Source organism: Cloacibacterium sp. DMC96 (assembly GCF_056313765.1).
In genome coordinates, this window is the sequence record NZ_JBQUZQ010000001.1 from 1,457,547 (window position 1) to 1,515,217 (window position 57,671).

Consider the following 57,671-nt stretch of genomic DNA (forward strand, 5'->3'; position numbering starts at 1 on the left):
ATATTGAAGTGCAAAATCAGAAAGATTTTTGATGACGTTTACCAATTGTTTTCTGATAATTTGCAGTCCGTCTCTAATTTGAATAAGGTCTGTATTATCTCCTACAAATGCCGAAGTTGCACCTAAATGAATGATTGGTTTAGCTAATGGAGCAACATCTCCGTAGGTATGAACATGCGCCATCACATCATGACGAAACTTCTTTTCGTAATGTGCTGCTTTTTCGAAATCTATGTTTTCTGAATGTTCTTTGAGCTGAGCAATTTGCTCATCGGTAATGTCTAAACCGAGGTCTTTTTCTATTTCTGCGAGCGCAATCCACAGTTTTCTCCAAGTTCTAAATTTCTGATTAGGTGAGAAATTGAAGAGCATTTCTTCACTAGAATAGCGCTCTTCTAATGGATTTTTGTAAGAATTCATCGAAGGTCTTTTTTTACTTTTTTTAGATGCTCAAAAATACAATAATAATACTTTTGGCACCAATTTATTTAAAGAAAATTAACATTTAATTAACTTTCAACAAAAAACGCAGGAAAAATTTCCTGCACTTCATATTTATTTTCTACCTGTAAAATCTTTCATGGTATCATAAATTCCAAAGATATTTTTCATCACCCAATCAAAGGCTGGAATCGGTAAAATTCCTTGTGAAAAACGGATGAACCAATAAGGAAGTGGCATTGCCAAAATCTTGGTTCCTTTTTCTATGGCTTTGATAATTCTTTCTGAAGTTGGCTCTGGTTCAAGAATCGGAAGTAATTTAGATTTCACTCCGTCAAACATTCCTGTATTAATATAAAAAGGCATAATTGTAGTAACAGAAACGTTTTTATCGAGCTGCTCCATTTCGAGACGAAGAGAATCACTCCAACCGTTTACTGCCCATTTTGAAGCTGCATAAACAGACATTTTAGGATTAGAAATCAATCCTGCTGAAGAAGCGATGTTACAAATGGCTCCAGAGTTTTCTTTCATCATTTCTGGTAAAAATTCTAGTGCGATGTGCATTAAAGCGTTTGCATTAATCAATAACGATTTCTGAATTTGTTCGTGGGTATGTTCATGAAAATATTTCCCAACTACAATTCCAGCATTGTTGATAAGAATATCTACTTTTCCTACTTCTGTTCTTACTCTTTGTGCAGCGATTTTGATTTCATCTAAGTTAGAGACATCTACTTTATACGTAGAAATTTCTTTCCCAAATTTTGCAAATTCTTCTTTGGTTTTGGCTAGTCCTTCTTCATTAATATCCCAAATAATCAAATTGGAGACTCCTCTTTCCAGAGATTTTCTTGCCATGATTTTACCAATTCCAGAGCAACCACCCGTAATCAGTACTTTTTTATTTTTAAAATCCATATCAATTAATTTTTCTTTTATTCAACAGGGTAAGATACTTCAGAAAAGCATTTGTTTTCTTTAAAATTCTAAAAACTATTATTTCTCGCATAAAGTCTTTTGAAAACTGAGAAAATGTTGCATCAAAAATCTACAGTTTATTTTATCTTTGTGAAAATCAATGTCTAAAATAATGAATTACACCGATATTTTACAACAACAGAAAACTTTTTTTAACAGTCACGCTACCAAAGATTTAGATTTCAGAAAAGCACAGTTGCAAAAACTGAAAAAAGTAGTCAAAAGCAATGAAAAATTACTGTATGATGCCATTTATCAAGATTTCGGGAAGTCTGAATTTGAAACTTTCGGCACTGAAATTTCTTTTGTTTATAAAGACATCGACTATTATTTAAAAAATTTAAAATCTTTTGCCAAGCCCAAAAATGTTCTCACCAATATTGTGAACCAAATGGGAAGCAGCAAGATTGTATTTGAACCGCTTGGAAATTGTTTGGTTATCGGTGCGTGGAATTATCCTTATCAATTGACTTTAACGCCTGTAATAGCTGCAATTTCTGCTGGAAACACTTGTATGATTAAACCTAGCGAACTTCCTGAAAACACAATGAAAGCGATGGCGAAACTCATCAATGAAAATTTTGACCCTCAATTTTTATACGTGGTAGAAGGTGGTGTAGAAGAAACCACAGCGATTTTAATACTAAGATTTGACAAAATATTTTTCACGGGAAGTCCAAGAGTTGGAAAAATCGTTTACAAAGCTGCCGCAGAACATTTAACGCCAGTTACTTTAGAATTGGGCGGAAAATCTCCAGCTTTTGTGACCGAAAAAGCAGATTTACAAATTGCAGCGAGAAGAATTGTTTGGGGAAAATTCATCAATGCTGGTCAAACTTGCGTAGCGCCTGATTATCTTTATGTTGCAGAAAATATCAAAGCGAAATTTTTAAAAGTTCTGATCGAAGAAATCAAAAAAAGAAACTATACTGATAACGTAGACCATTATTGTAAAATCATCAACGAGAGGAATTTTGACCGATTAGAAAAGATGATTGACCGTGAAAAAGTGGTTTTCGGAGGGGAAACCAACCGTGAAAAAAGATACATCTCTCCTACTGTTTTAGACAACGTAACCTGGGAGGACTTAGTAATGCAAGAAGAAATTTTCGGACCGATTTTACCGATTTTGACGTATAAAAATCTAGAAACTGCCATACAAACCGTAGTGGAAGGTGAAAAACCGCTTTCTGCCTATTTATTCAGCAATGATGCTAAAGAACAACAACTTTTCACCGAAAAATTAAGTTTTGGTGGCGGTTGTATCAATGATACTTTGATGCATTTGAGCAATGACAGACTTCCATTTGGAGGTGTAGGAAATTCTGGAATCGGGCATTATCATGGGAAATTTGGATTTATTGCATTTTCTCATCAAAAAGCAATTCTCAAAAAATCTAATTATTTGGAACCAGAATTGAAATATCCTCCTTATTCTGATGCTAAACTCAACATTTTGAAAAAATTATTGTAAGAATTTTCTGGCTGATTGGGCAGATTAAGCAGATTTTATTAATAAAAAGCGTACAGTAAAATTTTCTTTTCAGAACGGTCAATATAATTTGCTGTAATTTTAAAAAATTGAGGAGATAACATAGGACAACCTAAACTTAAACATGCAGGATTCTGAGTTTCCGTATCTGGTATACAATGGTAAGAATGCAAAACGATTGCTCTTTTTAAAGCATTGCTATTGGTTTTATCCAATCCTTTTAAACGATAAGATTTACCAAAAGTTCCCACATAAGAATTCATGATGGCATATTTACCTAAAGAAGATTGATAAGAGTTTTCTATGTTGCTAAATTTAAGTTCTTTAGAACCTTTAATCACTGAACCAGAACCATGAGAAACAATGGCCTTATCTAAAACCTTATTATTTTTAAGATCATAAATGAAAAATCTAAATCTATTAGAAGGAATTCTAAAATTGATAAAAATAGCTATATCCTGATTATAATTCTTTCCTTTTATGTAGTTTTTGACTTGCGAAATTCTGTAATTTGGTAAATCATTATTGGCTTTAGAATTTTGTTGAGATTTTGTCTCACAAGAAAACAATATAAACAAAAAGAGGAAAAGAATATTTTTCATGGGTTTAGTTTATGTAGTAACTTTTTTAAAACAAAAATATTGTTTTTCTTCATAAAAAAGAGTTGAAAATTTCAACTCTTTTTTATTATTTTTTAGGTTTCCAAGCTTCGAAGAATGCTTTTACTTTATCTAAGCTGTAGCCTTTTCCTTCTTCCAACGAACCGCTTTCTTGTGTATGAATTTGGTTTCCATTTTTATCTAGAACTATGAAAACAGGATAGCCATATTTCTCACCAGGATTTCCGTATTGTGCAAAAATCTTCTCGTTTTTATTTTTCGGAGAATAATTGAGATGATAATAAATGTAGTTTTCGTCTACTAAATTCTTTAATTCTGGGGTAGTTTGCACGAAATTATTAAATCTCAAACACCAAATACACCAGTTTCCTCCTGCTTGTAGCATGATGTTTTTATTCTCTTTTTTGGCTTTTTTTACCAATTCTGCAATTTTTTGTTCTGCATTTTCTGCCTCGTCATAAGGTTTTGCATAAGATGCTTTTTCGGCTTCTGCTTTTTTCTTGGCTTCTAATTTTTCAGCTTCTGTCATTGTAGAAGTTTGTGCCGAAAAAACTGTTGGCAATAAAAGGCTTACAAAAGCCAATTTCAATATTGATTTTTTAATGTTCATATTTTTGTAAGATGAAGTTAGTATTTTCTATTTTTATTTCGGTTCAAATATAATAAATAAACAACTAAAGTAATGATTTTGTAAATTTGCAACTTAATTTAGAACCGTGAACCAAATATCATTCCAAATATTATTATTTTTTTCTAAGCTTCCCTTAAAAGTACTCTACCGTTTTTCGGATGTATTTTTCTACTTGAATTATTATGTAATCGGGTATCGAAAAAAAATGGTTTTAGAAAATCTTAGAAATTCTTTCCCCGAAAAAACTGAAACAGAACTGAATGACATCAGCAAAAAGTTTTTCAGAAACTTTGGCGATTTTATGATAGAAATGCTTAAAATCTTTTCCATCTCTGAAAAAGAAATCTCTGAATTGGTAGATTACAAAGGTCTGGATGTTTTAAGAAAAGCACACGAACAAAAGAAAAATGTAATTTTATTGGCTGGTCATAACTTTAACTGGGAATTGGCGATTGCTTTGCAAAACAATGTTCCTCAAGAAAACTTTTATGGTATTTATAAAAAACTGGAAAGCGATTTTTGGGATCAAAAAATCATAGAATCTCGAGCGAAGTTTGGTGTAAAATTATTAGAAACCAAAAATGTAATGAGACATTTTTTCACTGAAAAAAGTGATGGAAACTCTCTTTATGGTTTCGCTGCAGATCAATCTCCTTTTAAAACCAAAATCCAACTTGGCATCAACTTCTTAAATCAAAGAACACCCGTTTTTACTGGTTACAACAGATTGCCCAATAAAGAAAATCTCATGTTTTGTTTTACAGAAATCATCAAAGTAAGACGCGGAAAATATCAATTAACCTTCTCAGAAATCACTCCAGAAAACGAAAAATTCGAAGGAGAAGAATTGGTGATTAAATACATGAAATTATTAGAAGAACTCATCAAAAAACAACCTGAAAACTGGCTTTGGACACATAAAAGATGGAAATATAAAAACCGTCTTACTGATGAAATGATGTACCAAGGAAAAGACTACCCTATTTAACGAAAATTTTATTTTGAAAACTGCTATCGCTATACTCAATTGGAACGGAAAAAAATGGTTAGAAAAATTCTTGCCAAACGTGTTAGAATATTCTGACGAAGCTACGGTTTATGTAATAGACAATGCTTCTACAGATGATTCTGTTGCTTTTGTAGAAAAATATTTCCCAACGGTAAAAATCATCATCAATGCTAAAAATTCTGGCTTTGCTGGTGGTTACAACGAAGGTTTACAACATATAAATGAAGAAATCTATTGTTTGCTAAATTCTGATGTAGAAGTGACCGAAAATTGGATTACACCTATTCTAGAACTTTTTGAGAAAAATCCTGATATTGCTGCAGTTCAGCCTAAAATTAGGGCCTTTAAAAATTCTAAATATTTTGAATTTGCAGGTGCAGCTGGCGGAATGATTGATCATCTTGGTTATCCGTATTGTAGAGGGAGAGTTTTCGAAACGATAGAAGAAGATTTGGGACAATATGATGATGAAACAGAGATTTTTTGGGCAACTGGTTGTGCATTATTCATAAGAAGAGAAGATTTCTGGAAGATGAACGGTTTTGATGAAAGATTTTTTGCCCATCAAGAAGAAATAGACTTATGCTGGCGTCTCAAAAATGCTGGAAGAAAAATATATTATTGCGGAAAATCTACTGTTTTTCATGTTGGTGGTGGAACACTTAACAAGCAATCTCCACAAAAAACGTTTCTTAATTTCAGAAATAATTTGACCATGCTTCTTAAAAATTTGCCTACATCTAGTCTTTTTTGGATTATTCCATTAAGATTGGTTTTAGACGGAATTGCAGGATTTTATTTCGGGATGAAAGATGGATTTCCTCACTTAATCGCAGTACTAAAAGCGCATTTTGGTTTTTATGGAATGTTTGCCGAAAGTTTAAAATTAAGAAGCAAACATCAAATTAAAGACTATTACCAAAGTAAATGGTTGATTTTTAAGCATTTTCTTTAACATCATTTCAAAAAAAACATTCATGAATTTTGTTGCATTAGATTTCGAAACGGCTACTCACGAGAGAAACTCTGCGTGTGAATTGGGAATCTGCGTGGTAGAAAATTCTGAAATTGTAGAAACCAAAACTTGGCTCATTAAACCACCGAGTTTTCCTTATTTCAATCCACACAACATCAATGTTCATGGGATTTATCCAAAAGACGTGGCTCATGCTCCTACTTTTGACGAAATTTGGTACGAAATAGAAGATTTGCTCTACGGAAATCTTATGATAGCTCACAATGCTTCTTTTGATGCTGGAGTTTTGCGCAGTTGTCTTGATTATTATGGAATTTTCAAGCCTAAAACAGAATATCTCTGCAGCATACAAATTGCGAAAAAATCTTGGAAAAATCTGACAAGTTATGGTTTAAAAAACCTCGCCAATTGTCATGATATACAATTTACGCATCACCGAGCGGGAGCAGATGCAGAAGTATGTGCGAAGCTTACTTTATTGGCTTTTGAAAGGCTTTTGATTACCGAAAATGATGAATTACCAGCGCTTTTTAGTAAGAATTTGAAAGTTTTATAATTTATAAAATAAAAAAGTCAGAACACCTGCTCCGACTTCATTACGTGAATTTTTATTTTAAAACTAATTGCAAAGAACTTCTGAAACCAAATTAAATTTAGGAATATCAGACTCAAAAGTTTCTAAAGTTTCTAAATTTTTAAAAATGTAGTTTCCCTGCATGTTTCCTACTCCTGAACGTAAAATGACATTAGAAAAGTAACTGAAAGATTCTCCAGGTTGTAATTCTGGAGTCATACCGATTACGCCATCTCCCATTACTTCTGTAAATCCGAAACTTACATCATAAATCAGCCATCTTCTTTTCATGAGTTTTACTGCATCATTTCCTAGATTTTCTATGACGATATTGTATCTGAAAACAAAACGATTGTCTGCAGGAAAAGAATTTTTCACATCATATTCTGGGATTACAGAAACTTTGATGTTTTGAGTAATTGAAGAATACATTTTTAAAATTTTATGATGAAATAAAGATAACAAAAATCCCGCCGAAAAATCAGCGGGAATTATTTATTTCATAAATAGTTAATATTTATGACTTTATTTTCTAAGAAATTAAAGTTCTAGCGCTTTTCTTTCGTCGCCACCCATTAGAATTTCTACTGGATTGTCTAGCGCTTCTTTTACTGCAACTAAGAACCCTACAGATTCTCTACCATCAATAATTCTGTGGTCATAAGAAACCGCCAAATACATCATTGGTCTGATTTCTACTTTGCCATTTACCGCAACTGGTCTTTCGATAATGTTGTGCATTCCTAAAATTGCAGATTGAGGTGGATTGATAATAGGTGTAGAAAGCATAGAACCGAAAACACCACCATTGGTAATGGTAAATGTACCACCTGTCATTTCTTCGATGGTGATTTTACCGTCTCTTACTTTGGTTGCTAGTTCTTTAATGCTAGCTTCTACTCCTCTTAAAGTAAGGTTTTCTGCATTTCTTAATACAGGAACCATTAAACCTTTAGGACCGGAAACAGCGATAGAAATATCACAGAATTCGTTGTTGATTTTGTAATCTCCATCAATCATAGCGTTTACATCTGGATACATCTGTAAAGCTCTGGTTACCGCTTTGGTAAAGAAAGACATAAATCCAAGACCTACTCCGTGTTTTGCAGCGAATTCTTCTTTGTATTGTTTTCTGATTCTGAAAATTTCAGACATGTCAACTTCATTGAAGGTAGTTAACATTGCTGTTTCGTTTTTCACAGAAACCAATCTTGCCGCCAATTTCCTTCTTAAAACTGAAAGTTTAGTAGTGGTTTGAGCTCTGTTACCCGAAGAAACACCCATTGCTGGAGCACCAGGAGTTGCATTAAGCGCATCTTCCTTGGTAATTCTTCCGTCTCTACCAGTTCCTGAAACTGCAGCAGCATCAATTCCTTTTTCGTCTAGAATTTTCTTAGCAGCTGGAGATGGCGAATTGGTAGCATAAGTAGCAGCTGGAGCAGCAGCAGGTTTTGGAGCCTCTACTTTTGGAGCTTCTTCCGCTTTTGGAGCTTCTGCAACTGGTGCAGCTGTACCTTCTGGTTTAGCTCCGCTCATATCAATTAAACAAACGACTTGACCAACTTTTACTACTTCTCCTTCTTCCGCTTTTAGGGTAATGATCCCTGCTTGTTCTGCTGGAAGCTCTAGTGTAGCTTTGTCTGAATCTACTTCAGCAATTGCTTGATCTTTTTCTACATAATCTCCGTCTTTTACCAACCAAGTTGCTATTTCTACTTCTGTGATTGATTCTCCTGGAGAAGGAACTTTCATTTCTAGTATTGACATTGTATGTATTTTTTTATTTTAAGTCAGTGAGTATTTCTTCTGGAAGAAATTGTTTTAAGAGTTCTACTTGTTGTTTTTCGGCTACTGTAAATTTCCAATTTTTACCTTCATTAGAGTTGGCAACTGCCATTTTGTATGACATGACATCAAATTGATTGTTTTTTTCATTGAAAACTACATTTCCATCACCAAATTGTGATTTAAAAGCACCTAAATAAAGATTGATATTCTTTTGTTTTTCTTCGGCATCTTTTGCATTTACCACATCTGCTAATTCTACACTCATTTTTTGAGAGTAAAAAACTTTAGCATAAGATACATTTTGTATTTTCTGAGGATATTCTTCCACTTTTAAAATGGTAGGAACTTCCAATGAAAATTTCATGTTAGGATCATTAAACATCTTATCAAAAATAAGCACCATGGTTTCTTTGGGCACAAATTTTAGAAATCCTTCATGAGCATATTGGTCTAATGCTTTAGAAAAATCTTTTTTTACAATCAATTGATTATAATCTAAGAACTGATTTTCTATTACTTTTACATTTGATTGCGCAAAAGTAACGATGGACCAACTCAATAATAAGATGTAAATAATTTTTTTCATGATTTAGTCATTTACCGTGGTAATAGGTCTTACCAAATCTACATTTTCTTCAGTAATTCCGAAAACTCTATTGATAACTCCTTTTTGGTTTTTCTCGAATTTTTTATGAGTACCAGGAGCTGGAGTTCCGCTTGCAACAGGAGCGATTACCTGAATGTTTTCGTTACGGAAATTACGCAACATATACGTCCAAGCTCCCATATTTTCTGGCTCTTCTTGTGCCCAAACAAATTCTTTTCTGTTAGAATATTTATCGAAAATACCTTGAATAATTTCTGGATTCAATGGATATAATTGTTCAATTCTTACCAAAGCAACTTTATCATCATTTAATTCTTCTTTCTTCGCCAATAATTCATAGTACAATTTACCAGAGCAGAAAACTAATTTTTCTACTTTTTCTGGTTGAGCTGTAGCATCATCAATTACCGGTTGGAAACTTCCGTTTGCTAATTCTTCAACCGTAGAAATTACTCTTGGATGACGAAGTAATGATTTAGGTGTCATTACCACTAAAGGTTTTCTGAAAGGGAATTTTTGTTGGCGTCTTAACAAGTGGAAATAATTGGCAGGTGTAGTACAATTCGCCACAATGATGTTTCCGTTTGCACATAAGTTCAGGAATCTTTCTAATCTTGCTGAAGAGTGTTCTGCACCTTGCCCTTCGAAACCGTGAGGTAAAAGCATTACCAAACCGTTCTGAATTTTCCATTTTTCTTCTGCTGCAACTAAATATTGGTCAATAATAATTTGAGCACCATTTACGAAATCTCCAAATTGCGCTTCCCAAATCGTCAAAGTATTAGGAGAAGCCATCGCATAACCATAGTCAAAACCTAACACACCGTATTCTGAAAGGTGAGAGTTGTAAATATCAAATTTGTTATCAGAAACTTGTTTTAATGGAACGTATTCTTCTTCATTATCTTCTGTTTTTACCACTGCATGTCTATGAGAGAAAGTACCTCTTTCTACGTCTTCCCCAGAAATTCTAATGGTGCTGCCTTCGGTAAGAAGCGTTCCATACGCTAATAATTCACCCATTGCCCAATCTAGCGCATTATTTTCTACCATTTTTACTCTGGCTTCGAATAATCTAGAAATTTTATTGATGAATTTTTTATCTGCTGGTAATGTAGAAATTTTAACGGCTAATTCTCTTAGCTTTTCTACATCATAAGTAGTATTATAATTTTCTAAAACTTGCTGAAGTTTTCCTAGGGAAGCATAATCTTTCCAATCCTCTTCCATGAAAATCGCCATGGTATTTCTTTCGATTTCCTTAGCTTCATCAAAGTTTTGGTCTAATAAATTTTTAAATTCTTTTTCCATTTCAGACATTACAGCATCTGAAACCACCCCTTCTTCTACGAGTTTTTTCTTGTAAATTTCTCTTGGATTAGGGTGCTTAGAAATGGTTTTATACAAACTAGGTTGGGTAAATCTTGGTTCATCTCCTTCATTATGACCATATTTTCTATACCCTAATAAATCTATGTATACATCTTTACCAAACTGAGCTCTGTAATCTGCTGCAAATCTAATAGCGTGAACTACTGCTTCTACATCGTCTGCATTTACATGCATTACTGGAGAATCAGTCACTTTAGCAATATCTGTACAGTAAATAGAAGAACGAGCATCTAAATAATTGGTAGTAAAACCAACTTGATTATTCACTACAATGTGAACTGTACCGCCAGTTTTGTAACCTTCTAGCGTCATCATTTGTGCTACTTCGTACACAATTCCTTGTCCTGCGATTGCAGCATCACCATGGATAACAATTGGCAATACTTTTTTAGCATTTCCTTGGTAAGTGTGGTCAATTTTAGCTCTAGAAATTCCGCCAACCAAAGAAGCTACGGTTTCTAAGTGAGATGGGTTAGGAACTAAGTTAATTCTTACTTCTTCACCAGAAGCGGTAGTTATTTTTTTAGATGAACCCAAGTGATATTTTACGTCACCAGAGAATACATCTTCTTCAAATTCTTTTCCTTCGAATTCTGAGAAAATCTGCTTGTAAGATTTCTGGAAAATATTGGTTAAAACATTTAATCTACCTCTGTGAGCCATCCCAAGAATTACCTCATCTACTCCATGAAGAGAAGAACGAGAAATCAATTGGTCTAGCGCAGGAATTAATGATTCCCCACCTTCTAGAGAGAAACGTTTTTGACCTACGAATTTCGTGTGTAAGTAGTTTTCGAAAGCTACTGCTTGATTTAATTTGTGTAAAATCTCTTTTTTCTCAGCTGCAGAAAGAGTTGGGTGATTTTCATTCACATTAATCCATTCTCTGATGAATTTTTTCTCTTCAACACTTTGAATGTGCATATATTCTACCCCGATAGAATCACAATATCCTTTTTCTAGATGATTGATGATTTCTTGAAGTGTAGCTGCACCATTTAGTCCAGCTTCTGTAGCAGAATTAAATTTGGTTTGTAAATCTGCTGCAGATAAACCAAAATTCTCTATCGATAAATCTGGAGAATACGTTCTACGTTCACGTACTGGATTGGTCTTGGTAAACAAGTGACCACGTCTTCTGTAATCATTAATTAAATTGATTACCTTGAATTCTTTTTCAATGTTTTCTGGAATATTCCCAGTAGCCACTACATTAGAAGCCAATTGGGTAATAGAAACCTCATCATCGCTATAATTTGCTAGTGCAAAATCAAAACCTTGGAAAAATGATTTCCACGAAGGTTCTATAGAATCTGGGTACTTTAAATATTGCTGATATAAATCTTCAATAAATTGAGAATGTGCTGCATTTAGAAATGAAAATCTGTCCATTTTCCGCCTTTTTCTTTGTTAGAAGTATAGTTTAGGCAAAATTAGTAAAAAAATGCGAATTAAGGAACTTAAAAAGATGGTAAAAAGGTATAGCTTACATAATAAAAATCTATGCAATCTAAAAAATCGTTAAATAAAATTAAAATTTGTTAAAAAGTAGTTAAAAATGAGAATTTTGAACTATCTGTAGACTGGCAAAGAAATTTTTATGGTTACTTCTTTTTTTGCATTAGGAGCTTCTATGAAAGTTTCTTGCAACTGACCATTTCTCATGCTGTCTTTTTGAGCTTTTTGCAAGAGTTGAGCAATCACTTTAATCCTATTTTCATAACTCCCTTTGTAATACATAATATAGTTTTCTGAAGCATTCAAAGTGCGGAAATTGAAATTATTATCAGAAAGTCCTTCTCTTTTTTTCACGGGAACTCCATAGAAATAAGAAACCTCTTTGTCTTTATAACTTCCTGGTTCTGTAATCAAAACGGGAACTCCAAATTCATCTTCCTTTTTACCTAAATCTTTGGTTACCAAACTGATGACTTTATTGTGATTCAGTTCTATATTTTTAATTAAATCTCCTTTTTTATTCACACTCGAAACATTAATTCCCAAAAGCAATTGGCCGTCTTGTTTTTCGACCATGAGTGTATCATATTTAATTTTGGAAAGTAAAATTTCTTTGTCTACTTTTCCACTCAAGAGTTGAGAAAGATTTACCATAGATTGTTCTATATTTCCTGCAACGAAATCTTCTGAAAGCAGATTAAACGAACGTTTCAAAAATGGCAATCTAGGCGTATGAACAAACCAAATGACTTTGGTTTTATTTCCTTGTGGAACAAATTTTACATTAATACTGTATGGATTAACGTTTTTGCCTTCGAACAATTGATATTTAAGCGTAGAAAAAGGATTTTCATAACGAATGAAAAAATCTCCATAATCAGATTCATTTTTCTTGCTTTGATAATTCAAAGAAGAACCTTGTCCTTCATAAGGTGTATAATATGCGAAAGTGTAATCTTCCTTTGAAACAAAAAATTCATTCCATTGCGTGAAATTCTGCAAATTATTGAACTGAGGAAAAACCTTATCAATAGGATAATTAATTTCTTTTTCAATGGTAAAACTTTTGCTTTCTTCTACAAAAAGCATAGAAACGGCATACACCGAAAACAAAAAGATACTTATATAAATTACAAATTTATACCAACGCATAATATAGGTTAAAAAATAATGAGTAACCAGCAAATTGTATCTTTTGCAGATTACTCATTATATATAATTATAGATTAATGTTCGTGCTCGTCTTCTGCTTTGCAAAGACCTACAATCGTGTGAAATGTATCATGAAGAGCCATAAAATCATTTTTAAGGGCTTCATCTGATGCTCCAGACTTAATTTTTTTATTGAAAGCTTTCGTTTCTTTCACTAACTTTTTCAAAGATTTCTTAATGGCATCTTTATTTCCAAAATCTGCTGGAATTTTTGAGTTTTTGAAAGCAACTGCTTTGGTTTCCATTTCATCTATTCTGCTTTTAATCGGCGCAAAATTTCCTTCTTCAGCAGGATGAAATGTTTGGCTCATCACTTTATGAAATTCTGTTTTTTCTTTCCATTCGCTGGTTTGCGCAGAAACAACTTGGCTCATAAAGAACACAGCCATTAGGGTAAATAAAAATTTGATTTTTTTCATTTGTTTAAATTTTTGTTGAGCAAATTTAGAATTAAAAATCGGGCTTGCAAAAAAATTACAAGCCCGATTTCCTAAAAATAAAAAAAACTCTATGGTATCACTGTTCCATCTTTTATGATGGCATCTTTTTTTACCACGATTATTCCGTCTTTTATAGAATGGGTTTTGAAATCTCCATCTGGTAGATGTTTGCTACCGATAATTCTTACGTTATTCCCAATATGACAATTTTTATCTAAAATAGCATTTTCTATGTAACAGAATTTACCAACGCCAATGTTTGGAATTCCTTTAGCATCATTTTCCGCCATGTCTTCAGGATTTTGGTAGTAATCTGCTCCCATGATATAAGAACGAATGACGGTACTACCTTTTTCTATTCTGGTTCTGTTTCCAATGAGTGAATGCTCTATTTTGTCTGCCATAATAATACATCCGTCCGCAAAAATGGCTTTATTTACGAAAGAACCATTGATTTTAGAAGGTGGTAACATTCTAGGTCTTGTGTAAATGGGTGAATTGCTGAACATATTGAATTTTGGCAATTCATTGGTTAAATCCATATTCGCTTCGAAGAAAGAACCGATGGTTCCTATATCTGTCCAATAACCTTCGTATTGGTAACTTAGCGTATTATATCCGTTATTGATTGCATTTGGAATGAGGTCTTTGCCAAAGTCATCACCTTTGTCTTCCTCAAACATTTTTCTCAAGACCTTTTTATTAAACACGTAAATTCCCATAGAAGCAAGGTAATCTCTACCTTGTTGTTTCATATCATCAGAAACCTCAGAAGTCCAATCTGGTAAAACGTCTGCAGATGGTTTTTCTATGAAAGAGGTGATTTGGTTTTCGTCATTGGCTTTTAAAATTCCAAAACCTGTAGCATCTTTACTGTTTACAGGAATAGTAGCAATGGTGATATCTCCGCCTTTTTCGATATGGAAGTCTATCATTTCTCTGAAATCCATCTGGTATAATTGGTCACCAGAAAGAATGAGAATGTAATCATAATCATATTTGTCTAAATGACGCATAGATTGTCTTACTGCATCTGCTGTTCCTTGATACCAATTTTCGTTATCTGTACTTTGTTCAGCCGCTAAAATATCTACAAAACCTTTGCTAAAAATATCAAAATGGAAAGTATTTTTGATATGAGAATTAAGCGACGCCGAGTTAAACTGAGTAAGCACCATAATTCTATTAAAGCCAGAATTAAGGCAATTAGAAATAGGAATATCTACTAATCTGTATTTTCCTGCAATGGGAACTGCGGGTTTAGAACGCTTATCTGTAAGTGGAAATAGCCTACTACCTCTACCTCCTCCTAAAACAATAGAAATTACACTTGGTTTCATATATTTTGTAGTTTTATTTTGAAATTTTATAAAAAGCGAAAATAGACTTCCTTAAAAGAAACTCTATTTAATTTTTACGATATAAATTTACATAATTTTCAGCAGATTTCTGCCAAGAAAAGTCCAAATTCATTATTGTTTTTCGTAAATTTTGCATTTCTTCTTTATCATCATATAAATACAGCGCTCTTTTGATGGCATGTACAGCATCATCAGTTCCCGGGAAGGTATAATTTAAACCATAACCTCCTGAAGAAATGTCTGTTACGGTATCTTTTAACCCACCTGTATAACGTACAATTGGGATAGTTCCGTATCTCATGGCATACATTTGATTCAATCCGCAAGGTTCTACACGAGAAGGCATCAATAAGAAATCTGCTCCTGCATAAATCTTGTGTGACAAAGCTTCTTTATATCCTAAATCCTTCGCGAAATTCACATGAAATTCCTCTTGAAGTTGTTTCAGTGTATTTTCTATTTGAGGATTTCCAGAACCTAAAATGAGAATATTTAAAGCACCTTCGGTTTCAGAAATGCTTCTTCTTACAATATCTGGTAACATATCTGCTCCTTTTTCGCCAGCAAACCTTCCAATAAAAGCAAAAAGCGGAAGTTCTGGATTCAAACCATATTCTTCACAAAGCCATTTTTTATTTTTTCCTTTTCCTTCTTCAAAGTTCTCTCTAGAATAATGATCGTTGAGCATTATATCCGTCATAGGATTCCATACTTCTGTATCTATTCCATTGATTATTCCATGTGCTTTTCTGTGTTCTTGTCTAATTAAATCTTGCAAACCTTGCGCATCTTCAAACAATTCATGCATATAACCTTGAGAAACCGCAGTAAATTCATGACAACACTTAATCATAGTCGCCAAAGGATTAATTCTTCCGTTCCAATCGAGCAGTCCCCATTTCCAAGCGTCAAAACGTGGCATATAGTTAGACATTTGCCAATCCATCGTTCCTTGATATTCCCCATTATGAATGGTTCCTACAGTTTTTACACCTTTTAAAAAACCAAAATCCTGACAATACTCTACCATAAACGGAACTAAACCGGTATGATAATCATGACAATGTAAGACATCTGGACGAATTTCCATAGCAGAAAGCCAATGCAAAACCGCATGCTGAAATGCGATAAATTGTTGACTTTCATCAAAATAACCATAGACTTGATCTCTATCTAACAATCCTGGAATTTTCACCAAATACAATTCGTATCCTAAAACATTATGTTTTTCTTTCATGACCAAAACTTGGTACATGTGATGAATCTGATGAATAAAACCATCAAAAACTACTTCGAATTCGTTTTCGTTTACAAATGGTTTATTATACCAAGGCATTACTACTTTGGCATCAATTCCCATTTTAGTTTGGTATTTAGGAAGCGCACCTACTACATCTGCTAATCCGCCTACTTTAGCTACCGGAAAACATTCTACGCTTAAATGGAAGACTTTCATAAGTTCTTAAATTTATTTTTAATCATTTGTAAGTTGAAGCACATAATTTCCAGATTTATTGATATCAAAAGCAAAACTGCAAGTTATAGTATTTCCATTTTTTATAATAACATACTCAATATCGCAATGAAAAGGCAATGTAAAATCTGAGATATTTACTTCTTTTAATCCATTAATAATTATTCCTGAACTCGTTTTTAAAACAAAATTAAGAGGTACATATTTCACATTTGATTTCAAAACCGAAAAATTCAACTTGTTTTGAGTATCTTCCGTTCTTGTAAAATAATAATAAGGAACACTGGTCCTATTTTTAATTACAAAATATTCTTCGGGGTTTGTGTTTCCAAAATATTCATCATTTAGCCAAAACCCTTTTTGCACCATTTTTTTTCCTGAAATCAAAAAAGTATATTTTCCCTCACCTTCTTTTTTTCCCATATTCCAAGTTCCTTCAAAAGAGCTTCCGTTTTGAAAGACATACTTTCCTTTCCCATTAGGAAGTCCATCTGTAAAATTTCCCACAAAACTATCCTCTCCTTTTGCTTCTCCCTTTCCATTCGCTAATCCATTTAAACATTTCCCTTTGTATTCTTGAGAAATAGAAGGCAATAAGACTTTACAGTTTTCACTATTGTTTTGTGAATAATTTTTTGTAAAAAACAAAACTGCCATCACAAAATACATTTTCAATTTCATTTTATCTTTTTATTAGTTTTTTTTCTATTTGCTTTAAAATAATTCCTGAAAGCGGTGGCAAAGTAACAATCATAGAATTGGGTTTATTATTCCAAGGAGTTTCTTCGTACCATTTGATTTCTGGAACTACTCCACTTCCTCCAAATTCTGGAGCATCTGAATTGAGAATCACTTTCCATTTTGTTCCTTCTTCTATTCCAATTTTATAGTCGAAAGTTCTAGGAGTAAGATTCAATACAGACATGAGCACCTCATCTACAGATTTTCCTTTTCTTAGAAAAACATAGATAGAATTATCTGCATCATCGGCTTCAATCCATTCAAAACCGTATGGAATAAAATTATTTTCGTAGAGTGCTTTTTCGGATTTGAAAACCGTATTCAAATTTTTCACAAAATTCTGCAATCCTTGATGTATAGGATATTGTAGAAGATGCCAATCTAAACTTTGGCTAAAATCCCACTCGTGAGTTTGCCCGAATTCACCACCCATGAAAAGCAATTTATTACCTGGATGCGTGTACATATAGGTGTACAATGCTCTCAAATTGGCATGTTTCTGCCATTCGTCACCTTGCATTTTAAAAATCAAACTGCTTTTTCCGTGTACTACTTCGTCATGAGATAATGGCAACATGTAGTTTTCATTATTCATGTACATGGTACTGAAAGTAAGTTTGTGATGATGATATTTTCTAGCAATAGGATCTTCTTCGAAATAATCAAGAGTATCATGCATCCAACCCATCATCCATTTCATTCCGAAACCTAATCCATCATCATAAATAGGTTTGGTAACTTTAGGAAAATCACTGCTGTCTTCTGCAATCGTTTGTATATCTGGAAATTCTCTGTACACAATTGTATTCATCTCTTTGATGAAATCAATCGCTTCAAGATTTCTATTGTCTCCATATTTATTTGGCTCCCATTCTCCATCTGCTCTAGAATAATCTAACTCAAGCATAGAACGCACTGCATCTACACGTAAACCATCTGCATGATATCTGTCAAGCCAAAAACAAGCATTTGAAATCAGGAAAGATTTTACTTCGTTTCTGCCATAGTTAAAGATGTGAGATTTCCAATCTGGGTGGAAACCTTTTCTTGGGTCTTCGTGTTCATAGAGAAAACTTCCATCAAAAAAATGCAAACCATTCGCATCTCCTGGAAAGTGTGAAGGAACCCAATCGAGAATTACGCCAATTTCATTTTTGTGCAATTCTTCTATTAAATACATTAAATCTTGTGGCGTACCAAAACGAGAACTCGCTGCGTAGAAACCTGTAATTTGGTAACCCCAACTCGGATCGAAAGGATATTCCATCACAGGCATAAATTCTACATGTGTAAAATTCATTTCCTTCACATAAGGAACGAGTCTTTCTGCAATTTCTCTGTACGTGAAAAAACGATTAGGATCATCTGTTCCTCTCATCCAAGAAGCCAAATGAACTTCGTAAACCGAAATAGGAGATTCTAAAGAATTTTTTTGATGGCGATTTTTCATCCATTCTTGGTCTTTCCATTCGTAGAAAGTAGTATCTACAATAGAAGCAGCTTGAATGGTTTGTTGCCATTTTAAAGCATAAGGATCGCCTTTTTCTAAATAAGCACCGCTATATGTTTGAATGCCATATTTATAAATCACACCAAAATCTAACCCTTCTATAAAACCTTCCCAAATCCCAGAACCATCCCAACGGATTTTGAGTTCAGAAACTCTAGAATCCCAATTATTGAAATCTCCAATTACGGAAACTTGTTTAGCATTAGGAGCCCAAACCGCAAAATAGATTCCTGTTTTACCGTCTATTTGTACTTTATGAGAACCCATTTTTTCGTAGAGTTTAAAGTGTTTTCCTTCACAGAAAAGATGAATATCAAATTCAGAGAATAGAGAATGAGGCACTACTTGGTAAGTCATGGTGATTTTAGCGTTTTTAGGAATGTTAAATAAACACACTAATTTACTGCAAGTAAACGAGAGTACAAAGTTTTAGGAGGTTAAATGTTTCTTAAATTTAGTAAAAAGAGAAGCCGCATAGAATTTTCTACGCGGCCTATCATTGTTAATTATAAATATTGTTATGAAGTTTTCACATATTTTTTATCTTCGATTGCAGCTTGTGCAGCAGCTAATCTAGCGATAGGAACTCTAAATGGAGAACAACTTACATAATTCATACCGATAGAATGACAGAATTTCACTGATTCTGCATCACCACCGTGCTCACCACAAATACCTACTTTTAAGTTTGGTTTTGTTTTTCTACCTCTTTCTACCCCGATTTTGATTAATTCGCCTACACCAGATTGGTCAATAGATACGAATGGGTCTCCAGGTAATAATTTAAGGTCTAGATATTTAGGTAAGAATCCACCGATATCATCTCTAGAGAAACCAAACGACATTTGAGTTAAGTCATTAGTACCAAAACTGAAGAAGTCTGCTACCATTGCCATAGAATCTGCTTTAAGTGCTGCTCTAGGAATTTCAATCATGGTTCCGTACATGTAAGGAATTTTTTTAACTCCTAATTTCTCTAAAGTTTCATCGTATACTTTATCTACGATTGCTTTTTGGTGAGAAAGCTCGTGTCTACCGCAAGTTACAGGAATCATAATTTCTGGGAATGCTTTTACGCCTTCTTTTTGTAATTCACCTGCTGCTTCAAAGATTGCTCTTACTTGCATTTCGGTAATTTCTGGATAAGAAACTCCTAAACGTACACCTCTGTGACCAAGCATTGGGTTGTTTTCGTGTAATGCAAGAATTCTTCTGTTTAAGATGCTCATGCTTACACCTAACTCTTTAGAAAGCTCTTGTAATTTTGCTTTATCGTGAGGTACGAATTCGTGTAATGGTGGGTCTAGTAATCTGATGGTTACTGGATTTCCTTTCATTACTTCTAATGTAGCTTTAATGTCTCTCTTCACGAAAGTGAATAATTCATTAAGTGCTGACTTACGTTCTTGTTCGGTGTCACTCATGATCATTTTTCTTAATAAGAATAATGGTTTATCACTACCTTCACCATAGAACATGTGTTCAGTTCTGAAAAGACCAACACCTTCTGCTCCAAAATAAGTTGCTTGTTCTACATCTTTAGGTGTATCAGCATTGGTTCTTACACCCATTGTTTTGTATTTATCTACTAAAGTCATCAATTGTTTGTAAGATTGATTTTTATTTAAATCTACATCAATTAATGGTAAAGAACCTTCGTAAACAGTTCCTTTACTACCGTTTAGAGATACCCAATCTCCTTCTTTTATTTTTTTACCGTCTTTGGTTACAAAATATTTTTCTTTATCGTGGATAGAGATTTCGCTACATCCTACGATACAACATTTACCCCAACCTCTAGCTACTAAAGCTGCGTGAGAAGTCATACCACCTTTTGTAGTAAGAATTGCTTCAGATTTGTGCATACCATCTACATCTTCTGGAGAAGTTTCTTCTCTTACTAAGATTACTTTTTCTCCTTTAGAAGCCCATTCTACAGCATCTTCTGAAGAGAATACTACTCTACCTACAGCACCACCAGGACCAGCTGGTAAACCTTTAGCAATTACTTTATGAGTTTTTTCGATGTCTGGGTCGAACATTGGTAATAATAATTCTACCAACTGATTAGGATTTACTCTAAGGATTGCAGTTTCTGCATCAATCATTCCTTCTTTGTACATATCAGCAGCCATTTTTACTGCAGATACACCATTTCTTTTACCCACTCTACATTGTAGCATGTATAGTTTACCTTTTTCGATGGTAAATTCTATATCTTGCATGTCTTTGTAGTGTTTTTCTAATCTTTGTTGAATTTCATCAAGCTCTTTGTATTGCTCTGGCATGAATTTCTCTAAAGTAGTTAAATTTTTACTGTGGTCATTTTTAGAATATTGATTGATAGGAGCTGGAGTTCTGATACCCGCTACTACGTCTTCTCCTTGAGCATTTACTAAATATTCTCCATAAAATTTATTTTCACCGTTTCCTGGGTTTCTAGTGAAAGCTACACCTGTACAAGAATCATTACCCATGTTACCGAATACCATAGCTTGTACGTTTACAGCAGTTCCCCATTCATCTGGAATTCTTTCGATTCTTCTGTACTCAATTGCACGTTTTCCGTTCCAAGAAGCGAATACAGCACCTACACCACCCATTAATTGATCCCATGGAGTTTCAGGGAAGTCTTGTTTTAGGTGTTTTTTAGTTAAAGCTTTAAATTCTTTTACTAATTTTTTAAGATCATCAGCAGAAAGATCAGTATCTAATTCTACGCCTTTTTCTTTTTTAACTTCTTCTAATCTTTCGTCCATGATTTTACGGATACCAATACCTTTCGCTGGTTCCATACCACCTGCTTTTTCGATTACTACGTCTGCATACATCATTACTAATCTTCTGTAAGCATCGTAAGCAAATCTTTCGTCTCCGCTTTCTGCGATTAGACCTTGGATAGTTTCATCATTAAGACCAATGTTAAGAACGGTATCCATCATTCCTGGCATAGATTTTCTAGCACCAGAACGAACAGACATTAATAAAGGATTTTTAACGTCTCCGAATTTTTTGCCCATTAATTTTTCAACTTGAGCAAGTGCATCTTTTATTTGCTTTTCTAGGTTAGAAGGATATTGTCTTTTATTATCATAGAAATATGTACATACTTCTGTGGTGATGGTAAAACCGGGAGGAACAGGTAGTTTAAGATCTTTGTGACCTGCCATTTCTGCTAAGTTAGCACCTTTTCCACCAAGTAGATTCTTCATTGACTCATTTCCATCGGCTTTACCACCACCGAAGGAATACACATACTTTTCATTTTTTGCTGTTGTAGCCATAATATATTAATTTGTTATTTTTCTCTTATAATTTCTGGAACAAAATTACAAACTACCTTATAATAAATTCCTTTATTATTTGCTGACATTTGTCAATTTTGATAAATATCATATAAAATTAATAAAAAGAGGGTAATTATTTTTCGATTTTGTCACTTTAGTTACAAAAAAAACCTTTCAGAAAATACTGAAAGGTCTTAATTATCATAGATTAATCAAATTAATATCTGAAAAGTACGCTTCCCCAAGTGAAACCACTTCCGAAAGCTGAAAGAAGAACCAAATCTCCTTTTTTAATTTTTCCTTGGTCTAAAGCCTCACATAATGCGATAGGAATAGATGCTGCGGTAGTATTACCGTATTTTTGAATATTATTGAATATTTTTTCGTCTGGTAAACCAAATCTTTGTTGAACAAACTGAGCAATTCTCAAATTCGCTTGATGTGGAATGAACATATCTAAATCCTCTGGAGTTTTTCCAGCTTTAGTTAATGCTTCCATCATGGTTTCTGGGAATCTGGTAACCGCATGTTTAAATACAAAGTTACCATTCATAACTGGATAAATATCTTGTCTTTCAACAGCTTCTGGTTCATAAAGAACTCTATCCATCCATCCTAATTTGGTTCCAGGGAATTTAACTGCTAGTTCTTCAGCATATTTTCCTTCTGAGTGCATGTTTACTGCTAAAATACCTTCTTCGTTTTCATCTTCTGACGCAGAAAGAATAATCGCTCCTGCTCCATCTCCGAAAATTACAGAAACACCTCTACCATCATCAGTAAAATCTAAACCAAAAGAGTGAACTTCTGCTCCAACTACCAATACATTTTTATAAGTACCTGTTTTGATAAAAGCATCTGCTACACTAGTTGCATATACAAATCCTGAACACTGGTTTCTTACATCTAATGCACCAATAGTATCACAACCTAGCATTTCTTGTAAAACTACACCACTTCCTGGGAAGAAATAATCTGGACTTAAAGTAGCAAAAACGATGAAATCTAAATCTTTAGCTGTTAGATTTGCTTTTTCTAAAGCCTTTTCAGCTGCTTTTTTTGCTAAAAACGCTGTAGTTTCTTCACTGTCATTTCTATTTTTTCTGTGACGGCGTTCTTTGATGCCTGTTCTTTCTGTTATCCACTCATCATTAGTAGTCATCAACTTAGACAAATCGTCATTAGTTACCACATTCTCAGGAACATAATAACCATATCCTTTTATTACACTCTTAATCATAAAGTTTTTAAAATTTGTGGGGTACAAAAGTAAGACTTTATTTTTAACATATAATTAACATGAGTCATAAATATTATGTATTAAAGTGTTTTATAAATAATTATATACTCATGCATTTTTATAAGTATATAAAAAATTTATACATTTGATAAAATTAATGAAACTAGACTATGACCGAAAGTGTACTTCATAAAACCATAGAATATGAATGGATAGATATCTTAGAAATGAAGCAAGAAGACATTGCCGAAATTTCTAAAAAATATGATATCAATCACTATTGGTTAGAAGACTGTATAGACCCCAATCACTTGCCAAAATTTGAAGACAATGGCAATCTAAAATTTTTCCTGACCAGATTAAATACTTCTACCGAAAGGCTCATCCTCAATACCATAAGTGATGTAAGTACCAAATTGGGAATTTTCTTGAAAGATAATCTCATTCTTACTGTTCACAGAATAGAAAACGATGCGATAAAATCCCTTTTGAAAGAAATAGCAATTCACCCAGAAAATTTCAAAACTCCTTATCAATTAGCACTTCATTTAGGACAAAAAATATTTATTTCCTTTGAACATGAAAACGAAGTGCTTCTAGACCAATTAGATAAAATGGAAAACGAAGTTTTTCTAAAAAACGTTTCTAATTCTTCTCAACTGAAAAGGCTTTATCGATTCAAAAGAAAAGTTGGATTGAATTTGAAAGTGCTGAATCTTTCTTCTGATTGGGTGAGTTCTTTTGAAAAATTACCTCTAGATTCTGTAGAAATAAAGGACTTGAAAGACAGTTATAAAGATGCCATCAGTGATTTTGACCATTTGCATTTGCAAACCAATAACTTAATGAGCATGTTTCTGGCACTCTCTGACCAAAAAGCCAATCAGGTAATGAAAATGCTCGCCATTTATTCGGTTTATTTCTTGCCTATTACTTTTATTGCGGGAGTTTACGGAATGAATTTCGAGTACATGCCAGAAATCACAAAACCTTATGGCTATTTTGCAACATTAGGTTTGATGGGACTCATCGTGATTATCACCTTTATATATGTAAGAAGAAAAAAATGGTAAAAAAAAGACATCAAATTTTGATGTCTTTTTTATTTTTAGTGCATAGCTTCACTTGGGTCTATTGTTCTGCCACCTTTTCTTTCTTTAATGAATAAAATAAAAGGAATACAAATAAGGAACATGACTCCTAAATAGAGGAAGACATCCATATAAGAAAGCACCGTAGCTTGTTTCATGACAGAAAAATCTAGAATTTTATACGCCGAAGCGAGCGCTTGATCAGGCGTCATTCCTTTGGCAATAAAATTAGCTTTTAATGCCGCAATTCTTTGTTGAACCTGCAAACTATTGACATCTAATTTCGAAACCAAATCACTTCTGTAAAACATATTTTGATTGGAAATAAAAGTGGTGATTGCAGCTACTCCAAAAGAGCCTCCCAACTGTCTCATCATCCCTGTAAAAGCGGCTCCTTGACCAATTTGAGCTCCTTTTAATGTACTTAATGAAAGTGATGTAATAGGAATAAATAACAATCCTAAACCCGCTCCTCTCACAATAAGCATCCAGAAGAAGGCGTCTTTTCCAGTATCTGGAGTTAATAATTTATATCCCCAAAAACTATAAATGAAAAAGATAAACAATCCTAAAGCTACTAAAACTTGTTGTTTCGCTCCTCTTGTTAATAACCTACCGATTATGGGCATCATAAAAGCGGTGGTTAATGCTGCTGGAATCATCAAAGCACCTGATTGTAAAGCTGTCCAACCTAAAATACTCTGCGTATAAAGCGGAATAATAAAAGTAGAACCGTATAAACCAAAGCCTAAAATGAATGACATGACCGTTCCTATTCTCAGATTTCCATTTTTAAGCACCCGAAGTTCTACAATCGGATATTTATACGTTAATTCTCGCCAGATAAAAAAGATGAGTCCAAAGAAAGAAATCAAAGTAAGGGAAAGAATTACTTTGCTTTCGAACCAATCGTCTTCATGACCTCTTTCTAAAATATATTGTAAAGAACCTACTGTTATTGCCAATAAAAATATCCCTAACCAATCTACATCACTTGCAGATTTTTTCTCAGAATATTTAGGACTTCTTACAAACTGAAGCGTAAGCAAAGTCGCTACAATCCCAATAGGAATATTGATATAAAAAATATAAGGCCAACTGAAATTATCTACAATATAACCTCCCAATGGCGGACCTAATGTAGGACCAATAATAACACCCAAACCATAAATAGCTTGTGCCATACTTCTTTTCTCAATGGGATAAGACTCTGTAATAATCGTTTGAGAAGTTACCAAAAGTGCACCACCTCCTATTCCTTGTAATAATCTAAAAATAACGAGTTCCCAGATATTGCTCGCATTTCCACATAAAAATGAGAAAACCGTAAATATCACAATAGAAGCCGCAAAATAATTTCTTCTCCCGAATTGTTGCGAAAGCCAACTCGTCATGGGTACTATGATGACGTTACCAATCGCATAAGCGGTAATTACCCAACCTACCTCAGAAAGTGTAGCGCCCAGATTTCCTTTCATCTCGTTCAGCGCTACATTTACTATGGTAGTGTCTACAATCTCTAGCAATGCACAGAGAATGGCAGTGATGGTAATAATCACTCGTCTTGCACCATATTCTACTAATGAATCTTGCATAAATTTTTATTTCAAGTTTTGAGTGTCGTTTAGAATTTATTCCATTCTAAACTTTTCTCATTTACTTTTTCTATTTTACTTCTACGTCTACTAAAACATTCATTCCAGCTCTTAGTCTTTTGGCTACTTCAGGCTTTAAATCCTTAAAAGTGATTTTCACAGGAACTCTTTGAACTACTTTTACGAAATTTCCACTTGCATTATCTGGAGGAAGTAGAGAAAAAGTAGAACCAGTAGCTGGCGAAATAGAACTTACCACTCCTTCGAACTCATCATCTGGGAAAGCATCTATTTTAATTTCTACTTTTTGACCTTCTACCATTTTGTTTAATTGTGTTTCTTTAAAATTTGCCACAATCCATTTGTCATTATTTAAAACAATGCTGAATAACTGTGCACCTGCTTGTAAAAACTGACCTACCTGTACTGGAATTTTAGAAACATAACCATCTTGTTTAGCAGTAATTACAGTATAAGAAAGATTTAATTTAGCATTTTGCACATCTACTTCTCTTTGTTTAATCATAGAACTTGCTATGCCAATTTGTTGAGAAGTTGCTTCTGATTGAGAAGACACATAACCTGTTTGCTGAGCAGCTTGATTTCTCTGTTCTACCAAAATTTGCAATTGCTTGTCTGCTGCTTGTTTCGCTGCCAAAACTTGGTCATATTGTTGCTGCGTAATGGAATGGTCTTTCACTAGATTTTCATAACGTTTCAAATCTTGAGTAGTTTTCCAAACGTTTACTTTCGCTGCTTCAATTTGTGCATTTGCAGTAGCCACTGCTGCGTTTGATGTACTGATGCTTTTATTCGCTGCTGCAGCACCAGCTTGAGCGGTATTTAGATTGCTTTTAGCAGTTCCTAGCGCAGCTTCAGCTTGTTGTAAAGTCATTAATTGGTCTTTATTTTCAAGGATAATTAAGGTATCTCCTTTTTTCACAAACTGATTGTCTTTTACCCTTACTTCTGCTACATAACCAGAAATTTTAGAAATCACAGGGCTTACATTAGATGCAATTTGCGCATCATCTGTTTCTTCGTGAGCGTTGCTGTAAGACCATTTTTTGTAACCATAAATAGCACCTACCACAATAACGATGGTTAAAATAATCCCAAAAACTGGATTTTTTTTATTTTTTGTTTGATTTTCCATTTTATAATAATGTTTATATCTAAATTAGAGTTTGATTATTGATTAAGAATTCCTGAGGTTTGTAATAGTTTTTTGTATGCTAATGCAGCATCTGCTCTAGAATTAATTACATTTACTTTAGCACCTACCAAAGCTGCATCTGCTTCTAGCAAATCGGTAATATTTGCTAAGCCATTATCATATTTATTTTTGGTAATTCTGTAATTTTCTGTCGCTTGTTCTAATGCGCGCTCATAAACTTCTATTTTCTTTTTGGCCAAATTAGAATTCTGGAAATCCTTGTTGATTTCTAGTTTTATATGGTCATTCAGAAGTTCGTTATTGGCTTCTAATTGTTTTTCTCTGGATTGAGATTTTAGCAAAGAAGAATTTTTCTTCCAAAGATTGTCTAAGTTATAAGAAACACCTAATCCTATATTAATCGCGTTAGTAATGGTTACAAATCCTGGAATATCTGCTGCTACATAACCACTTGTAATTGCCAAACTTGGTAAATTTTCAGCTTTTGCAGCTTTGGTTCCTAAATTTGCTGCTTTTCTCTGATAATCGAGTGCTTGTAAATCTTTTCTGTTTTGCAAAGCTTGACTTAAGTAATAAGAAACAGGCTGATTTTCAGAAATTTCATTGATGTAATCTTCATCTACTTTTAAAATGGTAGTTTCGGGCAAACCTAAAAGCAAATCCATATTAATATTGGCAATGCTGTAATTGTTTTGCGCATCTAAAAGCTGAAGTTCAATATTAGACGTTTGCAACTGAGCTTTCAATCGGTCATTTCTTGCCATCAAACCGTTATTTTCTAATTTCAAAAATGTTTCGTCTCTTTTCTGTGAAGCCGAAAGATTTTCTTCTAAAACTTTGATGATTTGAGATGCTTTGAACAAATTATTGTAAGCCTGAGAAATGTTAAAAGCAATGGCTTCCTTGTCATTTTCTGCAGATAATTTAGAAGCTTCTACCAAATATTCAGCAGACTGAATTCCGTATTTTATTCTTCCACCTGCATAAATGGGATAAGAAAGATTGGCAGAAGCGTACATAACATCATTAATTTTCAAACTATTCGCCGCACCTGCATTTTCTGTTTTAAGATTAACATTTGGGCTGAAAAGATGTAAATAAGTAGCTCCCAATTTCAGGCTAGGAAGCTTATTGTTCTTTGCTTCCAGCAATTGCGCTGTACTTTCTTCTATTTTAGCAGCATCTATTTTTAGATTTTTGCTATTTTCGATTCCGAGTTTTACCGCTTCATTCAGAGAAATCGCTCTCGTTTCTTGGCTCGAAATCTGGGAAATACTCATGCTAAAAAGTAAAATCCCAAAGATGTTTCTAATTTTTTTGTTCATAACCTAAAAGGTCTTTTAATAATATGGTTAAATTTTGGGTAAGATTGTCGTAATAAATATTATAATATTCATCTGATTGATTTCCAGAAAGTTCTCTATACAAATTCATGCCTTGTTTAGAATAAAAAACTGTCCCTACAATCACAGAATGGAGAAAAAACAAATCGGGCTTTTTGGTAAAAACACCACTTTCACAGCCTTCTTCTAGAATTCTTTGGTAAATTTTGATATAACCAATTTTAGAAGTTCGTAGAAAACTTAAAATCTGTTCGTTTCCACTATTATTGATATTATAAACCGATTGAAGAATAGAATAAAATTCTGGCAAAGTCTTCACACGATTGATATAATTTCCTATAATTTTAATGAGTTTTTCCCATTCATTGAGCTGCGGATTTTCTAAAATTTCATAGGCAAAAGATTGTCCTTCCTTCATTCTCACTTTAAAAATTTCTTCGAAAAGTTTTTCTTTTGACCCGAAATAATAAGAAATCATCGAGACATTTACTCCAGCAGATTTTGCAATATCTCTAGTAGAAGTAGCGTCAAAACCCTTTTCTGCAAATAGTTTTTCTGCAACATAGAGAATTTTTTTATCCGTAGAATGTTCCATTATTTTGATTTTTGAAGGCGCAAATGTAAGTAAATTTAGAAATCAATCAAACGATTGATTGATTTATTTTATCAATGTAAAATGTTAGATAATATAATTTTTATTACTTTTGATGAACTAAATATTAAACAATATGAAAAGAATCATCGCAGTATTAGCCATATCAGTATTTACATTAGGAATGGCTCAAGAAACACCGAAAAAATCTTGTTGCGCAGCAAAAGATAAAAAAGAATGTAGCGCAAAAGAAAAGAAAGAGTGCGCTTCTAAAGACAAAAAAGACTGTAAAGCTGAAGCCAACAAAGACAAAAAATCTTGTTGTGCTGCTAAAAAAGAAAAAGCAGCTTAGAAAAAATAAAATCCCGAAAATTTCGGGATTTTTTTATGCACTTCGGTGAATATATCTGGTTAATTTTATGCCTAAATCCGTCCAAACAATTTTGGCATTTGCATTTCTGTAAAGATGCAAATCAGCATCAGAGATTTCTTCCAAAATATCTACAATATTAGCGCCGTGAATAAAATTGGTAAACGCTTCCCAATTGAATCCGTTTTTAGATAAACGTTTGTAAACCAAATGTTCTGCATCATAATTTTGCAATAATGCCAATCTGAACATTTCAGAACAAAAATCTAAGAAATTTTTCTGTTTTTCTCTATTCCAAGAAGCGATATTTCTTCCCCACAAAACGATATTTCTCAAAACTTCTGGTTTCTTTTTCGCCATGAAAGCATTTCTCACCCAATCGATAAAAAGTTCTTCAAATTCTTCATTCGCAGAATCATTTTGAAGCAATTGTAGCGCGGTATTGTAATTTCCTTGCGCTTGATGAATGACTTCTTTTATTTTTGCTTCGGAAACATCAAATTGATCTCTGATTCCTTGTTCTAAGCTTTCATCATCTATTCTAGGCACTTCTATCGCTTGACATCTTGATAAAATAGTAGGTAAAATGGTGTCTATTTTTTCTGCAAGAAGCAAAATAATGGTCTTTTTTGGTGGCTCTTCTAGAAATTTTAAAAATTTATTGGCTGCTGTCACATTCATTTTATCGGCTCGCCAAACAATGAGAATTTTAGTTCCACCTTCGAAACTTTTTAGCGCAAATTTTTGGTTTAACGCATCTACTTCATCTGCAGAAATAAACAATTGCTTGTTTTGAGCATCTAAAACTTCATTCCAATCATTGATGGAAGCGTAAGGATTTTCTAAAATCATGGTTCTATAATCCTCAAACAATCTTTGACTCAGAGAATTGCTTTTTTCTGTAAAAACTGGGAAACTAAAATGCAAATCTAAATGATTGAGATGCTCTACTTTAGAAGCAGCATGTTCATTTTCTCTTTTGAGAATTTCTTTGGCATAAGCCAGAGCCAATGGTAAAACGCCGAAACCTTCTTCGCCAATAAATAACTGAGCATGCCCTACTCTTTCTTTATCTATGGCATCTTTAAGCGTTTCTATAACTTTTTTTTGTCCTACAATTTCTTCCCAATTCATAGTTTCAAAGATAAGAATTTGGTGGAAAGTGAAAAGACAGATAGTACAAGTTTTTTCAATTTTGAGTTAAATTCAATGAATTTTCTGATAAATTCGTCTTTAATCCTATGAAATTTAACGCTTATTAACTTTCACGTTTCAGTAATAATTAAGATATTTGCGCATTAATTAAAAAAGATAATGATAAAAAGAATTTTTCTTTTACCTTTCATTGCTGTTGGTTTAAGTGTAGAAGCGCAAAGTTTAGGTAATTCTCCTTATGCAGCATTTGGTATCGGCGAAGTAAAATATGATAACTCAGTAGAAACCAATTCAATGGGCGGCATAAACACTGCTTACATTTGGGATTTCAACAACAGTTTTAATTTTAAAAACCCAGCTGCAAACACCAATCTAGAGCTTACTTCTTTCAGGGTTCAAATGACCAATGAGAACCAATCTTTAAAATCAGATTTTAATGGATTAAGCGCTAATAAACATTCTAATTATCTTTCTAATATTTCTATAGCTTTCCCCATTTCTAAAAAATTGAAATTTGGATTAGGATATCAACCGTATAGTTCTAAAAGATATGATATTATTACCGTAGATTCTTTAGCAGACAAAACAGCAAAAGCTAACCATTTTTATGGTGAAGGAACACTTAGTACTATTCAAGCAGCTTTTGGTTATCAAGTCAACAAAGAATTTGCAGTAGGTTTAAGAAGTAATTTCTACTTCGGAAAATTATCAGATGTAGAAGAACTGGCTTATTCTAATGCTGAACTGATTAATGGTTTTGAAACATCTAATAAAATCAAAACTTTCAACTTTACGCTAGGTTCTACCTATCAGAAAAAATTTAAAAACGATAAAAAACTTACTTTAGGTGCAACTTATACATTTGGAACCACTGGTAATGTAAAAACTCAGTTCTTAAACAGTACTTATTACTATTATCTAGACCAAAAATTAAACGTTACCGAAATAGAAAAGAAAACCAGCGAAGACAAAAATCTTATTCCTACAGAAGCTTCTTTAGGGATTGGCTATGGTCATGATGCAAAATGGTTCGCTTCTGCTCAAATCGATTACAAAAAAGGTTCTACTACAATGTTTTTAGGACAGCCTTTCACTTACCAAGATTCATATAGAATTTCTGCAGGTGGTTGGTATTTACCAAATTATAATGACTTCAGAAGCTATTTTAACCGTGTAGTTTACAGATATGGTGCTTTTTATGAAAAAGGAAATCTAAATGTAAACGGAACCAATATTAACCAATACGGAATCACTGCTGGAGTTACTTTACCTTTCGAAAAATCAAATGCGGTAAGAATGAGCGGGATAGATTTAGGATTAGAATTTGGTAGAAGAGGAACATTAGAAAACAATCTTATCCAACAGAATTTCTTCAACGTAAAAGTTGGAATTAATTTTGCTGATAAATGGTTCCAGAAAAGAGTTTACGAATAAACCGAACAATACACTTATTCATAAATTTTATAGTTAAATCTATAAAAATGCAGAAAAAATTCTCAAGAATATTATTTAAAAATATAGTCACCTTTTCAGGTTTGGCTATATTTTTTGCTTTGACTTCTTGCGAAGAAGATTTGGCTAAAGTAAACGATAAAAAAAGCACCAATTTCGCTTCTAGAATCATCTACAATGCAGACATTGTAAAAAAAGATTCTGGGATGGTAAAAGTGCGTTTCAAAGCACCATTGCTAGAAGAATATGAATTTGTAGACACTCCTTATGTAGTGGTAAGAAAAGGACTATATTTAGAATTTTATGATTCTAAAAAACCCAAAACTCCAGGAAAACTTTGGGCAAAATATGCCAAAATGATTGACAAAAAACAATTCTACGAAGCCAGAGGAAATGTAAAAGTCATCAATAACGAAGGACAAACTTTTGCCATGCAGTCTATTTATTGGGACAAAGCAAAACAAAGAATGTACACTAAAGACACCGTATTCATTACAGATAAAGACGGTTCAATTTTCGTAGCGGCAAACGGAATGAATGCAAAAGATGATTTCTCTGAATATACCTTCTACAACAATTCTGGAGACTTCAATGTGAAGAAAATGCCAAATTCTGGAAATTGAGATTGAGGTAAAGGTTGAGGTAAAGGTAGAGGTAGAGGTAGAGATTTAGGATTTTGATTTACTTTTTTTACTTTTGAATAAATTTTCCTTAGAAATCTTTTGTATCTTTTGTGGTTTATTAATTCTAATTCATGAAAACATATTTCGCCATTGGTCTAATGTCTGGAACCAGCCTTGATGGTTTAGACATTTGCTATGCAAAATTCCAAAATATTACCAATTGGGAATTTGAAATTCTAAAAACCGAAACCATTCCTTACTCTCCAGAATGGAAAAATCGTCTGCAAAATGCTATTCTACTTTCGGCTGAAGATTTATTAGCGTTAGACAAAGAATATGGCTTCTATCTCGGCGAAAAAACACAAGAATTTATTTCGAAAAATAATATTGTTGATTTAGATTTTATTGCTTCTCACGGTCATACCGTTTTTCATCAACCACAACGAAAATTCACCTTGCAAATCGGCGATGGAAGAGCCATAAAATTAACAACCAAAAAGCCCGTAATCTACGATTTTAGAAGTCAAGATGTTTTAATGGGCGGAAATGGTGCTCCATTAGTTCCCATCGGTGATGAACTTTTATTTTCGCAATATGATGCTTGTCTCAATTTGGGCGGATTTTCTAATATTTCTTTACAGAAAAACCATCAAAGAATTGCTTTTGATATTTCGCCAGTGAATGTGGTTTTGAATTATTTTGCAGAAAAATTAGGCAAAAACTATGATAAAAACGGTGATTTTGCTAGAAATGGCGCTATTAATTTCAAAATTTTAGAGCAATTGAACGCTTTAACCTTTTATCAAAAATCAGCTCCAAAATCTTTAGGAGTAGAATTTGTAAATTCTGAGATTTTTCCTTTGTTAAAAGACGAAACTCCAGAAAACATCATCGCTACTTTTACCGAACATATTGCCGAACAAATTGCCAAAGTTTTTAATGACAATCAACTCAAAACTGTTTTAGTAACTGGTGGCGGAACTTTCAATACTTATTTATTAGAAAAAATTAGAGAAAAATCTCAGACAGAATTGATTGTTCCTGACGAAAATATAATCAACTTCAAAGAAGCGCTTATTTTTGCTTTTATGGGCGTTTTAAGACTCAGAAATGAAGTAAATGTGCTTTGTTCAGCAACGGGAAGTTCAGAGAATCATTGCAGCGGAATATTGGTATAAAAAAAGGTTTCAGAAGAAATCTAAAACCTTTTAATTATCTTATAAACGTTATTATAATTGCTCTAACTTGTCTGTAAGTGCATTTAAGAAGTTTTGTAATGGTTTTTCTACCATCATTTTGATAAATGGATTAAAATTTCCATCGAATAATAACTGAACTTCTGTTTGGTTTTCGTTTACTGGAGAGATGTTTCCTGTAAGTGAAAAATCTAATGAAGAACTTGCAGATTTCAAAACTACTTTTTGACCTTCTACCAATTCAGCAATTTTAAGGGCAACTTCTGGCATTCCTTTTAAACCAAATTTAAAGCCATCTTCTCTATGTTCGAAACTGGTTAAACTATCTGGCATTAAGTGTTTGTAATCTTCAGGATTTTTAAGCATTTGAAAAAGTTGCTCCGAAGATTTATTTACTATAATTTTTCTTCCTTCTAAATTCATTTTTTTAATATTTTTGTAAAAATTAATATAATTACAAATGTATAAAGTTTTTGTCAATGAAAAAAGATTAAGCATCAGTAAATCTCCAATTCCCATTGAGAAGAACTTGCCTTATGAAGAAACCACCACCTTGGAAATCGCCATAGATTTGCTGGAAAATACTTCTACCTCCGAAATTAATATTTACGGTGAAAATTTAGAGCAAATTTGGGAAGAACTGACGGGTATGTTACGAGTTGTGGAAGCAGCAGGTGGAATTGTTTTCAACCAAGAAAATAAAATCCTTTTCATTCACAGATTAGGAAGATGGGATTTACCGAAAGGTAAAATAGAGCCAGAAGAATCTCTTGAAAATGCTGCGCTAAGAGAATTAGAGGAAGAAACTGGACTTACAGAGCTTATTTTAGAAGAATTTGTAAATACTACTTTCCATATTTACAAAGAAAAAAAACAAGGAAAAGAGGAAAGAATTCTAAAAGCCACGCATTGGTTTAAAATGACTTATGTAGGTCAAAAAGAACCGATTCCTCAAACTGAAGAAGGAATTACAAAAGTAGAATGGAAAACGCAAACCGAAATTAACGACGAAGTTTTGCCCAATACTTTTAAAAACATCAAACTGATTTTGAGCGAGGTTTTTGCAATATAAAAAAGGTGGAAATTAAAATTCCACCTTTTCTTTTTATTTAATGAATTCCAAAGCTTTTTCTAGCGCGATTCCTCGTGAAGCTTTCAGCAATATATTCTGCGAATGAATTTCATTTTCGGTTAAATAATGGATTAAATCTTGAGTAGTTAAAAAGGCCACTCCAGAAACATTTACTTCTTTAAAATGTGGACCAACTGTAATGATTTCATCAAAACTGAGTGATTTCGCCAATTCTAAAATTTGAGAATGTTCTGTTGCGCTTTCTTCGCCCAATTCTAGCATATCTCCAATGATGATGGTCTTAGTTCCAATAAAATCATTGAAATTTTCTAATGAAACTTTCATAGAACTAGGATTCGCATTGTAAGTATCTAAAACCAAGGTTTTATCTCCTTTTTTTACAATTTGCGAACGCATGTTGGTTGGTGTGTATTCTTCAATGGCTTTTTTGATTAAATTAAAATCAATCCCGAAATACAAACCTAAACTGGTAGCCGCACAAAGATTAGTAAAATTGTAATCTCCTGTAAGTTTAGAAAGTGCTTCTACCTCATTATAAATAATTCCTACGCAATTATTCTCTGTAAATTTCTCGAAATAAAACTCAGAATCTCTTCTTCCGAAAGGAATCACCAAATCATATCCATCTGTTTTTTCAACTTGAATAGGATCATTTTCATTCACTACCACAAATTGATTATTCGATTTGAGGTAATCATACAATTCAGATTTTCCTTTGATTACACCTTCTACTCCACCGAAACCTTCTAAATGTGCCTTCCCGAAATTAGTAATATACCCAAAATTAGGTTGAGCAATTGTGCATAAAAACTCTATTTCTTTTTGATGATTAGCACCCATTTCTACCACCGCCATTTCGTGCTCTGGTTTTATGGAAAGAATGGTTAAAGGAACACCAATATGATTATTGAGATTCCCAAAAGTATATTGGGTATTATATTTCTGCGAAAGAACAGCATGAATGATTTCCTTGGTCGTAGTTTTCCCATTACTTCCTGTTAGAGCTATAATAGGAATGCTCAACTGTGCTCTGTGATGTTTTGCTAAATCCTGTAAAAATTCTAATGTAGAGTTAACATAAAAAATATTTTTAGCCGTATTTTCAAAATTTTTATCTTCTACAATTACGGCAAGAGCACCATTATCCATAGCTGTTTCAGCTAAAGTAGCCGCATTGAAATTCTCACCAGAAAAAGCGAAAAATATATCGTTTTTTTCAATTTTTCTACTGTCTATGGTTACTTTATTGGCTTGTAAATAAAGCGCATAAAAATCTGTAATATTCATGTGGTAAAAATAAAAAAATCCTTTCCAAAAAAGGAAAGGATTTTAAATTATTTAAAAGAAATTTTATCTCTTCGTTCTCTTATTATTGGTATCTCTAGCATCTTGTGCTACACGGAAACCAATCCATCCGAAAGACTTTGATTCTTCTTTGAATCTTCTTTGACCTGGGTCTAACCAATATGCAGTATCCATCCAAGAACCACCTTTTACAACTCTTACCGTATTAGAAACTTTAGTTGTTCTAGGTTTGTTATCTCTTTGCAATATTACTCTACCTTTATCATCTACGATGAATTGAGTTTTAGGAGAATTATACATATTGTATTCTGCCATAGAACTGTCTACTTCTTTACCATAACCAGCTTCTAATGAAGACATGAAATCACCATCTCTATAATTTCTTTGATCTTCTACAGTTCTTCTTTCATAAGTTCCAGGTAAGCCTTTGTAGATTTCTCTACCGTCAGCTAATCTTTCGAACTTCATATCTTTAGGATCTACTTTTTTATAAGTTCCATCAGCATTTTTTACAGTTTGCTGTGGCATATTTCCTCTGTAATAATTGAAATCACTCGCTTCTTCATCTATGATAGGTCTGTAAACGTCTGCGGTCCATTCTGCTACGTTACCGTACATTCCATAAATTCCTAAATCATTAGAAGGATATTGTCTCACGTCTGCAGTTGTAGGAGAACCGTCATTATTCCAACCACCAACACCAGAATAGTCACCTCTACCTTGCTTAAAGTTTTCTAGGTACATTCCTCTGTTTTTACCTTTTTTACCTCTTAATTTTTCAATTTCAGGTTCTTTTCCTAGGTAATTGTTGTACTCTCTATTTTTTTGTAAACCAAGCGCTGCATATTCCCATTCTACTTCTGTAGGAAGACGGAATTTAGTTACTAAACCAGCGGTTGCGTTTCTGTTTGCTGCTTGAATTCTCGCGTTAGAAGTTTTGATACCAGATTTTTGTTGCTGTCTTTGTTTGTTCAAATAAGCTTCTAATTCTGGATCATTTGCTTTGTACTTGTCTAAGTTAAATGCATTCGGACCTTGATTATTACCATCATTGGTATAATAACTTTTATCAATAAGTCCTTGGTTCATTAACTCTTTTTCATTGGTTCTATCCGTTAACCAATCACAATATCTAGAAGCTTGCTGCCAAGAAACTCCTACTACAGGATAGTAATCGTATTCTGGAGCACGGAAATAAGTTTCCGCATAATCGTTTCTAGATAATTTGTTATTCCAAACTAATGTATCTGGTAAAGCACCTGTATAAATATTTTTAAAACTTTGATCAGATGGTGGGAATACAAACTTAAGCCAAGTTACATATTCTCTATATTCATAGTTAGTGATTTCTGTTTCACCGATGAAAAACGCACTTACCTGCATTCTTCTTGGGGTATTGTTCCAATCATGCATTACATCGTCTTTTACCAACCCCATGGTAAAAGTACCTCCGTCTACATAGACCATTCCTGGCCATCCTTTTGGTTTTTGTTTTTTACCAGTAAAGAACCAACCTTTCGTGTCATTAGGTTTCCAACCTGTTTTGCTGGTAAATTTTTTGGTTCCGCCTCCACTTTTTACGTTACCGCCTCCACCACAGCTGGTTAGAAGCAATGTTGCGCCTAGTGCAAGCAATGAAATAAACTTTAGTTTTTTCATAATTGATTTTAGATAATTTCGAGCTACAAAGAAAAATAATTTATTTTATTAATCAAACATCAAAAGTAAGATTTTTTATGTTTTTTTTAACGTATTAAAATTTATTTTATTGTTTGATATGAAAATTTTGTTTTTTTCGTTTATTTTGTAGCGCAATTTTAGACTATGAAAAAAAATTTATTACTACTTCTTTTTGTAATTTTTACTGGCCATTTATTTGGTCAAAAAACTGCTATAGAATGGGAAGGAAACAAAATAATGGATTATGGAACCTTCCAATACAATCTTCCATTTTTTAAAAACGAAAATTATTCTATTATTAATGGAGTTCCATATCTCACTTTTTCTAAAAAAGAAAAGGAATCTTCTCAATATGACATTAAAAACTTAATTTGGGAAAAAATTCCAGCTAAAGAAGTATTTGGTTTACTTTCGGATAATGTTTCCACTAAAGAAATTGCATACTCTAATAGTCAAAAACAAACCATCAACGGACAATTTCTCACCAATGTAGTGATTGCCACCATTAAAAAAGATAAAAATACTCTTTATAGATTAACCTCTTTTGAACTGGTAAAAAAAACGGTTAATAACCAAAGAACTTCTAGAACTTCTGATTTAATTGGCACTACCGAAAATCCTTTAAAATCTGGAAATTTCTATAAAATTAAAGTCGACAAGTCTGGAATTTTCAAAATCACAACAAAATTCCTTAGAGATAACGGCATCAACCCATCGAGCATTAATCCTAAAAATTTCAGAATTTATGGAAATGGTGGATTAATGCTGCCAGAATTCAATCAGGATTTCAGATATGCTGCTTTACAAGAAAATGCGATACAAGTTATCGGTGAAGAAGATGGAAAATGGGACGAAAATGACTATGCACTTTTCTACGCTCAAGGTCCACATGGTTATAATCTTTACAATGTAAATAACGGAAGTGGTTACAAACGTAACGAAACCAGACTCACTCACATTAGCGATAACAGTGTAAATATCTATGAAAATTTCTCTTATTACTTCATTAATTTTGACAAAGGAGAAGGGAAAAGAGTAACCCTTTCAGATATTGCGCCATCTTCCAAAGTTTACACGCGTTATGACGACTATCAATTTATCAATGAAGAAAAAACCAATTTCTTGAATATTGGTAGACTTTGGGTGGGAGATGCTTTTAACGCCAATAAATCGGTTTCTTTTACTACCAAAACCGCTATTAAACCTACGGATACTGTAAAAATAAAATCTTCGGTTTATGTGAAGAATGCTGCCAATGACAAAATTATCTTCAGCATCAACGGACAAAACAGTAGCAGTTTTACAGTAAGCAATTCCCCAGAAATTAAAATCAAAGAAATTCCTTGGGAAACTTCTGCGTCAAATTTAAGCGGAACTACACTTAAAATAGATTATACTTTAGAATCTTCTAATCCTTTGGTTGCTTATTATCTGGATTATGCCGAAGTTCAATACAAACAAGACCTTGTATACAATGATGCACAAATGAATTTCAGAGTTTTTGAAATTCCTACAGGTTCTGGAGAGACTTTCGGATTTACGGTAGAAAACGCGACAAACGTAGAGCAAATTTGGGATATTTCAGACATTACAAACGCTAAAAAAATAGTCAATAAAACTTCAGGAGCGCAATTTTCATTCGGATACACTACAACTTCCCCATATTTTAACAATGAATTTGTAGCTTTTAAAAATTCTGCGTCTTTTGAGCCTCTTTTTGTTGAAAAAGTGGACAATCAAGACTTATCAGGTTTAAAAAATGTAGACTACCTCATTGTTACCACTCGTGATTTTACTCCACAAGCCGAAAGAATTGCCAACTACTACAGAACTCAAAAAAATTATCAAGTAGAAATAGCCGATGTAAAGAAAATTTACAATGAATTTTCTTCTGGCGGACAAGATTTAACGGCAATTAGAGATTTTATTACCAAACTAAACACTCCAGCTGGAACACTAAAATATGTACTTATCTTAGGAGATACTACATTTGATTATAGAAATATTACCACCAATAATAAAAATTATATCCCAAGTTATCAAAGTGATTATAGTGAAAACTACGAAGCTTCATTTGTGACCGATGATTATTTCGGGATGACTACTCCACAAAACACGACTTATATTTATGCTATTTTACCAGATATTCCAGTAGGAAGACTTCCTGCAGAAAATATTGCTGAAGCAAAAAATTTAGTTGATAAAACGCTTTCTTATTACAATGCAGTTCCGGGACAATCTTCGCCTTTTGGAGATTGGAGACTAAAAATGAATTTCGTGGTAGATGATGACCAAGACAGTCGTGTAGACACCAGTACGAATCCTTATCTCAAAGGAACTTTCCATGATGTGATGAACTTGGTTTTAGCCAATAATTTTGAAGGAAATACAGACAAACCAGAATATAATATCAAAAAATTATACTTAGATGCTTTTCCTGGTCAAAGTACAGCAGGTGGACAAAGATTTCCACAAGTAAACCAAGCCATTACCAATGCGATGAGCAACAGTTTATATCTGTATTATTTCGGACATGGAGGAATTAACGGTTGGGCGCAAGAAAGAGTTTTGACCACTCAAGAAATTGCAGCTTTTAATAATTACAATAATGCTTACAGCAGATTTCCTTTCATCAGTACCATTACTTGTGAATTTACACTTTGGGATGACCATAATACTTCATCTGCAGGAGAACAATTGATGAAATTACCACAAGGTGGAGCAAATTCTATGATTACTTCTTCTAGAGCAATTGCTACAGTTTATGGAAGATTATTTACAGAAACTTTTACCCGAAATCTCTTTAAACTATACAACAATGACTTTTTATCAGTAGGAGATGCTTTCATCGCAGCAAAAACTGAATACGGAACAGATTCAAACCACTTGAAAGTAAATCTTCTTGGTGATCCCGCTCTTAAACTCAGCAGACCGAAAAATCTTATCAGCATAGACAATATAGATTCACCAGTTGTTGGTCAACTAAGAGCGCTAGATTTTGTAAAAATTACGGGGCATGTTAATAATCAATCAGGAGCGATTGACAATACTTTTAATGGTAAAGTAGTCATCAATATTTTTGATAAAAAATTAGCCAAGAAAACCCTCAACAATGATGGAAATTTAACTCCAGTTCTTAATTATTTCGAAGAAGGAAGCCCGATTGTGAAAGCTTCTGGAACGGTTACCAATGGAACTTTCACCGTAGAATTCTATATGCCAAAAGACATTAATTATACTGTGGGAGACGGTAGAATATTGGCTTATGCAGATAACAATGTTTTTGATGTTTTCAATAACAAAACACAAAAAGTTGGAGATATTAATCCAAACGGAATTAATGATAATGAAGTTCCAAAGGTTCAATTGTACTTAAACAACACCAATTTTGTAGATGGAGGAATTACAGACTCTAATCCAAATCTTTTGGCTTGTGTAACAGATAATACAGGAATTAACTCTACAGGTTCGGGAATTGGTCATGACATCACTGTAATTCTTGACGGCGAAGTTATCAATACCACTGTTCTGAACGATTTTTATACTCCGGGAACAGGAAATGGCTGTATTAACGCTTCTTTCTTAGACTATCAGAAAGGCTCTGTACTCTATCCTTTCCAAAATTTAAAACCTGGAAATCACCAATTGACCTTTAAAGTTTGGGACATTAACAATAATTCGACTACTCAAACGTTAAACTTTGTAGTAAGAGACCCAGAAGCCGAAAATTTAGTTGTTAAAAAATTACTAAATTGGCCGAATCCTTTTACCAATAAAACTTATATACAGTTTGAACACAATTGTGATGATGTTTTAGATGTAAATGTTCAAGTCTATACCATCACTGGAAAATTAGTACGAACATTCAGTACCACAGTGACTTCTACTCCATTTTTAGAAGGATATAGAACACACAGAACTGCTATAGAATGGGACGGAAATGATGATTTTGGCGCTCCAGTTGGTAAAGGAACTTACATTTACAAAGTTTTAGTAAAGAGTCAAAATCAAGAAAAATGTAAAGGAACTGCCTCTTTAGTAGAAAAATTAGTGATTTTAAAATAGAAAAAACAAATATGAAATTAACAAAAAAACTCTTTTTAGGACTAAGTATTGGAATCGGAAGTTTGGCGATGGCACAAAATACTTATCCTGTGCTTACAGGAGCTCCTTTTTTAAGGATTTCTCCAGATGCTAGAGCTGGAGGTTTAGGAGATCAAGGTGTGGCAACAAGCGCAGATGCTTTTTCACAATTTTGGAACGCTTCTAAGTTCCCATTTAGTAGAAATACCTCTTCTGCTGCCGTAAGTTATACTCCATGGATGGGAAAACTCACCAACGATGTATTTTTACTATATCTAGGCTTTAATACCATGTTAGGAGAAGAAGACCGTTCATCTCTTTCTGCAAGTATTTATTATTTCAATATGGGTTCTGTAGATCTTACCAGATTAGTAGGAAGCGAAGTGGTAAATGAAGGAACCGCAAAACCTAATGAATTTGCAATAGATGTAGCTTATGCTTTAAAATTATCAGACACCTACTCTATGGCTGTAACAGGAAGATATATCCGTTCTGATTTATCTGGTGGAATTGGTTCTGAAAGCACACTTAAACCAGGAAATTCATTCGCAGTAGACGTTTCTGGATATTTACAAACTTATAAACACACCAGTTTTGGTGATTATGAAGGAAGAGTAAGAGCTGGTTGGGCAATTCAAAATTTAGGTCCAAGATTAGATTACACTGGTGACGAAAATTCACGTTCATATTTACCTACCACTTTCAGATTAGGAGCTGGTTATGATTTGTTTTTAGACGAAGTCAACAAAGTAGGTTTAACTCTAGAAGCTTCTAAATTACTCGTTCCTGGTCCAGATGAAACAGGAAACGTTCCAAATGTAGGTGTAATCGAAGGAATTGGTAAATCTTTCAGCAATAAAGAAAGTATTATGTACAGTGGCTCTTTAGAATATTCTTATGACAATGCTTTTTCTGTGAGAACGGGTTATTTTAGAGAGAGCGAAATTCAAGGAGCAAGACAATACGCAACTGTAGGTGTAGGTCTTAATTACAACTCTTTTGGTCTAGATTTATCTTACCTCATCAATACTTCTAAAGTAAATACCGCTCTTGATAATACTTTAAGATTCGGACTTACTTGGAACATTGGCGAAGAATCTTATAACAACGAAGATTATTAAAATTAAAATTAATTTTAATTTTTAATCAAGTATAAAAGAAAAATTTCAACTAAATAAATAAACTTATTAAATATTTTTAAAAAATCTCAATTTTGTATTGAGATTTTTTTATTTTTCTATAACTTTGAAATTAACTAAATTTCAAAACATTATGGGAAAATTTGTAATAAAAACCACTGCAACTGGTTTTAAATTTGACTTAAAAGCTGGAAACGGACAAGTAATTTTATCCAGCGAAGTTTACACTACCAAAGAAGCGTGTCTAAAAGGTATTGAATCTGTAAAGAAAAACGCTTCTGATGATTCTAAATATGAGCGAAAAGTAAGTTCCAATGGAAAACCAATGTTCAACATAAAGGCTGGAAATGGGCAAATCATTGGAACGAGCGAACTTTACGAATCTGAAGCAGCAAGAGATAACGGAATAGAATCTGTAAAGAAAAATGCACCAGATGCAGAAGTTGTAGAAGAATAAATCTAAAATATTTATAAAATACAAAACGCCGAAAATTAATTTTCGGCGTTTTTATGTAAAGATTTTCTATTGTAAAAAGTACCTCATTTTTAGAATTCTCCCACTTTACAATTCTACAATTCTAAAACTCTCTCTAGAACTCTATCATTCTATAACTCTCCCACTCTATTTCACAATTACTATCTTTGCAAAATGAATTATGCTTCGGAACTTAAAAAATTTATTACCAGTCAATATATTTACTCAGGAACCAGAATTGCTTTAGCCGTTGTAATCCCGAGTATTATTTTGGCGTATTTAGGTTTGCTGAAAGAATTTTTCTTATTTCCACTCGGAACCCTTTTCCTAGCGCTTACGGATTCTACAGGTCCTTTTCACCGAAGAAGAAACGCACTGATTGTTGCCTCTGGATTTTACTTCTTTGTATCGCTGATTGCGGGACTGCTGAAAGATTTCCCACCGCTTATTTTTTTAGAAATAATCATTTTCGGGATGTTTTTTACCATGTTAGGCGTTTATGGACAACGTTTAGCAGCAGTAGGTTCCCTCACATTAGTCGTTTTAGCCATTTTTATAGATGGCGCTCCTGGTGGTCATTCTGCGTTTTATAATGCATTGGTTTTTACTTTAGGTGGAATTTGGTTCATCTTGGTTTTCATGCTGGTAACGGTAATCAAACCTTATAAACTGGCAGAACAAATGATTGGCGAAAATTACATAGAACTCGGTAATTATTTGAAATTAAAAGCTCATTTTTACCATTCTAAGCCAGATTTCGATGTTTTGTACAAGCAAATTTTTGCATTGCAAGTCAGAATCAAAGAACACCAAGAAGCGACAAGAGAAGTGGTTTTCAAAACCCGACAAATCGTAAGAGAATCTACTTCTACCAGTAGATTATTGATGCAGCTTTTCCTCAATTCACTTGACCTTTACGAAATTTTATTGACTTCAACCAACGACTACCGAAAACTGCAAAATACTTTTGGCAATAAAAATATTTTAGAAAAAATCCACAATTACCTCAATTTATTATCGAATGAATTGGTTCACATCGGGATTTCTATTCAAGGAGGATTAAAAACCGCTCCAATTACTGATATTTCTACAGAACTTCATGCCTTACACGAAGAATATTACCAACTTAGAAATCAACACCTGAACGCTCAAACGCTAGAAGATTTCATGATTTTGAGACAAATTATGCACAGAATTTCTGCCATTTCAGAAGAAACTCAAAAAATATATCTTTTAAAATCTCAAGATATCAAATTGGCAAAAAGCCTTTCTACAGGCTTAGATTTAGAAAAATTTGTACAAAAAGATGAAAAACTTAACTCAAAAGTTTTCCTAGAAAATTTCTCTATCAAATCCAATCATTTCAGACACGCTGTAAGAATTACTACCGCATTATTAGTAGGTTACGCCATTTCTAAAATTGAAATATTTCATATTCAAAAGACTTTCTGGATTCTCATTACCATTTTGGCGATTATGAGACCTGCCTACAGCATTACCAAACATCGAAACATCCTCAGATTATACGGAACAATTGGTGGTGCTGCAGCTGGATTGTTTATTATTTATTTCATCACCAATCCTCCTACACAATTTGTGATTTTCTTAATCTGTTTGGTGCTCACTTTCAGTTTACTCAAAGATAAATATGCATGGTCTGTTTTCTTTATGACGATTTATATTTTCTTGATGTTCAACTTTTTAAAACCCGGTGATTTCTCAAAACTTTTTATGGAAAGGTTGATTGATACTGTAATTGCTGGAGTCATTGTATTTCTGGTTTCTTACTTGGTTTTACCCGTTTGGGAACATCAGAAAAATAGAACTTTTATGCTGAATTACATCCTTGCCAATCATAAATATTTGAACACTATCATTGAGATTCTTCAGCAAAAAAACATTCCTATTCAAGACTATAAAATCAGCCGAAAACACGCTGTGGTAAGTTTGGCCAATCTTTCTGATAATTTTCAGAAAATGCTTTCTGACCCAAAAGATCAACAGAAAAATCTAGAAAACGTTCACCAATTTGTGACCACTTCTCACCTCTTTACCGCTTACAGTGCATCTCTTTCTCAGTACGCACAAAAAAATACGGTTTATCGTGAAATAGACTTCGAAAATTGGAAAAATAAGATTAATGCTGAACTTTCACGCACTATAGCGATTTTACAAAGACAAGAAATTAAAAAAGATGATTTTGCAGAAAGTAAACTTACGCCTGAAGATTTGGTGAATGAACTTTTAGAAAAAAGAAAAGAAGAAATCACCGAAAATGAATTCTACGACAGACGAGATCCTAAAAATATTTCTCATCTTACTGAGCTCAAAAACATCAGAGAATTACTGGAACTGATTTATAATCAAGCTCGTGACCAAAGAAAAATTGCAGAAAAAGTAACTGATTAATCTTCTAAATCGCGGTTTTCTTCTACAATGGCAAAGTAAAAATCTTCTATTTTAAAGACTTTTGCAGTGAAATCATGACTGAAAAAATCATCAAAAACTCTGCATTTTATTTCAGAAAGGTTATTGATATCAAAAGGAAATACCTGATAATGTTTTTTTAACGACCAATATTTAGACAAGTGAACTTTGTAAAGACTTTCTTTGATGACCCAAATAATGGTCAATAAATCTACTTCATTTTCTCTGTTCTGAGTCCAAATATGTTCTGATTCGTGTAGAAATTTATCCTTGATTCTTAGAATTTTAGAACTTACTTTTTCTAAATCTATTCCTACTCTATTTTTAGAAACCGCTAAAGAAGCAAATGGAAAAGAATGCGTGATAGAAATATGTGCGGAATCTGGCCAGAGATAAGGTTCGCCGATGGTTTTATAGAGAATTTTGTGCTCTGGAAGTAGCATTTTGAGCATTTTTCTTACCATCAAATGTTCTAATAACTTTTTTGGATGATAATCTTTGGCATTTTCCAGATTTTCGGGTTCTATGAGTTCTTCTGCGTTAAATTCGTCGTCATCACTATACTTCCAATAAAGAATTACAGCATTTTCATCAGAATAATCATGATAGAAAGGCATATATTTATTTTACGGTAAAATTACTAAATAATTTCAATTCTATAATTTTTTAAAACGTTTAATTTAAAAGTTTAAGAATGTTAATTTTTGTTAATCATGATTTAACTATTCAATATAATAGTAATTTTGTCCCTTGAAAAAATACTACGTGAAGACTTGGACTAAATTTTTTATTACCAATATTCTCCTGCTTTTATTAGTAGGAGGAAAACTTCATGTATCTCCTAAAACTTTTTCTGCTGAGAAAATTTCTTCACACAAAAACATAGAAAAACATTCAGCAGACAATAATTTCATTAGCATTTCAGATGAATTACAAGATTTAGATAATGTAATTTTTGAACTAGATGAAGAAGAACTTTCACATACTGGAAGTTTCTCTGATTTTTCTCTAACGGATAATCTTTATCATCTTAATTTTAATATTCCAAATGATTTTATTTGGAAGAAAATAGAATTAAGAAACAAAATCTTACTCACTCTACAATCTAAAATTTACATTCTGGTTCGTAATCTGCGAATTTGATTTCTCCATTTTTCCCTTCTTAAAATTTCTCTTCTTTAAGAGAAAAATTCTTTACACACAAGTCATTAATCATTGACTATGTGCATTTTATCATTTTAAATTTCATAAATTTTCAAATCATATGATGATCAAAAAAATCACATCATTAGCAAGTCTAATGGTATTATTTCTGGCATTAAGCTGTTCAGAAAAAAAAGAAGAAAAAGTAGAAAATTCCATTTATCCAGCTACTATTCCTTTAAAAACAAATACAGATATTACTAAAGAATATGTAGCCAAAATTCAATCTGCTAAAAACATTGAAATTCGTGCTCAGGAAAAAGGATTTCTACAAAAAATATACGTAGATGAAGGTCAATATGTCCATGCAGGCCAACCCATGTTTCAAATTATGCCTCAAATTCTACAGGCAGAAGTGATGAAAGCAAAAGCCGAAGTAGACCAATCTATAATAGAACTAGAAAATGCAACTAAACTATCGGTAAATAATGTAGTTTCTAGAAACGAACAAAGAATGGCAAAAGCAAAACTAGATGCAGCAAGAGCAGAATTAAGACTGGCACAAACCAAATTATCTTTTACCACTATTAGAGCTCCATTTTCGGGAATTATCAATAGAATTCCTTTAAAATTAGGAAGTTTGGTAGATGAAGGAGATTTACTTACTTCATTATCAGACAATTCTGGCATTTACGCTTATTTCAACCTCTCTGAACCAGAGTATCTTAACTATCAAATGCATGCTGCTGAAAGAGGTGACAAAGGAGTGAATCTGGTCATGGCAAACGGTGAACTTTTCCCAGAAAAGGGATTTATTCAAAACATAGAAGGTGAATTCGATAGTGAAACAGGAAATATAGCTTTCCGTGCTAAGTTCCCTAACCCTAATCAATTACTGAGAAATGGAGAAACAGGAAAAATAAAAATGTCTTTGCCTCTTGAGAATGTTCTAGAGATTCCACAAAAAGCAACTTACGAAATTCAAGACAAAACATATGTCTTTGTAGTAGACCAAAACGGGAAAATAAAGTCTAGAGAAATAACGATTGCTCATGAACTACCAGACATTTACGTAGTTTCAAGCGGACTTCAAGAAAATGAAAAATTCTTGCTAGAAGGCGTACAAAAAGTAAAAGACAATCAACAAGTACAAATAAAATTTGTAAACCCACAAGAAGTTTTTAAATCTTTAAAAATAAAAGCGAATTAATTTCTTAAATCCTTTGAAAAATTATGTTTAATAAATATATAAGAAGACCCGTTCTCTCTATAGTCATTTCATTGATTGTAGTGTTTCTTGGTGCGCTTGCTCTCATAGAATTGCCAGTGACGCAGTTTCCATCTATCTCACCGCCCAAAGTAAATATTACGGTAGAATATCCTGGTTCTAATAATGAATTAATGGTAAAATCTGTAATCATTCCATTAGAACAATCTCTGAATGGAATTCCCGGTTTAAAATACATGACTTCTGATGCTGGAAATGACGGAGAAGGCTCTATACAATTGGTTTTTAACCTAGGAACAGACCCTAATATTGCTGCAGTAAATGTACAGAACAGAGTTTCGTCTGCAGTTAATAAACTTCCGCCAATCGTAGTAAGAGAAGGGGTGAAAATCACCAGAGAAGAACCCAACATGTTGATGTATGTAAACCTTTATAGTAATGACAAGAAAGCAGACCAAAAATTCTTGTTCAACTATGCTGACATCAATATTCTTCCAGAACTCAAAAGAATAGATGGTGTAGGTTTTGCTGATATTTTAGGAGACCGACAGTACGCCATGAGAATTTGGTTAAAGCCAGATAGAATGACTGCTTACAACATCTCTGCTGACGAAGTAATGGAAGCCTTAAACGAACAAAGTTTAGAAGCTTCTCCGGGAAGAACTGGCGAAAGTTCTGGTAAAGTCTCACAAAGTTTTGAATATGTCATCAAATATCCGGGTAGATTTACCAAAGAAGAAGAATACAAAAACATTATTATAAAAGCGAATTCTAATGGAGAATTTGTAAGGTTAAAAGACATAGCAGATGTAGAATTTGGAAGCATGATGTACGACATCTACTCTACCTTAAACGGGAAACCTTCTGCTGCAATTACCATTAAGCAATCTTATGGCTCTAATGCGAGTCAAGTAATTAAAGATGTAAAAGAACTTTTGGCCAAATTAGAAAAAAAAGATTTCCCAAAAGGGATGCATTATGAAATAAGTTATGATGTTTCTAGATTTTTAGATGCTTCTATGGAAAAAGTAGTTCATACTCTTTTCGAGGCGTTTATTCTGGTATCAATTGTTGTATTTTTATTCTTAGGAGATTTACGCTCCACCATTATTCCTACACTTGCCGTACCCGTTTCATTAATTGGAGCTTTCGCGGTAATGTCTGCATTTGGGATTACCTTAAATCTTATTTCATTATTTGCATTAGTGATGGCAATTGGGGTAGTAGTAGACGACGCCATAGTAGTAATAGAAGCAGTACATGCCAAGATGGAAGAAAAAAATCTCTCTCCTTTAAAAGCTACTGAAGAAGCTATGCACGAAATAAGCGGAGCAATCATTGCCATCACTTTGGTAATGGCATCTGTATTTATCCCTATTGCTTTTATGTCTGGACCTGTAGGTGTTTTTTATAGACAATTTTCCATTACTATGGTTTCTGCCATTATTCTATCTGGGTTAGTTGCTCTTACTTTAACCCCTGCTCTATGTGCTTTAATTCTCAAAAATAATCACGGAAAAAAAAGAAAGAAAACACCTGTCAATAATTTTCTAGATCGATTTAATAACTTCTTCAACAGAGGTGCAAATAAATACGAAGGATTACTTCAAAAATTTGTGACTAAGAAAATGTTTACTCTTCCGATATTATTGATTTTTTGTTTGGGAACATTTTTCTTGAGTAACAAAGTTCCTTCTGGATTCATCCCTGGAGAAGACCAAGGAATGATTTACGCCATAGTACAAACTCCGCCAGGCTCTACCTTAGAGAGAACTCATAAAATTGCTTTAGACCTGCAGAAAAAAACGGAAAAGATAGAAGGTGTACAGTCGGTTTCTTCATTAGCTGGGTACGAAATCCTTACCGAAGGAACAGGTTCTAATACCGGGACTTGTTTAATTAATCTTAAAAATTGGAGTGATAGAAAACATTCTGCTACAGAAATCATAGAACAGTTAGAAGAGATTGCCAAAGAAATTCCAGGAGCTAATATTGAGTTTTTTCAACCACCTTCTATCCCAGGTTATGGAGCAGCAGGAGGTTTTGAACTTCGTTTATTAGATAAAGCTGGCAGTGGTGATTATCATAAAATGGAAGAAGTGAGCAAACAATTCGTAGAAGATCTTAAAAAAAGACCAGAACTTGGTAATGCCTTTTCTTTTTATTCCGCAAGTTTCCCTCAATATATGATGAGAGTAGATAATGATATGGCAGAACAAAAAGGAGTAAGTGTAGGAAAAGCCATGGATAATCTCTCTACACTTATTGGATCTAATTACGAAACAGGTTTTATAAGATTTGACAGACCTTACAAGGTGATTGTTCAAGCTGGGCCACAATATCGTGCATTGCCGCAAGATTTACTCAAATTGTACACTAAAAATGACAAAGACCAAATGGTTCCTTATTCAGATTTTATGCACTTAGAAAAAGTATATGGAATGTCTGAAATTACACGTCATAATCTTTACAATTCTTCTGAGGTAAGTGGTAATCCCGCTGAAGGATACAGTAGTGGTGAAGCGATTAATGCCATAAAAGAAGTGGCCGAAAAAACTTTACCTAGAGGTTTTGACATTGATTGGGCAGGTATTTCTAAAGATGAAGTAAGCCGAGGAAATGAAGCCGTTTATATTTTCTTAGTTTGTTTAGGATTTGTATACCTCATATTATCCGCACAATACGAAAGCTTTGTTTTACCATTACCTATTATTTTATCCTTACCAATTGGGATTTTCGGAGCGTTTTTGTGCTTAGAATTATTTGGTTTAGAAAATAATATTTATGCACAGATTGCCATGATTATGCTCATAGGTTTATTGGGGAAAAACGCAGTACTAATTGTAGAATTTGCTGTACAAAGAAGAGCTGCTGGAGAAGAAATTGCCAAAGCAGCTATCCAAGCCGCTACTTTACGTTTCAGACCTATTTTGATGACTTCATTTGCATTTATTGCTGGGCTTATTCCGCTAGCCATAGCAACTGGACCAGGAGCTATAGGAAATAGAACCATAGGAACAGCCGCTGCTGGAGGAATGCTGATAGGAACCGTTTTTGGACTTATCATTATTCCTGGTTTATATTACCTTTTCGGAGTGATTTCAGATAAACTCAGAATGGCAGAACACGAAGACGAAAATCCTTTAACCGAAGAAATTGACAATAATGAACCGATTTTATAAAAACATAAGCCTTTCTTTTTTCACCATATTATTAATAGGTTGTAAAGCACCTATGCCTACCGTGATTAAAGATGAAACAAAAGAAAATCTCCCTAAAAATTTCGCTCAATCTAGTAATGATGAAACGAAGAACATAGGAAATACTCCTTGGAAAGAATTTTTCACCGACGTAAATCTTCAAAAATTGATAGAAACAGCTCTTGTTAATAACCAAGAACTGATGAAAACATATCAAGAAATAGAAATGGCCAAAAGCAATGTTCTTTATCAAAAAGGGAAACTCTCTCCTTTTGTAAATGCAGGTGGCTCTATTGGCGTAAAAAAAGCAGGAAGATACACCAGTGAAGGCGCTGGTGACGCAAGCACCAATATGGAAGGAGACCACCCTATTCCAGACCCATTATTTAATTATGAAGGCGGATTAAATGCAAGTTGGGAAATAGACATCTGGAAAAAATTGAGAGACGAAAAAGATGCTGCTGTAGCTCATTATCTATCTACTGTAGAAGGGAAAAATTTCATTCTCTCCAATTTAATTGCAGAAATTGCAAACAATTACTATGAACTTATTGCTCTTGACCGCCAGTTAGATATTATTCATCAATATATTCAAATTAATGAAAAGGCTCTAGAAATAGCAAAAATTCAAAAAGAAGCAGCGGCAACTACCGAACTAGCGGTGAAAAAATTTGAGGCAGAATTAGCAAAATCAAAAGCCGAAGAATATGTCATCAAACAAGACATTACCGAAAAAGAAAACATAATTAATGCTTTAACGGGAAGATTTCCGCAAAATATTGAACGTTCTACCGAAAATATGATGCCACCACTTCCTGAACAAATTTTTACAGGGATTCCTTCTCAATTGCTAGAAAATCGACCAGACATTAGACAAGCAGAATATGAACTTACCGCTTCAAAATTAGATGTAGAAGTGGCTCGTAAAGAGTTCTACCCTTCTTTGGGAATATCAGCTTCGCTAGGTTTGGAAGCTTTTAAACCAAATTATTTGGTGAAATTTCCAGAATCAGTAGCCTATCACCTTGCTGGTGAATTAGCAGGACCACTGATTAATAAATCTGCAATTAAAGCCAATTTTCAGTATGCCAATGCTAAACAACTAGAAGCATTGTATGAATATGATAAAACCATACTGAACGCTTACCTAGAGGTTTCTACCAAAATGTCAAAAATCAAAAACCTTAATCAATACTATGAATTAAAAAACCAAGAAAGTAAAGCATTAGAAAAATCTATAGACATTGCTCAACTTCTTTTCAAAAATTCTAGAGCAGACTATCTAGAAGTATTGATGAATAATAGAGATTTACTAGATGCTAAAATGGAACTTGTAGAAGCACAGAAAAACCAACTCACCTCTGTAGTCGAAATTTATAAAAGTTTAGGCGGAGGTTGGAAATAATATATTGTTTTTTCTATCAACCGAAACTCTGCTATGGATTTTTCTGTAGTGGAGTTTTTAATGGATGATTATGATAGATTTTAACTGTAATTATTTCAAATTTTTTAAAAAAATATATTGTATTTTTGCAAAAATTTTTTCAATTAATGGAAACTAAAACTCAATATTTACCTTACAAAGTTAAGGATATTTCCCTAGCAGAATGGGGACGCAAAGAAATTCAATTGGCTGAAGCAGAAATGCCAGGTTTAATGGCGTTAAGAGAAGAATATGGTCCTTCTCAACCATTGAAAGGCGCTAGAATTGCAGGTTGTCTTCACATGACTATTCAAACTGCTGTTCTCATCGAAACTTTGGTTCACCTTGGTGCAGAAGTAACTTGGTCTTCTTGTAATATTTTCTCTACTCAAGATCACGCTGCTGCTGCTATTGCTGCTGCTGGAATCCCAGTTTACGCATGGAAAGGAATGAATGCAGAAGAATTCGATTGGTGTATCGAACAAACCATTTTCTTTGGAGAAGACAGAAAACCATTAAACATGATTTTAGATGATGGTGGCGACTTAACCAATATGGTTTTTGACAAATTCCCAGAATTAACTGCTGGAATCAAAGGTCTTTCTGAAGAAACAACTACTGGTGTTCACAGACTATACGAAAGAATGGCAAACGGAACTCTAGTAATGCCTGCAATAAACGTAAACGATTCTGTTACTAAATCTAAATTCGACAACAAATACGGTTGTAGAGAATCTGCTGTAGATGCAATCAGAAGAGCGACAGACGTAATGCTAGCTGGTAAAAGAGTGGTAGTTTGTGGTTTTGGAGATGTAGGTAAAGGTACTGCTGCTTCATTTAGAGGAGCTGGTTCTATCGTTACTGTTACAGAAATTGACCCAATCTGTGCTTTACAAGCTGCTATGGAAGGTTACGAAGTGAAAAAACTAGACACTGTAATCGAAAATGCTGATATTGTAATCACTACTACAGGTAACTTTAATATTGTTAGAGCTGAACATTTCAAAAAAATGAAAGATAAGACCATCGTTTGTAATATTGGTCACTTTGATAACGAAATTGATATGGCTTGGTTAAACGAAAACTATGGTAATACCAAAACTGAAGTAAAACCACAAGTAGATATTTACAATGTAGATGGTAAAGAAATCATCATTTTAGCAGAAGGAAGATTGGTAAACCTTGGTTGTGCAACTGGTCACCCAAGTTTTGTAATGTCTAACTCATTTACCAACCAAACTCTAGCTCAAATTGAACTTTGGACAAATTCTGAAGCTTACGAAAACAAAGTGTACATGTTACCAAAACATTTAGATGAAAAAGTAGCAGCACTTCACCTTAAAAAATTGGGTGTAGAGTTAGAAACACTTTCTCCAGAACAAGCTAAATATATTGGTGTAGAAGTAGAAGGTCCTTTCAAACCAGAATATTACAGATACTAAAAAGTTGAAAGTTAGAAATCGGAAGATGGAAGACTGAAAATTAATTTATACTACAACTCCTCAGAAATTCTGAGGAGTTTTTTTATGTATCTGCAAAATATTTTGAATTTTATTAAAATATTCTTTGTAATTTCAGACTATGAAAATCTTATCTTTTCTTTTTCTGATTTTTTCTTTATCCATCAATGCTCAAGATGGCTTTCAGATATTAGAGGATAAGAAAAAGGTAAACATTCCTTTTCGGCAAATCAATAATTTAGTTTTTCTGGATTTAAAAGTCAATAATGTAGACCTTACTTTTTTGTTAGACACTGGCGTTTCCGAAACTTTACTTTTTAGCTTAGAAAATAAAGAAGTTATCTTCGAAAATGTTGAAAAAATAAGATTTACAGGACTTGGCGGAAGCAATTATATAGAAGGCATAAAATCTACTAAAAACAAAGTAGAAGTCAATAAAACTTTAGTGGATTTCAGTCACGAAATTTACATCATCTTAGACGAAGACTTCAACTTCTCTTCTCACGTAGGAATCCCCGTAAATGGCATTATCGGTTATCATTTTTTTAAAAATAATCCTTTAAAAATAGATTTCGAAAGGCATATTATTACAGTTTACAATAGAAAATATTATTCTGAGAAAACTTTCAGAAAATTTGAGAAACTACCTATAAGTGTAGAATCCCAAAAACCGTATCACATTGCCGAAGTACAGCAAACCAAGGAGTTTTTCCCCGCAAAAATGCTCATTGACTTAGGAAATAGTGATGCAATGTGGCTTTTCCCAAATAGAATTCCAAATTTCAACTATAATAGACCTAATATAGATGATTTTCTCGGAAGAGGATTTAATGGAGACATCTATGGAAAACGCAGTAGAATCCACGCGCTGAAACTTGGAAATAATATTCTAAATGAACCTATCGTAGCAATGCCGAGCGAAGAATCGGTAAAATCTATGAATTTCGTAAAAGAAAGAATTGGTTCTATCGGCGCAGATGTTTTAAAAAGATTTACTATTGGTTTCGACTATAAAAATGGCTTATTTTTCATCAAAAAAACCAAATCCATCAAAGAACCTTTCAGATTTAACATGAGCGGTTTAGATATCAAACATGATGGCATGAAATGGGAAAAAGATTTGGTAAAAGTTGAACTTCCAAAACTTCCAGAATCTACAAATAACGACAGAGGAACCACAATAAGAATTCAAGACGCGAGTGAATTTCAATACAAATTTGTATTAAAACCAGAATATTCTGTAGCTGGAGTTAGAGAAAACTCACCAGGATTTTTAGCAGATATCAAAAAAGGAGACAAACTTCTAGAAATCAATGGTAAAAAGACTTCTGACATGACGCTACAAGAAATCAACGAAGCTTTTATTACAGAAGAAAATAGAGTGATAAAAATTAAATTAATCAGAAATTCTGTAACTTTAATCAAAGAATTTGTGCTAAAAGACCCTATTCCTTATCAAGAAAATTAATGGATAAAAAACTCAATACCATCAGAACCAGACCTCGATTCAAATTAGAAACTGATTTGAGTAAAGAGGATTTTGAATTGAATTTAAAAAGAGAACTTCAAAAAAATACTGAAATCCAAGGAAATATCAATAAAGAAGTGGCTTCTATTTGGGTAAAAACCGCTCATAATGAATTTTGGAAACCTTATCTTTCACTCAGAGTAGAAAACGAAGATGAAAAAACCTTTATCAGAGGAATTTTTGGACCAAGTGCAGCCGTTTGGACTTTTTTTATGTTCCTTTACTTCATTTTCTCTATTATTTTCATGGTTTTTATCACCATTTGGTTTGTAACGAAACAAATTAATAGCCAAGATTTTCCTTGGGCAATTTATCTTTCTATCTTTGCATTGGTTTTATTATTGCTTACTTTTTTGGCCACAAAAATCGGGCAGAAAAAAGCAAAAACCGAAATGGAACAACTCAAAAATTTTGCAGAAAATTCCATTCTTAAATGACAGAAAAACCTAGCATTAATTTCATTTTAAAATGTCTATCAAAACGCTTGCTTACGGAGAAAAAAACTATAATTATTACAGTGCCTACCTCAGAGAAAAATATCACGGAAAGCGCGTGTACAAAGTCATTGTAGACGGTGGTTTTACTTGTCCGAATAGAGATGGCTCCAAAGGTTATGGCGGTTGTACCTATTGTAATACAGATTCTTTTACTCCTGCTTCTAGAAATCTAGATTCTATTCGTGAACAGGTTTTACATGGCATGGAAAACGCTACTCAAAATTATAAAGCAGAAAAATTTATCATTTATTTCCAGCCTAATTCTAATACTTATGCGCCAGTTGATGAACTCAAATTAATGTACGATGAAGCATTGAAAATAAATTCAGAAAACATTGTAGGTCTATCCGTAGGAACACGCCCCGATTGTTTAGATGCAGAGATTATAACACTTCTAGAAAGTTACAAAAACAAAGGGTTAGAAGTAGATATAGAACTGGGAATAGAATCTATTTACAATGAAACTTTGCAAAATCTTAATCGTGGTTGTACTCATGAAGATTTCATTTCTGCTATGAAACTTTTAGAAAATTCTTCGTTAGATGTTTGCGTTCACACCATTTTGGGATTACCTGGCGAAACTCGAGAAATGATTGTAAAATATGGAGATGAAATCAACAAGTTTGAGAAAATTAATTTTGTGAAGTTTCATCACTTACACATCGTAAAAGGTTCTATTATGGGCGTGAAATACAAAAGAGAACCTTTCCCGCTCTTCACTTTGGAAGAATACACTGACATTCTTTGTGAAATCCTGCCAAAATTAAGGCCAGACATCGTTATACAGCGACTTTTTGCTTTATCTGATGTTGATATGCTCATCGCACCAAAATGGGGCTTAAAAAAGTCTCAAATTCAAAATTACATTGATGCGGAGTTGGAGAAAAGAAACATCATTCAAGGAAGTGAGTATAGATAAGAAATGAGCGTTTAGAAATTTCTATATTTTTTCTAACCAATCATCTTGAACTCTTTTAATTTTTAAATTCTGACTATCCATCAGAATCCAAAGCGTTCTAGAATCTACCACCAATTCTTCACCTCTGTAAAACTCTACTTTTCTAGGCTGTCTTATTCCTTCTGGTTTTTCAGGATATGTTTTCAGTGTAAGCACTTCACCTTTAAAAACCTGCTTCTTATACTGGATATGATGGTCAGAAAG

General features: G+C 33.3%; 48 protein-coding genes (2 of these 48 cut by a window edge). 22 read left to right on the plus strand and 26 right to left on the minus strand.

Translation table 11 applies throughout. From position 1 onward, the window contains the following. A protein-coding gene (purB, locus tag ACT53I_RS06480; RefSeq protein WP_476078955.1) for an adenylosuccinate lyase crosses the window boundary here: on the minus strand, positions 1–420 show its start. It extends 1,008 nt beyond the left edge of the window; the window shows 420 of its 1,428 coding nt (coding positions 1–420); it begins with the start codon at positions 418–420; its stop codon lies off the left edge, out of view. Between the two features lie 135 nt (positions 421–555). Further along, positions 556–1,362 (minus strand): SDR family oxidoreductase, encoded by an 807-nt coding sequence (locus tag ACT53I_RS06485; RefSeq protein ID WP_476078956.1) that lies wholly within the window; start codon positions 1,360–1,362, stop codon positions 556–558. Between the two features lie 160 nt (positions 1,363–1,522). Between ACT53I_RS06485 and ACT53I_RS06490 the strand changes: the two genes are divergently transcribed. Continuing rightward, positions 1,523–2,896 carry an aldehyde dehydrogenase gene (locus ACT53I_RS06490; protein ID WP_476078957.1) on the plus strand — a complete coding sequence of 458 codons (1,374 nt, stop codon included), beginning with the start codon at positions 1,523–1,525 and terminating at the stop codon, positions 2,894–2,896. A gap of 38 nt (positions 2,897–2,934) precedes the next feature. Here ACT53I_RS06490 and ACT53I_RS06495 read toward each other — a convergent pair whose 3' ends face one another. Both ACT53I_RS06495 and ACT53I_RS06500 read right to left on the minus strand, forming a co-directional pair. Then, complete coding sequence (locus tag ACT53I_RS06495; protein ID WP_476078958.1) at positions 2,935–3,516, minus strand: murein L,D-transpeptidase catalytic domain-containing protein; 582 nt, start codon at positions 3,514–3,516, stop codon at positions 2,935–2,937. Positions 3,517–3,601: 85 nt separating this feature from the next. Beyond that, entirely contained in the window at positions 3,602–4,138 is a 537-nt protein-coding gene (locus ACT53I_RS06500; RefSeq protein WP_476079383.1) for a thioredoxin family protein, read from the minus strand. Positions 4,139–4,250: 112 nt separating this feature from the next. Between ACT53I_RS06500 and ACT53I_RS06505 the strand changes: the two genes are divergently transcribed. Genes ACT53I_RS06505 through ACT53I_RS06515 form a run of 3 tightly spaced genes read left to right on the plus strand, consistent with a single transcriptional unit; the run spans position 4,251 to position 6,706 of the window. Further along, entirely contained in the window at positions 4,251–5,153 is a 903-nt protein-coding gene (locus tag ACT53I_RS06505; RefSeq protein ID WP_476078959.1) for a lysophospholipid acyltransferase family protein, read from the plus strand. 13 nt (positions 5,154–5,166) lie between these two features. After that, positions 5,167–6,129 (plus strand): glycosyltransferase family 2 protein, encoded by a 963-nt coding sequence (locus ACT53I_RS06510; RefSeq protein WP_476078960.1) that lies wholly within the window; start codon positions 5,167–5,169, stop codon positions 6,127–6,129. 22 nt (positions 6,130–6,151) lie between these two features. Beyond that, entirely contained in the window at positions 6,152–6,706 is a 555-nt protein-coding gene (locus ACT53I_RS06515) for a 3'-5' exonuclease (RefSeq protein ID WP_476078961.1), read from the plus strand. Between the two features lie 63 nt (positions 6,707–6,769). On the opposite strand, the gene apaG is transcribed toward ACT53I_RS06515, so the two are convergent. The 12 genes from apaG to ACT53I_RS06575 all read right to left on the minus strand — a co-directional run bounded on the left by apaG (position 6,770) and on the right by ACT53I_RS06575 (position 23,234). Continuing rightward, on the minus strand, positions 6,770–7,156 hold the full coding sequence (gene apaG / locus ACT53I_RS06520) for a Co2+/Mg2+ efflux protein ApaG (RefSeq protein ID WP_069797320.1): 387 nt from the start codon (positions 7,154–7,156) through the stop codon (positions 6,770–6,772). A gap of 108 nt (positions 7,157–7,264) precedes the next feature. Next, positions 7,265–8,491, minus strand: a complete 1,227-nt coding sequence (gene odhB, locus ACT53I_RS06525; RefSeq protein ID WP_461378060.1) for a 2-oxoglutarate dehydrogenase complex dihydrolipoyllysine-residue succinyltransferase — start codon at positions 8,489–8,491, stop codon at positions 7,265–7,267. Between the two features lie 13 nt (positions 8,492–8,504). Next, positions 8,505–9,098 carry a hypothetical protein gene (locus ACT53I_RS06530; protein ID WP_476078962.1) on the minus strand — a complete coding sequence of 198 codons (594 nt, stop codon included), beginning with the start codon at positions 9,096–9,098 and terminating at the stop codon, positions 8,505–8,507. A gap of 3 nt (positions 9,099–9,101) precedes the next feature. Continuing rightward, positions 9,102–11,903, minus strand: coding sequence for a 2-oxoglutarate dehydrogenase E1 component (locus ACT53I_RS06535; protein ID WP_476078963.1), 2,802 nt, complete (start codon positions 11,901–11,903; stop codon positions 9,102–9,104). A 180-nt stretch (positions 11,904–12,083) separates the two neighbouring features. Then, a complete protein-coding gene (locus ACT53I_RS06540; RefSeq protein WP_476078964.1) occupies positions 12,084–13,121 on the minus strand; it encodes an SRPBCC family protein in 1,038 nt (345 codons plus the stop codon). A 74-nt stretch (positions 13,122–13,195) separates the two neighbouring features. Beyond that, positions 13,196–13,600 (minus strand): hypothetical protein, encoded by a 405-nt coding sequence (locus tag ACT53I_RS06545; RefSeq protein ID WP_476078965.1) that lies wholly within the window; start codon positions 13,598–13,600, stop codon positions 13,196–13,198. Positions 13,601–13,689: 89 nt separating this feature from the next. Continuing rightward, complete coding sequence (locus ACT53I_RS06550) at positions 13,690–14,961, minus strand: glucose-1-phosphate adenylyltransferase (protein WP_476078966.1); 1,272 nt, start codon at positions 14,959–14,961, stop codon at positions 13,690–13,692. 67 nt (positions 14,962–15,028) lie between these two features. Next, positions 15,029–16,438: a glycogen synthase gene (locus ACT53I_RS06555; RefSeq protein ID WP_476078967.1), complete on the minus strand. Its 1,410-nt coding sequence runs from the start codon at positions 16,436–16,438 to the stop codon at positions 15,029–15,031. A gap of 18 nt (positions 16,439–16,456) precedes the next feature. Beyond that, complete coding sequence (locus ACT53I_RS06560) at positions 16,457–17,137, minus strand: hypothetical protein (RefSeq protein ID WP_476078968.1); 681 nt, start codon at positions 17,135–17,137, stop codon at positions 16,457–16,459. A gap of 1 nt (position 17,138) precedes the next feature. After that, positions 17,139–19,064 (minus strand): 1,4-alpha-glucan branching protein GlgB, encoded by a 1,926-nt coding sequence (gene glgB, locus ACT53I_RS06565; protein WP_476078969.1) that lies wholly within the window; start codon positions 19,062–19,064, stop codon positions 17,139–17,141. Positions 19,065–19,225: 161 nt separating this feature from the next. Next, positions 19,226–21,991 (minus strand): pyruvate, phosphate dikinase, encoded by a 2,766-nt coding sequence (gene ppdK, locus ACT53I_RS06570; protein WP_476078970.1) that lies wholly within the window; start codon positions 21,989–21,991, stop codon positions 19,226–19,228. A 220-nt stretch (positions 21,992–22,211) separates the two neighbouring features. Further along, entirely contained in the window at positions 22,212–23,234 is a 1,023-nt protein-coding gene (locus ACT53I_RS06575) for a 3-oxoacyl-ACP synthase III family protein (RefSeq protein ID WP_476078971.1), read from the minus strand. Between the two features lie 170 nt (positions 23,235–23,404). On the opposite strand from ACT53I_RS06575, the gene ACT53I_RS06580 reads away from it, so the two are divergent. Next, positions 23,405–24,307, plus strand: coding sequence for a CorA family divalent cation transporter (locus tag ACT53I_RS06580; protein WP_476078972.1), 903 nt, complete (start codon positions 23,405–23,407; stop codon positions 24,305–24,307). 35 nt (positions 24,308–24,342) lie between these two features. On the opposite strand, the gene ACT53I_RS06585 is transcribed toward ACT53I_RS06580, so the two are convergent. The 4 genes from ACT53I_RS06585 to ACT53I_RS06600 form a co-directional block, all read right to left on the minus strand. Further along, positions 24,343–25,920, minus strand: coding sequence for a DHA2 family efflux MFS transporter permease subunit (locus ACT53I_RS06585; protein ID WP_476078973.1), 1,578 nt, complete (start codon positions 25,918–25,920; stop codon positions 24,343–24,345). 70 nt (positions 25,921–25,990) lie between these two features. Further along, entirely contained in the window at positions 25,991–27,076 is a 1,086-nt protein-coding gene (locus tag ACT53I_RS06590; RefSeq protein ID WP_476078974.1) for an HlyD family secretion protein, read from the minus strand. A 35-nt stretch (positions 27,077–27,111) separates the two neighbouring features. Beyond that, positions 27,112–28,422, minus strand: coding sequence for a TolC family protein (locus tag ACT53I_RS06595; RefSeq protein WP_476078975.1), 1,311 nt, complete (start codon positions 28,420–28,422; stop codon positions 27,112–27,114). After that, on the minus strand, positions 28,406–29,035 hold the full coding sequence (locus ACT53I_RS06600; protein WP_476078976.1) for a TetR/AcrR family transcriptional regulator: 630 nt from the start codon (positions 29,033–29,035) through the stop codon (positions 28,406–28,408). Before ACT53I_RS06600 ends, ACT53I_RS06595 begins: the two co-directional genes overlap by 17 nt. Positions 29,036–29,168: 133 nt before the next feature. On the opposite strand from ACT53I_RS06600, the gene ACT53I_RS06605 reads away from it, so the two are divergent. Beyond that, complete coding sequence (locus ACT53I_RS06605) at positions 29,169–29,384, plus strand: hypothetical protein (RefSeq protein WP_069797345.1); 216 nt, start codon at positions 29,169–29,171, stop codon at positions 29,382–29,384. 33 nt (positions 29,385–29,417) lie between these two features. Here the strand turns inward: ACT53I_RS06605 and ACT53I_RS06610 are convergent, their stop codons facing one another. Then, the gene (locus tag ACT53I_RS06610) at positions 29,418–30,536 is read right to left on the minus strand and encodes a DNA polymerase III subunit (RefSeq protein ID WP_476078977.1); all 1,119 of its coding nucleotides are present in this window, start codon (positions 30,534–30,536) and stop codon (positions 29,418–29,420) included. 183 nt (positions 30,537–30,719) lie between these two features. On the opposite strand from ACT53I_RS06610, the gene bamG reads away from it, so the two are divergent. From bamG to ACT53I_RS06625, 3 genes are all read left to right on the plus strand, one after another. Continuing rightward, positions 30,720–31,991, plus strand: a complete 1,272-nt coding sequence (bamG, locus tag ACT53I_RS06615; RefSeq protein WP_476079384.1) for a BamG family beta-barrel-assembly machinery protein — start codon at positions 30,720–30,722, stop codon at positions 31,989–31,991. A gap of 47 nt (positions 31,992–32,038) precedes the next feature. Next, positions 32,039–32,632 (plus strand): LptA/OstA family protein, encoded by a 594-nt coding sequence (locus ACT53I_RS06620; RefSeq protein ID WP_069797716.1) that lies wholly within the window; start codon positions 32,039–32,041, stop codon positions 32,630–32,632. Positions 32,633–32,763: 131 nt separating this feature from the next. Further along, positions 32,764–33,810 (plus strand): anhydro-N-acetylmuramic acid kinase, encoded by a 1,047-nt coding sequence (locus ACT53I_RS06625; protein WP_476078978.1) that lies wholly within the window; start codon positions 32,764–32,766, stop codon positions 33,808–33,810. A 51-nt stretch (positions 33,811–33,861) separates the two neighbouring features. On the opposite strand, the gene ACT53I_RS06630 is transcribed toward ACT53I_RS06625, so the two are convergent. Further along, positions 33,862–34,251 (minus strand): SRPBCC domain-containing protein, encoded by a 390-nt coding sequence (locus tag ACT53I_RS06630; RefSeq protein ID WP_476078979.1) that lies wholly within the window; start codon positions 34,249–34,251, stop codon positions 33,862–33,864. Between the two features lie 37 nt (positions 34,252–34,288). Here ACT53I_RS06630 and ACT53I_RS06635 point away from each other — a divergent pair, with 37 nt between their 5' ends. Further along, positions 34,289–34,900, plus strand: a complete 612-nt coding sequence (locus ACT53I_RS06635; protein WP_213196363.1) for an NUDIX hydrolase — start codon at positions 34,289–34,291, stop codon at positions 34,898–34,900. A gap of 33 nt (positions 34,901–34,933) precedes the next feature. On the opposite strand, the gene ACT53I_RS06640 is transcribed toward ACT53I_RS06635, so the two are convergent. Together ACT53I_RS06640 and gldJ are read right to left on the minus strand one after the other, a co-directional pair. Next, the gene (locus tag ACT53I_RS06640) at positions 34,934–36,208 is read right to left on the minus strand and encodes a UDP-N-acetylmuramoyl-tripeptide--D-alanyl-D-alanine ligase (RefSeq protein WP_476078980.1); all 1,275 of its coding nucleotides are present in this window, start codon (positions 36,206–36,208) and stop codon (positions 34,934–34,936) included. A gap of 63 nt (positions 36,209–36,271) precedes the next feature. Beyond that, a complete protein-coding gene (gene gldJ, locus ACT53I_RS06645) occupies positions 36,272–37,885 on the minus strand; it encodes a gliding motility lipoprotein GldJ (protein WP_476078981.1) in 1,614 nt (537 codons plus the stop codon). Between the two features lie 165 nt (positions 37,886–38,050). Here gldJ and porU point away from each other — a divergent pair, with 165 nt between their 5' ends. The 4 genes from porU to ACT53I_RS06665 all read left to right on the plus strand — a co-directional run bounded on the left by porU (position 38,051) and on the right by ACT53I_RS06665 (position 46,012). After that, a complete protein-coding gene (porU, locus tag ACT53I_RS06650) occupies positions 38,051–41,971 on the plus strand; it encodes a type IX secretion system sortase PorU (RefSeq protein WP_476078982.1) in 3,921 nt (1,306 codons plus the stop codon). An 11-nt stretch (positions 41,972–41,982) separates the two neighbouring features. Then, a complete protein-coding gene (porV, locus tag ACT53I_RS06655) occupies positions 41,983–43,110 on the plus strand; it encodes a type IX secretion system outer membrane channel protein PorV (protein WP_476078983.1) in 1,128 nt (375 codons plus the stop codon). Between the two features lie 151 nt (positions 43,111–43,261). Beyond that, positions 43,262–43,585, plus strand: a complete 324-nt coding sequence (locus ACT53I_RS06660; protein WP_476078984.1) for a YegP family protein — start codon at positions 43,262–43,264, stop codon at positions 43,583–43,585. 192 nt (positions 43,586–43,777) lie between these two features. Continuing rightward, positions 43,778–46,012, plus strand: a complete 2,235-nt coding sequence (locus ACT53I_RS06665; RefSeq protein WP_476078985.1) for an FUSC family protein — start codon at positions 43,778–43,780, stop codon at positions 46,010–46,012. On the opposite strand, the gene ACT53I_RS06670 is transcribed toward ACT53I_RS06665, so the two are convergent. Next, on the minus strand, positions 46,009–46,647 hold the full coding sequence (locus tag ACT53I_RS06670) for a 4'-phosphopantetheinyl transferase superfamily protein (RefSeq protein ID WP_476078986.1): 639 nt from the start codon (positions 46,645–46,647) through the stop codon (positions 46,009–46,011). The genes ACT53I_RS06665 and ACT53I_RS06670 overlap by 4 nt on opposite strands. Before the next feature lie 148 nt (positions 46,648–46,795). Between ACT53I_RS06670 and ACT53I_RS06675 the strand changes: the two genes are divergently transcribed. The 8 genes from ACT53I_RS06675 to mnmL all read left to right on the plus strand — a co-directional run bounded on the left by ACT53I_RS06675 (position 46,796) and on the right by mnmL (position 57,428). Continuing rightward, the gene (locus tag ACT53I_RS06675) at positions 46,796–47,173 is read left to right on the plus strand and encodes a hypothetical protein (RefSeq protein ID WP_074650935.1); all 378 of its coding nucleotides are present in this window, start codon (positions 46,796–46,798) and stop codon (positions 47,171–47,173) included. A gap of 127 nt (positions 47,174–47,300) precedes the next feature. Continuing rightward, on the plus strand, positions 47,301–48,383 hold the full coding sequence (locus tag ACT53I_RS06680; protein ID WP_476079385.1) for an efflux RND transporter periplasmic adaptor subunit: 1,083 nt from the start codon (positions 47,301–47,303) through the stop codon (positions 48,381–48,383). A gap of 23 nt (positions 48,384–48,406) precedes the next feature. Continuing rightward, positions 48,407–51,583 carry an efflux RND transporter permease subunit gene (locus tag ACT53I_RS06685; protein ID WP_476078987.1) on the plus strand — a complete coding sequence of 1,059 codons (3,177 nt, stop codon included), beginning with the start codon at positions 48,407–48,409 and terminating at the stop codon, positions 51,581–51,583. Beyond that, the gene (locus ACT53I_RS06690) at positions 51,567–53,006 is read left to right on the plus strand and encodes a TolC family protein (protein WP_476078988.1); all 1,440 of its coding nucleotides are present in this window, start codon (positions 51,567–51,569) and stop codon (positions 53,004–53,006) included. The genes ACT53I_RS06685 and ACT53I_RS06690 overlap by 17 nt, the downstream gene beginning before the upstream one ends. Before the next feature lie 146 nt (positions 53,007–53,152). Beyond that, positions 53,153–54,466: an adenosylhomocysteinase gene (gene ahcY, locus ACT53I_RS06695; protein ID WP_104793499.1), complete on the plus strand. Its 1,314-nt coding sequence runs from the start codon at positions 53,153–53,155 to the stop codon at positions 54,464–54,466. A 139-nt stretch (positions 54,467–54,605) separates the two neighbouring features. After that, entirely contained in the window at positions 54,606–55,952 is a 1,347-nt protein-coding gene (locus ACT53I_RS06700) for a PDZ domain-containing protein (RefSeq protein ID WP_476078989.1), read from the plus strand. Further along, positions 55,952–56,449 (plus strand): hypothetical protein, encoded by a 498-nt coding sequence (locus ACT53I_RS06705; RefSeq protein ID WP_476078990.1) that lies wholly within the window; start codon positions 55,952–55,954, stop codon positions 56,447–56,449. The genes ACT53I_RS06700 and ACT53I_RS06705 overlap by 1 nt, the downstream gene beginning before the upstream one ends. Before the next feature lie 31 nt (positions 56,450–56,480). Next, the gene (mnmL, locus tag ACT53I_RS06710; RefSeq protein WP_476078991.1) at positions 56,481–57,428 is read left to right on the plus strand and encodes a tRNA modification radical SAM protein MnmL/YtqA; all 948 of its coding nucleotides are present in this window, start codon (positions 56,481–56,483) and stop codon (positions 57,426–57,428) included. 21 nt (positions 57,429–57,449) lie between these two features. Here mnmL and ACT53I_RS06715 read toward each other — a convergent pair whose 3' ends face one another. Beyond that, a protein-coding gene (locus tag ACT53I_RS06715) for an acyl-CoA thioesterase (protein ID WP_476078992.1) crosses the window boundary here: on the minus strand, positions 57,450–57,671 show its 3' portion. It continues 162 nt past the right edge of the window; 222 of the gene's 384 nt are visible here — the last part of the coding sequence; the start codon falls outside the window, past its right edge — the gene reads right to left on this strand; the stop codon is at positions 57,450–57,452.

Coding starts and splice junctions, on each gene's coding strand:
- ACT53I_RS06600 (WP_476078976.1), bottom strand. CDS start 29,035: ATGGAACATTCTACGGATAAAAAAATTCTCTATGTTGCAGAAAAACTA.
- ACT53I_RS06545 (WP_476078965.1), bottom strand. CDS start 13,600: ATGAAAAAAATCAAATTTTTATTTACCCTAATGGCTGTGTTCTTTATG.
- ACT53I_RS06540 (WP_476078964.1), bottom strand. CDS start 13,121: ATGCGTTGGTATAAATTTGTAATTTATATAAGTATCTTTTTGTTTTCG.
- ACT53I_RS06690 (WP_476078988.1), top strand. CDS start 51,567: ATGAACCGATTTTATAAAAACATAAGCCTTTCTTTTTTCACCATATTA.
- ACT53I_RS06535 (WP_476078963.1), bottom strand. CDS start 11,903: ATGGACAGATTTTCATTTCTAAATGCAGCACATTCTCAATTTATTGAA.
- ACT53I_RS06685 (WP_476078987.1), top strand. CDS start 48,407: ATGTTTAATAAATATATAAGAAGACCCGTTCTCTCTATAGTCATTTCA.
- ACT53I_RS06660 (WP_476078984.1), top strand. CDS start 43,262: ATGGGAAAATTTGTAATAAAAACCACTGCAACTGGTTTTAAATTTGAC.
- ACT53I_RS06495 (WP_476078958.1), bottom strand. CDS start 3,516: ATGAAAAATATTCTTTTCCTCTTTTTGTTTATATTGTTTTCTTGTGAG.
- ACT53I_RS06620 (WP_069797716.1), top strand. CDS start 32,039: ATGCAGAAAAAATTCTCAAGAATATTATTTAAAAATATAGTCACCTTT.
- ACT53I_RS06625 (WP_476078978.1), top strand. CDS start 32,764: ATGAAAACATATTTCGCCATTGGTCTAATGTCTGGAACCAGCCTTGAT.
- ahcY (WP_104793499.1), top strand. CDS start 53,153: ATGGAAACTAAAACTCAATATTTACCTTACAAAGTTAAGGATATTTCC.
- ACT53I_RS06515 (WP_476078961.1), top strand. CDS start 6,152: ATGAATTTTGTTGCATTAGATTTCGAAACGGCTACTCACGAGAGAAAC.
- ACT53I_RS06555 (WP_476078967.1), bottom strand. CDS start 16,438: ATGAAAGTCTTCCATTTAAGCGTAGAATGTTTTCCGGTAGCTAAAGTA.
- glgB (WP_476078969.1), bottom strand. CDS start 19,064: ATGACTTACCAAGTAGTGCCTCATTCTCTATTCTCTGAATTTGATATT.
- ACT53I_RS06595 (WP_476078975.1), bottom strand. CDS start 28,422: ATGAACAAAAAAATTAGAAACATCTTTGGGATTTTACTTTTTAGCATG.
- ACT53I_RS06635 (WP_213196363.1), top strand. CDS start 34,289: ATGTATAAAGTTTTTGTCAATGAAAAAAGATTAAGCATCAGTAAATCT.
- ACT53I_RS06580 (WP_476078972.1), top strand. CDS start 23,405: ATGACCGAAAGTGTACTTCATAAAACCATAGAATATGAATGGATAGAT.
- porU (WP_476078982.1), top strand. CDS start 38,051: ATGAAAAAAAATTTATTACTACTTCTTTTTGTAATTTTTACTGGCCAT.
- ACT53I_RS06665 (WP_476078985.1), top strand. CDS start 43,778: ATGAATTATGCTTCGGAACTTAAAAAATTTATTACCAGTCAATATATT.
- ACT53I_RS06590 (WP_476078974.1), bottom strand. CDS start 27,076: ATGGAAAATCAAACAAAAAATAAAAAAAATCCAGTTTTTGGGATTATT.
- odhB (WP_461378060.1), bottom strand. CDS start 8,491: ATGTCAATACTAGAAATGAAAGTTCCTTCTCCAGGAGAATCAATCACA.
- ACT53I_RS06575 (WP_476078971.1), bottom strand. CDS start 23,234: ATGATTAAGAGTGTAATAAAAGGATATGGTTATTATGTTCCTGAGAAT.
- ACT53I_RS06640 (WP_476078980.1), bottom strand. CDS start 36,208: ATGAATATTACAGATTTTTATGCGCTTTATTTACAAGCCAATAAAGTA.
- ACT53I_RS06560 (WP_476078968.1), bottom strand. CDS start 17,137: ATGAAATTGAAAATGTATTTTGTGATGGCAGTTTTGTTTTTTACAAAA.
- porV (WP_476078983.1), top strand. CDS start 41,983: ATGAAATTAACAAAAAAACTCTTTTTAGGACTAAGTATTGGAATCGGA.
- ACT53I_RS06610 (WP_476078977.1), bottom strand. CDS start 30,536: ATGAATTGGGAAGAAATTGTAGGACAAAAAAAAGTTATAGAAACGCTT.
- ACT53I_RS06700 (WP_476078989.1), top strand. CDS start 54,606: ATGAAAATCTTATCTTTTCTTTTTCTGATTTTTTCTTTATCCATCAAT.
- ACT53I_RS06670 (WP_476078986.1), bottom strand. CDS start 46,647: ATGCCTTTCTATCATGATTATTCTGATGAAAATGCTGTAATTCTTTAT.
- ACT53I_RS06550 (WP_476078966.1), bottom strand. CDS start 14,961: ATGAAACCAAGTGTAATTTCTATTGTTTTAGGAGGAGGTAGAGGTAGT.
- apaG (WP_069797320.1), bottom strand. CDS start 7,156: ATGTATTCTTCAATTACTCAAAACATCAAAGTTTCTGTAATCCCAGAA.
- ACT53I_RS06490 (WP_476078957.1), top strand. CDS start 1,523: ATGTCTAAAATAATGAATTACACCGATATTTTACAACAACAGAAAACT.
- ACT53I_RS06605 (WP_069797345.1), top strand. CDS start 29,169: ATGAAAAGAATCATCGCAGTATTAGCCATATCAGTATTTACATTAGGA.
- ppdK (WP_476078970.1), bottom strand. CDS start 21,991: ATGGCTACAACAGCAAAAAATGAAAAGTATGTGTATTCCTTCGGTGGT.
- ACT53I_RS06485 (WP_476078956.1), bottom strand. CDS start 1,362: ATGGATTTTAAAAATAAAAAAGTACTGATTACGGGTGGTTGCTCTGGA.
- ACT53I_RS06585 (WP_476078973.1), bottom strand. CDS start 25,920: ATGCAAGATTCATTAGTAGAATATGGTGCAAGACGAGTGATTATTACC.
- ACT53I_RS06705 (WP_476078990.1), top strand. CDS start 55,952: ATGGATAAAAAACTCAATACCATCAGAACCAGACCTCGATTCAAATTA.
- mnmL (WP_476078991.1), top strand. CDS start 56,481: ATGTCTATCAAAACGCTTGCTTACGGAGAAAAAAACTATAATTATTAC.
- ACT53I_RS06630 (WP_476078979.1), bottom strand. CDS start 34,251: ATGAATTTAGAAGGAAGAAAAATTATAGTAAATAAATCTTCGGAGCAA.
- gldJ (WP_476078981.1), bottom strand. CDS start 37,885: ATGAAAAAACTAAAGTTTATTTCATTGCTTGCACTAGGCGCAACATTG.
- ACT53I_RS06530 (WP_476078962.1), bottom strand. CDS start 9,098: ATGAAAAAAATTATTTACATCTTATTATTGAGTTGGTCCATCGTTACT.